Source organism: Stenotrophomonas sp. BR163, assembly GCF_047520985.2.
Classification (GTDB): domain Bacteria; phylum Pseudomonadota; class Gammaproteobacteria; order Xanthomonadales; family Xanthomonadaceae; genus Stenotrophomonas; species Stenotrophomonas sepilia.
In genome coordinates, this window is record NZ_JAXBRE020000006.1 from 169,087 (window position 1) to 212,459 (window position 43,373).

Sequence of the window (43,373 nt, forward strand, 5' to 3'; positions counted from 1 at the left end):
CGCTGTGGGTGCAGGCCGACACGCCAACCGCGAAAGGCGGTGACGAGCCGGTGCTGATCGCCTGGAAGACCGGCGTGCCGGTGCGCGTGGACAGTGATCGGGTTGCTGCGGGCAAGGCGCTGATCGAGGCCGGCTGCGATGTGATCGTCTGCGACGACGGTTTGCAGCACTACCGGCTGGCGCGCGACATCGAGATCGAAGTGGTCGATGCCCAGCGTCGCTATGGCAATGGCCGGATGATTCCGGCCGGGCCGTTGCGCGAGCCGGTCAGCCGCGCCAGCGAGTGCGATTTCCGCGTGGTCAACCTCGGCCAGGCCGATGAGGAGACTGCGGCGCAGGCCTGTGGCTTCGGCCAGTGGCCAATGGCCCTGCACATCGACAGTGCGCAGCCGCTGGCCGGTGGCCGCGCGCGCCCGCTGGCGTACTTCAAGGGCCAGCGCGTGCACGCGGTGGCCGGCATCGCCCATCCACAGCGCTTCTTCGACATGCTGCGCGCGCGCGGGATCGGCGTGGTGCCGCATGCATTCGCCGACCACCAGGCCTACCAGCCGCAGGACTTGTCCTTCGGCAGCCAGCTGCCGGTACTGATGACCGAAAAGGATGCGGTGAAATGCCGGGCGTTCGGCAACGACTGGCACTACGCGGTTCCGCTGCGCGCCGAGTTGCCCGCCGCGTTCTGGGTGGCGCTGACCGATCGCCTGGACAAGCTGCGACCGAACTGAGCGGCGCCGCGGCGCTTGCATTCACGCGCCGCTGGCCGCATTCCCGTTGTAACGAGCCTGCCGAGAACCGCCCGCATGACCGAATTCGTCGTCGCCATTCCGGCCCGCTTTGCCGCCTCGCGGCTGCCGGGCAAGCCGTTGCGCCCGCTGGGCGGTGAGCCGCTGGTGCTGCATGTGGCGCGCCGCGCGCTGCAGGCCGGTGCCCGCGAGGTCTGGGTGGCGACCGACGACCAACGCATTTCCGGTGCGCTGTCCGGGTTGGCCGAGGTGAAGGTGGCGATGACCGCGACCACGCATGCCTCGGGCACCGATCGCCTGGCCGAGTGCGCACGCATTGCCGGCTGGGCCGATGACACGGTGGTGGTCAACCTGCAGGGCGACGAACCGTTCGCGCCGGCGACCGGCATTCGCGCGGTGGCAGATGCGCTGGTCGCTGGCACTGCGCCGATGTCGACGCTCGCCACGACCGTCGAGGACGCGCACACCCTGTTCGACCCGAACGTCGTGAAGCTGGTGCGCAACGTGCGCAACGAGGCGATGTACTTCAGCCGCGCGCCGATCGCCTGGCACCGCGACGGCTTCGCACGCAGCCGCGACACGCTGCCGGACGGCCACCACTGGCTGCGCCACATCGGCATCTACGGCTACCGTGCCGGTTTCCTGCAGCAGTTCGCCGCGATGCCGCCGGGCCAGCTGGAGCAGGTCGAATCGCTGGAGCAGCTGCGCGTGCTGGAAGCGGGCTACCCGATCAGCGTGGCGATCTCGCCCGAGCCGTTCCCGCCGGGCATCGATACGCCCGAGGACCTGGAGCGCGCCGAGGGGCTGCTGCAGGCGATGGCCGCGCGATGAGGCTGCTGGTCGTCTGCCTCGGCAACATCTGCCGTTCGCCGATGGCCGAAGGGGCGCTGCGCGCACGCCTGGATGCCTCGCCGCTGGCCGGGCGGGTGCAGGTCGATTCGGCCGGCACGGGCGACTGGCACGTGGGCGAGCCGCCGGACCGCCGCGCGATCGCCTGCGCGGCCGGGCACGGCGTGGACATCGGCGGCCTGCGCGCACGCCAGCTGCAGGCCGTGGATTTCGAACGTTTCGACTGGATCCTGTGTGCCGACGAGGCCAACCTGCGTGATGCCGGGCGCCTGGCGACGGCGGCCCAGCGTGAACGGCTGGCGTTGTATCTGCCCTGGTCCGGCGGGCAGGGGCGGGTAGCCATCCCTGATCCCTACACCGGCGGCAGCGATCATTTCGAACAGGTCTGGTCGCTGGTCGACGATGCTGCAAAACGTGCGGTGGCACGACTGTTGCATGACGCCGACTCCGGCATAATCAGGTCATGAACGTCCAGCCCGTCCCGGACCTGCCCGAATTCGCCACTTGGCTCAATGCCACCCCCTGCACCCTGACCGAACTGCGCGGCCGGCCGGTCGCGCTGCTGTTCGTCAATGCGGCCTCCGCCTGGAGTGCGCAACGCCTGGCCGAGTTCGGCCAATGGCTGTCGCGCCACCCGGGCAAGCTGCAGCCGCTGGTGCTGCAGGTGCCGCGTTTTGATTTCGAACGCGATGCCACGGCGGCACTGAAGCTGCTGCGCCGTCAGGGCCTGACCATGCCCGTGCTGCTCGATGCCGACTGGGATGGCTGGCGCCGCTTCGGCGTCACCGCCTGGCCGACCATGGTGCTGCTGGACGCGCAGGGCCGTGAACAGCAACGGCTGGTCGGGCAGGGCGCGCCCGGTGAACTGGAGCGCGCCTTGAACGCGCTGTGCCAGGGCGCACCTTCGGCGCCGCCGCGTGGCGGCAGCGAACTGCATCCGGAACCGCGCCAGGCCCTGCGCTTCCCGCAGGGGCTGGCGGTCAGCACCGAACGTCTGTACATCGCCGACAGCGGTCATCACCGCATTCTCGAATGCAGCCATGGCGGCCGCATCCTGCGTCAGTTCGGCCTCGGCACCGCCGATTTCATGGATGGCAATCTCGCCGAAGCGGCGTTCCACCGCCCGCAGGCGCTGGTGCTGGAGCGCGATTCGCTGTACGTCGCCGATACCGGCAACCATGCCGTGCGCCGCATCAATCTGCTGACCGGCATCGTCGACACGCTGTGCGGCAACGGGCGACCCGGCGCGCCGGTGGAGGGCCCGGTGGCGCAGGCGCGGCAGGTCTCGCTGGACCATCCGGTTGGCCTGGCCATCGCCGACAACCAGCTGCACATCGCAATGGCCGGCGACAACCGCATCTGGAGCTACCACCTGGGCCAGCGCAGCCTGCAATGGCGCGCCGGCAGTGGTTCCATCGACGAGCGTGATGGCAGTGGCCATCTGGCTGCCTTCGCGCAACCGACCGCGCTGGCCGTGGTGCAGCAGGTGCTGTACGTCGCCGATGCGTTGGGATCCTCGATCCGTGCACTGCAACTGCGTGGTGACCTGGTGCAGACACTGGTCGGGCAGGGGCCGTGGCGCTTCGGCAGTGAAGACGGCCCGCGCGCGCAGGCCAGCCTGCAGTTCCCGCAGGCGATCGCACTGGGCGCGGACGCCCCGCTGCTGTGGATCGCCGACACCGGCAACGGTCGCCTGCGCACGCTGCGCCTGGGCGGCGGTGAACTGACCACCCAGCCGCTGCCGCGCCGCCTGCACGGCCCGGCTGGCCTGGCCGTGGGCGCAGGTGCGGTGTGGATCGCCGAGACCGACGCCCATGCCGTGCTGCGATTCGACCCCGACAGCGGCGTGCTCAGCGAAGTCCCGATCAGCGAATGACCGACGTTCCCGCCCCGGCCTTCGACGGCAAGGCCTTCGCGGCCCAGCTCAGCACTGCCCCCGGCGTGTACCGCATGTACGCGGCCGACGACACCCTGCTGTACGTGGGCAAGGCGCGCGCGCTGCGCAACCGCGTCGGCAGCTATTTCAACGGCAGCCCGAAGAACGCGCGGATCATGTCGATGATCTCGCAGATCACGCGCATGGACGTGACCGTGACGCGCTCGGAAGCCGAGGCGTTGCTGCTGGAGAATCAGCTGATCAAGTCGCTGTCGCCGCGCTACAACGTCTCGCTGCGCGACGACAAGACCTACCCGCATGTGCTGCTGACCCGCGAGGACTGGCCGCGCATCGCCCTGCATCGTGGCCCGCGCGCCATTCCCGGCCGCTATTTCGGGCCGTATCCGGGCGTGACCGCAGTGCGCGAAACGCTGAACCTGATGCACAAGCTGTTCAAGCTGCGCAGTTGCGAGGACAGCGTGTTCCGCAACCGCTCGCGGCCGTGCCTGCAATACCAGATCGGCCGCTGCAGCGCGCCCTGCGTGGAGCTGGTGCCGGCGCCGGACTACGCCGAGTCGGTGCGCCGCGCTGCGCTGTTCCTGGAAGGCAAGAGCGACGAACTGACCCGCGAGCTGGGCGAGCAGATGCAGGCCGCCAGCGAGGCGCTGGAGTTCGAGCAGGCTGCGCGCCTGCGCGACCTGATCTCCTCGCTGCGCAGCATGCAGACCCGCCAGTACGTGGACGGCCGCGCCGCCGACCTGGACGTGCTGGCGGTGGCCATGCAGGGTTCGCAGGCCTGCGTGCTGCTGCTGGCCTTCCGCGATGGCCGCAACCTCGGCACCCGCCCATTCTTCCCGCGCACCAACGGCGAGGAGAGTCCGGAGGAAGTGCTGGCCGCGTTCGTCTCGCAGTACTACATCGAATTCGAGCCACCGCGCGAGATCCTGCTGGATCGCGAGATTCCCGACGCCGATCTGCTGGTCGCCGCGCTGTCCGCCTCGGCCGAGCGCAAGGTGCAGTTGAAGTGGAACGTGCGCGGCGAGCGTGCCGGCTACGTGGAGCTGGCCAGTCGCAACGCGCAGCTGACCCTGGCCACCGAGCTCAACAGCCGCAACGCGCAGCACGCGCGCAGCGACGCACTGCGCGAGATGCTGGGCCTGGCCGAGCCGGTCAAGCGGGTCGAGTGCTTCGATATCAGCCATACGCTGGGCGAGGCCACCGTGGCCTCGTGCGTGGTGTTCGACGCCGCCGGTCCGGTGCGCGCGCAGTACCGCCGTTTCAACATCAGCGGCATTGAGCCGGGCGACGACTATGCCGCCATGCGCCAGGCCATCGACCGCCGTTTCCGCCGCGCGGTGGAAGAGCAGGGCGTGCTGCCGGATGTGCTGCTGATCGACGGTGGCGCCGGCCAGTTGGCGCAGGCGCAGGCCGCGCTGGCCGACCTGGGCGTGGAAGGCGTGCTGCTGGTGGGCGTGGCCAAGGGCGTGGAGCGCCGCGCCGGCCACGAAGCGCTGGTGATGCCCGATGGCCGCGAGCTGCGCCCGGGCGCGGCCAACCCGGCGCTGCAGTTCATCCAGCAGGTGCGCGACGAGGCGCATCGCTTCGCCATCACCGGCCACCGTGGGCGCCGCCAGAAGGCACGGATGACCAGCAAGCTGGAGGATATCCCCGGCATCGGGCCGCGCCGCCGCGCCAGCCTGCTCAAGCATTTCGGCGGCCTGGTGGGCCTGAAAGCCGCTGGTGAAGCGGAAATCGCCAAGGTGGAAGGCATCAATGACGCCCTCGCGGCACGTATCTACGCTAACCTGCACGGGTTGGCCACGCCCGATGCGGCCGAGTAGAGAGAGAAGCACGCAAGCATGAAGTTGACCCTGCCCACCTGGCTGACGTTGTTGCGGATCGTGATGATCCCGGTGCTGGTGCTGGTGTTCTACCTGCCCTACACCTGGACCAACTTCGCTTCGGCGGCGATCTTCGGCCTGGCCGCGATCACCGACTGGCTCGACGGCTGGATCGCACGCCGTTACCAGCTGGAGTCGGCCTTCGGCGCCTTCCTCGACCCGGTCGCGGACAAGCTGATGGTGGCAGTGGCGCTGTTCCTGATCGTGCAGGGCCATCCGACGCCGTGGATGGCGTTCTGGGCGGCGGTCATCGTCGGCCGCGAGATTGCAGTATCGGCGCTGCGCGAGTGGATGGCCGAGCTGGGCCAGCGCGCCAAGGTGCGCGTGGCGATGATCGGCAAGATCAAGACCACCGCGCAGATGGTCGCGCTGCTGTGCCTGCTGTATTCGGTGGCCCCCAACGTGCCGGTGGAAGACATCTGGATGGGCTGGCCGGTGTTCCACATCGGCGACTGGACCCTAGCGATTGCCGCAGTGCTGACCCTGTGGTCGGGCCTGCAGTACCTGCACGCCGCCTGGCCGAGCCTGCGCGATGACGAGCGTGCCGCGCGCGAGCGTGCACGGCAGAAGAAGCTGGGCAACTGAGCCCCGGGGTCTGAGCCCCGGGGTCGGACCCCTTTCCGAAGGAAAGGGCTCTGACCCCATCGATGCGCCTATCCACGCATGGCGTGGATCTACTGGAAATGCCGCATCCACGGAGGGGGCGGATCCATCAGTTTGCCGAGACGCCGTAGTAGATCCACGCCATGCGTGGATACGCGGTGCCAGGTGCCTCGGTAGCCCCTCAAAAAGCGCTTGACGCCATTTCCAGAACAGGTAGAATTTCGCCTCCCAAGCGGGAATAGCTCAGTTGGTAGAGCGCAACCTTGCCAAGGTTGAGGTCGCGAGTTCGAGTCTCGTTTCCCGCTCCAGATTTAAGAAAAACGCTCCCGCAAAGGGGCGTTTTTCGTTATGCGCGGCGGTACCCGCGCAGATCAATCATTGTCCTGCGCCGTCGCGCGCCAACGCATGCCGGTGATGCGCGCTTCCTCGCGTGCCACCTGGCGGTCCGCGAACCACTCCTGCACATCACCGGCGAAACTCGCCGGGCGTCCCTTGCCCTGCACGCCCTCGGCAATCGAGGGCAGCTTGGAACGTGCCAGTTCTTCGCGCATGGCCTTCTGCGCATTGATCATCACCGCGTGGATGACGCACACACCGCGGTTGGCCCAGCGGGTGGGGCACCATCAAACAGCGCGCAGCGCCCACAGGGAGTTGGGTGTGTCCTGGCGTCTTGGCTCGGGCGTCGCTCGCGTGGATGCGGAGGGCGTGACGTTGGAAAACGGAGAACGCATCGACGCCGCCACCGTTGTCTGGACGGCCGGTGCACGTGCCAGTGCGTTGACTGCTCAGATTCCTGGCTAGCACGATGCGGTGGGTCGCCTGCATGTGGATCGCACTCTCAAGGCGAAGAGTGTCGACGCGGTGTTCGCCACCGGGGACTGCGCGCATGCCGCCACCGATGACGAGGGCAACGTGGCGATGATGTCCTGCCAGCACGCGATGAACCTGGGGCGCTCCGCCGGACACAGCGCCGCGGCTGACCTGACCGGGGAAGCGATGATTCCGTATGCGCAGCCCAAGTACGTGACCTGCCTGGACCTGGGGCCGTGGGGTGCTGTCTACACCGAGGGCTGGGACGCTAGGTAACGCTGTCCGGCGCTGAAGCCAAGGCGCTCAGGACCCGGATCAACACCGAATGGATCTATCCGCCCACGGGTGAGCGTGCGGAGATCCTGGCGTCTGCAGATTCGCTGCGGATTGTGGTGGCCTGACGGCGCAAAGAAGTCCTGCAAGCAACGTTCTCGGACGGGGGCGTTGCTTCTGCCCGATAGTGGATGCTGTGATCTTTCTCCACCTGGGATCTCGACATGGTCATCGTTGGTGTCAGCTTTGCGGACGGCACCTACCTGTTGGTCGTCGGACAAAACGGTTGTGCCTGGATGCAAGGTGGACGTCGGTGGCGAGTGAACAACGCAGGCAACTTTGAATGAATTGATCGTAGTGCTCGACAGCTGCGCAGAATGTCGCAAATGGTCAGCTGACATGGCAGAGACCTCGGCGTTGTGCGATATCCAGAGCATCGGTAGCGCTTTCGCAAGCGACCTCTCTCTCACAGTGAGTTCAGCCGGGCTTGCCCCTTGGTACAGTTGCCATTGCTGACGTGATGGGCCAGGAAGAACCAAGAAAGTACGAGTTGATGGAGAAGCTGTGTTGGTGGGCCCCTTGCGCTCAGCTGCTTTTCCATCTGCATATTGACTGCACGGCGCAATGCTCATCGCTCAATGGACGGGCGTTGGCATGCCAGCTTCTTTGATATGAATGGACGCCGAAACCTTCTATTCATCTACATCCGGAGTTCCATGATGATTCGACCGCTGGTTGCCGTCGGGATGCTTGTTTTTTCCGTCAATGCGCATGCGACTCCTCTGGGATATGACAAGCAAGCCGAAGTTTCCCTTATTGATGGGCGGCCTGCGATCTGCCTTCCGAAAAAGGCCCGATCACCTTTCCCCATAGGCTGGGCAACGTTGTCTGAAGCCAGTGATCAGAACGATGGGGTCTGGAGCATTGAACTGAAGGATGGTGCTGCACCATTGATGCTGAAACCCGGTGACTGCTTCTCATATGGGCGTGTGCCCAGCTCATACGCTGTCGAACCCTTGAGAGGAAAGGAGAGAGTGTTGGAATTGCGGCCAGGCTTGGCGTACGTGTTCAGGCTGAATTCTTCTGTGCACTCAGCAGAGGCCTATTCGGTGTTGTTCTGCACTGGCCGGAAGCAGACGGAAGGTCGCGAAATTGAATCCATCAAGAAGGTAGACGACAGGACGAGGCAGTCCTCATGCTGATTCATAAGGTCGGAGTCTGATGCGGCGGTCCTTTCGTAGCGCGCGGTGCTTCGTTGGCTGCGATGCATGGTGCGTGGATCAGTAGCGCTCCCTGACAATCCTTGTCATTTTTCTGATAGAGAGGAGCTTCGATCGGGTCCAGCGTAACGTGTAGGCGAACGCTCACTTCTTTAAGATTCTTACGATCGAGATTGACCTCTTTTCTCCCGTCGCAGATCAGTAACTTCCTCAACTCTTCCTTGGAAGAGCTGCTTCGATGAACGAGTTGCTTGCAGTGCTGGGTGAGTCGAAGCTCCTTGATCCCCGCATTCAGAGAAGTAGCGTCTTCGGTTGCATCTCGGACATGTAGATGGAAGCGGTACTCCCCTGAATTGATTGCGCTCTTTCTAGGTTCGTTCTGGAGTGTTAGTCCGACCGTTTCCAGTGGCAGTTTGCAAGCTCCGATGGAGTAATGCACGGGGATGTCTACACGTGATGGCTTGGATTCATCCGGGCTGGATAGATGAAATGCCTTTGTGACAGATCTCGGGCCGGGGATGTTGCTCACAAAGGAAGTTACTCCGCTGCAGTTCAGATCTTTCGCATCTCGTGGTGCATAGTGTGCGACAAGAGTCATGTGCAGCTGTGCCGGCAGTTGGGCTGTCAAGTTGAATGTTCTCGAAGATGCGCGCGTGGTCGTGGAAAGTGCAATTTCCTTGCTGATGACAGCCGCCGTCCGGCATCCCGATGTGATTAATGCCATCGAAACCAATAGCAGTGAAAGGGTGGTGCGGCTGGTTGCCAAGATGAGAGGTCCTGTCGAGGCCCAATGGGTTGTGCGAAGTGACATTCGATAGTGCTGCCAGAGCGATGGAATCGCGACATTTCGTTATAGATGCTCGAAGTAGGATCAAACATGCAACTAGTTGCAGAATATGCTGAATAGGTAATAATGAATGCATCAGGAGAGTAAGTTGCGTTTCCTGATGAGGTGATGCGCAAAGAGTCGAAGCAGAAAAGCGATCCCGAAACTGAAGACGTTTTCCCGTTGGCAAATTGCATGCTTCATCCCCACTTCACCCACACTCTATCGCCCCTCCATCCGCGCTAGCGAAGCTGCATCTCCGACTCTCCACGGCGATGCCGCAATGCCTCACACTTCCCCCGCCTACGATCACGATGTGGTCATCGTTGGCGCCAGTTTCGCCGGTGCCGCCTGCGCACTGGCTGCTGCCCAGTACGGCCTGCGCGTCTGCGTGCTGGAACGCAAGGCCGACCCCGGCGGGCGGCTGCACACCACCGGCATCGTGGTGAAGGAAGCGATGGAGCAGACCTGGCTGGGGCGCATGCCCGAACATCTGGTGCAACGGGTCGCCAACGTGCGCCTCTATGCGCCGAACCTGCGCAGCGTATTGCTGGCCGCACCGGGTTACTACTTCCTCACCACCGATACGCCGAACCTGATGCGCTGGCTGGCCAGCGAACTGCATGCGAACGGTGTCGACCTGCGCCTGCAGCAGTCCTTCACCGACGCCCATCGCCGCGGTGACGGCTGGCAGGTGGAAGGGGCAGGGAGCTGCGCCTATCTGGTTGGCGCCGATGGCGCGCGCTCACGCGTGGCCCGGCGCACCGGCCTCGGCCAGGTACGTGACAACCTCTACGGCGTAGAACGTGAGTTCGCCGGTCAGCAGGTGGCGCAGGGCGATGCGCTGCATTGCTTCGTCAGCAAGCGCTACGCGCCGGGTTACATCGGCTGGGTCGCGCAGAATCCGACCGGCCTGCAGGTCGGGTTGGCGTTGCGTCATGACCCGCGACAGGCGCGGCTGCCGGATATTGATGGTTTCCTTGAGCATGTGCGCGATGTGGTCGGCATCCCGCCATCTGCGCGTCCCTCGGCCACCCGCGCTGGCCTGGTGCCCTGCGGCCGACCGGATGGGCCGATCACCGGCCGGCGCGTGATCCTGACCGGCGACGCGGCGGGCATCGTCTCGCCGCTGTCCGCCGGGGGCATTCACTCCTCGTGGCGGCACGGCTGGGCGGTCGGCGAGGCGATGGCCCGCCATCTGCGTGGGCAAGGGCCGGAAGCGGAACGGGTGGCGCGGCAGGTGGCTCCGGCATTCCATGGCAAGCGCCTGCTGCGCTGGGCAATGGATCATCTGCAGGCCGACTGGCCGCTCAACGCGCTGCTGCACACGGCGGCCGCGCGGCGCATTGCCGAGCAGGTCTACTTCCACCGCCGCGGCCTGCGCACGTGACGTGCGCTTTGCCAATGTAATTCCAGAATTCTGTATTTATATGACTGAATTTCCAAATAAGACGCAGAATTCGGGAATTAAATCAATTGAATGGAATTGGGATTAATTCTATAATTTTGGGTGTTAAACGGCATAGAGAGGGGATGATGCACGCTATGTTGGATTTAAGCTTCAGCAAGCCCAGCGAGGTCGTCAAGCGACTCTGCGGGCGCTTGCGCACAGAGCGCATGGCGTTGGGCATGACACAGTCGGATCTGGCCGGGCGTGCCGGCATTGGTACCAACACCGTGTCCAACCTGGAGGCGGGGCGCAATGTTGGCTTCGAGGCGGTGGTCCGCGTGGCGATGGTCCTTGGTCGGATCAACGAGCTCGAAGGCCTGTTCCAGCCAAAGTTGGACAGCATCGAAGACATTCGGCGCTACGAAGAGGCTGCGAACCGCCTCCGGACGAAGAGGAAGCCCCGTAATGCCTGAACAGGTGAAGGTCTTCTACGAAGGGTGGGGAGAGCGATGGCACTGGGGAACGCTGATCTCCAGCATCGCCCTCACCGGTCGCCCGCTGGTCGCGTTCGAGTACAGCAACGAGGCCCGGCGAAGGGGACTGGAACTGTCTTCGTACAAGCTGCCGCTGGCCGGCCCTCCGTTGCGGCGGGATTTCCCGGACCATCAGCTGCAACTGCCCGGGCCTGTGTATGACGCGTTGCCAGACGGCTGGGGCATGCTGCTGATGGACCGCATGTTCAGGCGCCGCGGAATCAACGCAGCACGCATTGGCCCGCTCCAGCGGCTGGCCTATATCGGTGGCAACGCGATGGGGGCCATGACGTTTGAGCCCGTGGCGCCCGAAGGTGAGGCGCCGAAGGTCCATATACCGCTCGAGCAGCTTTCCGCGGAAGTGCAGCAGGTGCTCCACGGAGAAGGTGGTGAGTTCCTGCAGACCTTGCTGCTGGTGGGTGGTTCGCCCCAAGGTGCAAGGCCCAAGGCCCTGGTCTATCGCGATCCGCGATCGGGCGCGTTCACCACGGCCGTCACGCCCGGCTTCGAAGCCTGGTTGATCAAGTTCCCGGCCAGAGAAGAGCATGCCGAGGTGTGCGCCATCGAAATGGTCTACGCCGAGTGCCTGCGCAGGTGTGGCATCGAGACCCCGGACACGCAGTACTTCAGCCTGCCCAACGGGCTGGCCGCGTTTGCCAGCAAGCGCTTTGATCGCCACGATGGGTTGCGTGTGCCGATGCAGAGTCTTGCTGCATTCACGGGCGCCAGCTACCAGACGGCGGGGTCGTTGGACTATGTCAACTTCCTGCGCGCGACCCGGTTGTGCACCAATGACGTGCGGCAAATGGCCGTGGCCTTTGAACGTGCGGTCTTCAACGTTGCGTTCAACAACCGGGACGATCATCCGAAAAACTTTGCCTACATCATGTCGCCGGATGGGCAATGGCGTTTGGCTCCGGCCTACGACGTGACCTTCTGCGAAGGACCCAACGGATATCACCAGATGGACGTCATGGGGGAGGCACTGGAGATTTCCCGTGCTGACCTGCTTCGCCTTGCCGAAGAGGCAGAAGTGCAGCACGCGGACGCCAGTCTGGCGATTGGCAGCATTTGCGACGTGGCCAGCCAATTCACGGAAATCGCCAACAGCATGTACTCAAACGTTATTGCTCAAGACACCTTGATCATGATCCAGGGACGCATCAACGAGAACGTAGCTCTGTTGCGGGAAGTCCGGCGTGGCCTGCGGACCTGAGGGCCGGGTCCAAGGGCCTGAACGCCGCCCCACAATGCGGCCGAAAATTCCTGTTGACGCCGTGCAGCAATATCGACACAATAGCGCTCCTTCGACGCAGGTCGAACGAAATCTGCGGGAATAGCTCAGTTGGTAGAGCGCAACCTTGCCAAGGTTGAGGTCGCGAGTTCGAGTCTCGTTTCCCGCTCCAGATTCAAGAAGAACGCTCCCGAAAGGGAGCGTTTTTCGTTTGTCACACCGGTTGCACCACCACCGCGTCAGCGTGCCTTGCCGGGCAGGGCGCTGCACCAGGTCCGGGCATTCTGCCGGTCGAAACCGGGGCAGCGGTTGTCCTGCGGGATGTAGACGTAGGGAACGTCATCCTCGTAGGTGAAGTGGTAGTAGTAGGTGCGCTCCTTCCCATACAACCAGTAGTTCGACGAGCCGTCGTTGATCGCATACGGCTCGAAGGTGAGGATCGAGGATTCGGCGGGAATGAAGTTGCTGCGCTCCATCAGTAGCAGCAGGGCGTTCGAGACCAGTGGGGTGGTCAGGACGAGCACGATCACACTGACAGTCGCTGTCGTGATCGAGCCAATCAGCAGCCAACGGCGAGGGTGTTTCACGGTCGTGCAGCATCGAAGCAAGGAATTGCCGCAATGTGCAATACGCCGTGAAGTCGTCCAGTGTTCCGTGCCGGGAACGCATTGAAAGCGTAGTGAAAGGCTGGGTCGGCGTTGCCTGAACCGCACGCGTGCTGTGACCTTTTTCGGACGATTTCTCCATGTTCGCTCCACAATCGCACGGTAGCCTTCATGCTCCTTCTACACGTTGGCGGGCTGGTGGTCAGGCGTATCACTTCAGTGGCAGTGCCCAGGACAGGGCGAGGACTCTCCCTCCAGGCAGTGCTGCGCCCCGGCGCGTTGTTGGCAACCCTGGCCTTGGCGGGTTGCATGTCGGTGTCCGTCCCGGACCTGCCTGATCGCACCCCCAGCACCTGGACCCAGGTGCCGCAGGGCCAGGGCGTGGCGGTGGATGCCAGGCAGTGGTGGAAGGTGCTGGCCGACCCGGCGCTGGACGGCCTGGTCGACCGGGCCATCGCCGGCAACCTTGATCTGCAGCAGGCCACGTTGCGCCTGCAGTCAGTGCGGATCGTCGCCGGCACCTCGGATTCGCGCTTCCTGCCGGAGATCTCGGCCAGCGCCAAGCAGGTACAGGACGCCGCCGCGGTCGACACCTATTTCCATGCAGGCATCGAAGCGATCTGGGACCTGGGCCTGTTCGGCGCCGCCGAGAGTGCCCATCTCAGCGCGCAGGCCTCGGCCGGCAATGCCGAGGCGTTGCGCAATGCCGCACAAGTGGCGGTGATCGCCGACGTGGTGCGCAGCTATCTGGACCTGACCGTAGCGCAGGCCCAGCAGGATCTACTGGTCAGACAGCAGGCCGTGGATGATCGCGGCGAACAACTGGCACTGGTTCGCCTGCGCCTGCGCCTGGATGAGCCGGGCGAGCTGGAACGCCTGCGTGCACGCCAGGCCGCCACCCGTGCCGCCATCGCACAGGCTCGGGAAAACGCCGACAACGCGGCCCGCGCGCTGGCATTGCTGCTGGGCCGTGACGGCCCGGATCCGGCCTGGCGCGCGTATCGCACGCCGCCGACGCTGGGCACGTTCTCGCTGCAGCAGGTTCCCGCGGATCTGCTGCGCCACCGCCCGCAGATCCTGCTGGCTGAATCAGAGGTGATGCAGGCAGCGGCCAGCAAGGGTTCGGCGCGCGCAGCGATGTATCCACGGGTCAGCCTTGGCGGCTCCATCCTGTACGCGTACAACCTCACCCAGAACGCCCGTTCCAATTCCGACTCCAGCCCGTCGATCGGCCCGTACATCGATATTCCGCTGTGGGACTGGGGCCAGCGCCGCGCGCGGTTCCATGCCGACGAGAAGCAACTGGACGCCGCCTTGCTCGGCTACCGCAAGGCCGTGCTGGAAGGCGTTAGCGAAGTGGAAGGTGCACTGGGTAGCCTGGCGCGCCAGGACAGCAGCATCCAATCGCTGCGTGCGGCCAATGATGCCGCCAACCAGCAGGTCAAGCGGCAGGCGCGGCAGGTGCAGCTGGGCCTGTCCAGCGAGTTCGACGGGCTGGATACGCAGCGTGCCGCATTGGCCTCGCAGGCTGACCTGATCGGTGCGCAGGGCGCGCGCGTGCTGGCCTTTGCATCGCTGTACCGCGCCCTCGGCGGTGCCCCGCTGCCTGCCGAGGGTGAGGGCGAACCACAATGATCGCACTCGCGCGCAAGACCCTGGCCTATGAGTGGCGCCGGTTCCTGCCGGTGGTGCTGGCGATGTGTTTCGCCGGTGTGCTGTTGATCGTGCAGGCCGCACTGGTGCTGGGCATCTTCGGTACCGCCGCGATCTACGTGAAGGCGTCCTCGGCCGATATCTGGGCTGGTTTCCCCGGCACCCAGAGCGTCAATTACGGCCATGCAATCAGCGCGGATGTGGAAAGCCATCTGCGCATGGACCCGGATGTCACCCGCGTCGAGCCCTACGAGTGGGTCGATGGCGAATGGCGGTCCGGCGCGCAGGGCACCGGCAATGTGTCGGTGTACCTGTCCGGCATCTCCACCCGGGACGACGCGATGATGTTCGCGCGCATCCTCCCTGCGAACCTGCGCGCGCAGCTTCGCGAGCCGGGTGCGGTGATCGTCGACAGCGCCGATCTGGATACGCTGGGCGTGGACCTGCAGAACAACCGTGCCTGGATCAATGGCAAGGCGGTGCGCGTGGTCGCTGCACAACCGGGCCTGCGGGGCCTTGGCGGTGTCAATGTACTGGCCTCGCTTGACACCGCGCGCGCCATCGCCGGCACCGACCCACACGAGGGAAGCACCTATTTCGTGGCGGGCCTGCGCTCGCCGCAACTGGCCGACCGCGTGCGTGACCGCCTGGCCGCGTCGATGGGCCAGGCCACACCGGTCGAGTTCTGGACCGCGCCGGCGTTCGCCAGCCGTTCGCAGCAGTATTGGCTGTTCGATACCGGCGCAGGTATCGCCGTGTTGTTCATGGCCGTCATCGTCTGCTTCGTCGGTGCGGTGATCACCAATCAGTCGTTCGCCTCGGTGGTGGCCGGCTCGGTACGCGAGTACGCCACGCTCAATGCACTCGGTGCAGGCCGCTATGCGCTGGCACGGGTGGTGTTCGAGCAGGCATTACTGATTGGTGGCGTGGGCATGCTGCTGGCGGCGGCGTTCAGCACCGTGGTGCTGCTGATCGCGCAGACCCAGCGCGTACCGGTGCAGCTGACGCCGATGGTGATCCTCGGCTGCGTGGCGCTGGTGGCGGTGATGGCCATGCTCTCCAGCATCATGGCGGTGCGCAGTGTCGTCCGCTCCGATCCATCGTTGCTGCTGCGTTGAGGACCGGCCGATGACTTCCGCACGCACCGTCGCCCCGACCCTGCAGGCCGACGCATTGGAAAAAGGCTTCATGTCCGGTGATGTGCAGGTGCCGGTGCTGCGTGGCCTGTCGCTGGACATCTATCCCGGCGAGCTGACCCTGGTATCCGGCCCGTCCGGCTGCGGCAAGAGCACGCTGCTGTCGCTGCTGTCCGGCCTGTCCGCGCCCGATGGCGGTCGCGTGCACGCGCTGGGCCAGGACGTGGGCCACATGACCCGCAGGGAAGTGGAGCGTTTCCGCCTGCACCATGTCGGCTTCGTGTTCCAGGGCTTCAACCTGTTCCCGGCACTGACCGCGCTGGAGCAGGTGCAGCTGCCACTGGGCTACCGCGGCATGCGCAATCGCGAAAGCGAGCCGCTGGCCCGCCAGGCGCTGGAAGAAGTCGGCCTCAGCCATCGCAGCCACATGCGCCCGGCGCAGCTGTCCGGTGGCGAGAAACAGCGCGTGGCGGTTGCCCGCGCGTTTGCCAAGTCGCCAACCCTGATCTTCGCAGACGAACCCACCAGCGCGCTGGATGCCGAGAACGGCCAGCGCGTGATCGACATCCTGCATCGCTACGCACGTGCGCATGGCGCCACCGTGCTGTGCGTGAGCCACGATCCGCGCCTGATCCGGCATGCCGATCGGGTGATCGCCATGGAAGACGGCATGGTCCGTGATGACCGCCGCCAGAACGAAACCGTAGAGTCCGCCCCATGACCAAGACGTCGCACCTGCTTCCCCTCAGCCTGGCCCTGTCCGCGGCACTGCTGCTCGGCGCCTGTTCCAGGGAAGCGCCCACCGCCGCGTCGGCCCCCTCAGGCAAGGCGGGTACTGCCGCCGACGGCAAGGTTGCCGTGGCGCGGGGCATCATTGACGTCGAAGGTGGCCTGATCGCACTGGCACCGCCGGTGGATGGCTCGATCACTGCAGCGCCGGTGAAGGAAGGCGCCACGGTGAAGAAGGGGCAGCTGCTGCTGTCGCTGGATGGTGCCCTGCTGCAGCAGGAGGTGGCGATGGCCAGCGCCGATCTGGCCTTGGCCAATGACCGCCTGAAGGGCAGCCAGGCGCAGCTGCGCGAACTGGAGCGCAACGCCACTCGCCTGTCCACGGGCGCCAGCGAAGGCGTGTCCTCGAACCAGCAGGCCGATGCAGCCAAACAGCAACTGGCCGGCGTGCGCGCCGATGTCGACGTGGCCGGTGCGCAGGTCGACATGGCGCAGCACAAGCTGGAGCACGCGAAGCTGAAACTGCAGCAGATGTCGTTGAGCGCGCCGGAAGCCGGCACCGTGGTCGGCCAGGTGCCGGGCGTCGGTGCCTTCGTGCAGGCGGGCAAGCCGGCGATCTCGTTGTTGCCGGCGCGCCCGCTGCAGGTGCGCGCCGAACTCAGCGCCGCCTACGCCGATGCCGTGCAGGTGGGCATGAAGGCTACTGTCGTGCCGGATAGTGATGGTGCGGAGAACACGGGCACGCTGCCGCCTGCACGCGTGGTGCGCATCAGTCCGGTGTTCGCGCAGGCACGCCTGCCTGAAGATGCAGGGCGTGGCGTGGCCAAAGTGGTGGAGTGCGTGCTGGAGTTCGATGGGCAAGCCAAGGCGCGCTTCGGCCAGAACGTGCGGGTGGAGTTCCGGAAGTAGGCCTCTAGCGCTGCGGCGGGGGAGTCTGTGGTGAACCGCGCCGCCAGAGCGCCCGCCACGCGCTCACCGCCGACACCCCGCACAGCGCCAGCAGCAGGCCCACGTCCAACAGCAGCAGCCACAGCAGGTGCATGCCTTGTACCGGCGGCTGGTGCATCGCCGACAGCATCCACGGCACCGACCACAGCACCAGCAGGGCGAAGGCGATCAGCAGGCGCAGCCACAGGCGTTTCAGTCTCCATGGCCGCACGATCAAGGCGGCCACCACCAGTTCGACCGTGCCCAGCAACGCGAACACGATGACAGTGCTGGTCGGGTAGGGCGACTCGGCGCCTTCCAGGTGGTGCAGCAGCCAGTAGTCCGGGGTGAAACCGGCATTGACCAGCGCGGCGATCAGCGCCAGCCAGGTCAGCGCGACCAGCAACCAGAACAGGCGGACGTAGCGTCTCGGCATCGGTGGTGTCCGTGCTTGGGCGGGGCAGCGTACCCCAGCGCGGACGCCCGTGACCGCATGATGTGAAGACTGTTGACGGCGTGAAGGAATTTGGACACAATGGCGCTCCTTCGACGCAGGTCGAACGGAATCTGCGGGAATAGCTCAGTTGGTAGAGCGCAACCTTGCCAAGGTTGAGGTCGCGAGTTCGAGTCTCGTTTCCCGCTCCAGATTCTACAGGGCCCCGGTAGGGGCCTTGTTTTTCTCCCGCCACGGCAAGGCGGGGCACGTTGGGCCACAAGGCTTTACGCGCAGTCAGAAAGGTGAAATCGCTGGTGTGTTTTCCGGATTTCCGGTAGCATGTCGGCTTACGCGGGAATAGCTCAGTTGGTAGAGCGCAACCTTGCCAAGGTTGAGGTCGCGAGTTCGAGTCTCGTTTCCCGCTCCATGTTCCGACAGGCCCCATCTTGGGGTTTTGTCTTGTCAGGGCTACGTTCCTGGCGCGCAGTACGTTGGCCTCATGGCAGAGTGGCTATGCACCGGATTGCAAATCCGTTTACAGCGGTTCGATTCCGCTTGAGGCCTCCAATTGAAAAGCCCTGACTCCGGTCAGGGTTTTTTTGTTTGGCTGCGATCAATTCCCCGCTCGCGCGATCACCGCCCGGCAGTCAGTCATGGCAGATGCGGTGGCGCTACACTCGTGTGATGAACCAGATTGATCACTTCCGCGGCGCCTTGCTCGGCCTCGCGTGCGGCGATGCCGTCGGTACCACGCTGGAGTTCAAGCCTCGTGGCAGCTTCACCCCGATTACCGACATGGTGGGGGGGGGGCCGTTCCAGCTGCAGCCGGGGCAATGGACCGACGATACCTCCATGGCGATGTGCCTGGCCGAGAGCCTGGTGCGTTGTGACACCTTCGATGTGCACGATCAGATGAACCGCTACGCCAACTGGTACCAGCATGGGTACTGGAGTGCGACCGGCGAGTGCTTCGATATCGGTATGGCAACGCGGGCTGCCATCGACCGGTTCCTGCAGGACGGCCAACCGCTGGCGGGTAGTGACGACCCACGCAGCGCTGGCAATGGCTCGATCATGCGTTTGGCGCCGGTGGCATTGCGCTACGCCGGGACTCCCGACCTGCAGGCAATGGCCGAGCTGAGTTCGCGAACGACGCACGCTGCGCAGGAGTGCCTGGAGGCGTGCCGCTTGCTGGCGGTCGCGCTGGAGCGGGCGTTGGCAGGTGGCACCCGTGACGCGGTACTGGATCTCAGCAATGTCCCTGTCGAGAGCGCGCGGCTGCGGCAGATCGCGGCGGGCGGCTACCGCGGTGCCGCGCGTGAGCAGATCCGTGGCAATGGCTATGTTGTCGACAGTCTGGAAGCTGCATTCTGGTGCTTTGATCGCCACGACACCTTTGAAGCCGTCGTACTCGAGGCGGCCAATCTTGGCGAGGACGCCGACACCACGGCCGCCATTGCGGGGCAGCTGGCGGGCGCATTCCATGGTGCGCGCGGAATCCCCGGGCGGTGGTTGCAGCGGCTGGCCCTGCGTGCCGAAATCCAGGCGCTGGCCGATGCGCTGCACGCCTTGAACCAGGGCAGCGACCGCGCTGCGTGAGTCGGGTTCCCTGCCTGTGAACTGCGCCGGCAGGGCGCTCCCTGCGGCCGCCATTTCCGACGCCGCGCTGCTTCACCTGCAGCCGTTCGCCGCGCCCCGGTCGCCAGTCTCAGCCGGCCACGACATGGAAAGGCGCTATGGTCGAGTTCCACGTCTCAGGGAGCCGCAATGGCGAGCAAGGACATCACGCGTCGTTCCAGCCACGGAGCGAAACGGAAATGAGCAAAGTCACGGCAGATGTGCGCTGGTTGACCTTCCGCTTGAAGAACGGGCAATCCATTGGCCCGGATCGGCTGAAGGACGGATGGGTCATCGCCTCGGAAACCGCCCGCTGCGGGGTGCGCCGCGAGCATATCGAAGGGTCGGGCCTGGTGTATGCCCTGTACGCGCCGGCCAACCTGGCCTCACCACGGCGCGCGGAAATGCGCATGCGCGAATTCCTGATGAGCTCGGGCTATACCTTCACGATGGGCACGCTGGGCGGCTGACCTGCGCGCGGGCCGCGATTGCTCAACGCTGCGCGGCCTTCAGCGCCTCGATGATCTGCGCGCCGGAGAAGCCACAATGGCCTTCGCCAACGCGCGGCAGCACCTGTGGCAGCGGGCGGGCGCCGGCCCGTGCGGCCGTCTGCGGATACACCGTCTGCATGCGCGGCACGATCGTCGGGTCGTTGTTGTTGAACTGGATCACCAGTGGTCGCCTCAACGCACCGCTCAATGCCAGCTCCCTGCGGACAGCGGCCTGCGCGGCAGGCACGGCATCGACACGTTGCACGCCGGCATTGAACGCCATGTCGTCACCGAAGCCGCTGTAAGCCACACCTGTGTTGCCCACCGGCATGCCGCCACTGCGCGTGGCCAGTTCGTGCAGGACCAGTGCATGCAGGCTGATCGTGCCGGCCAGTGCATCAGCGGACACCTGCAGCCGCTGTGCCAGCAACGCGGCATGCGAGGGGCTGCGTTGCAGCGCATTGGAGATGCCCTGGTACAGTTCGCCCTGTGGCAGCGCAGCCGCGTCGCGTGAGACCAGTCCCGCAGCCGGCAGGCCTTCGGCCTTGGCAAAGAAATAATCGAAAGCGACCAGCGTGGTCAGCAGATCACTCGCGATCTGTTCGCCACTGAGATTGGCGCCGCATAGCGACACCCCACCGGCGTAGTGTTGCGGGAACCGTTCGAGGCTGGCGAGGGTCACGGCGCCGCCCATCGAAAATCCCAGCATCCAGATATGGCGCACATGCTTGAGCTCAGCCACTGCATGCAGGCGCAGGCGTTCCATGTCGGTGATCGCATCGGCCACCGCCCAGCCCTGGCTGGCATAGGCGCTCTGCGCGACGGCGTAGCCTGCCGCCAGCAGTGGCGCGGTGCCGTCATTGGCAGCCATCGGCGTAGCACGTGGCATGCCTACCGGCTCGTAGCCGTGCGCCAGCATCACCAGGTCACCGTTCCAGTCGGCCGGCACGTCCAGGCGCCACGGCGCGCCCTGCAGCTCGCCGCTCAGCGTGCGTGCCGCCGTTGGCGCTGACGCCAGCAAGGTCGTCGAAGGCAGCAGCAGGCCGAGGGCGAGGGCGCATCGAAGCAGGGCGGGCATCGGGGTCATTCCATGCGGGAATGACCCCGAGCATAGATGCCAGCGAAATGTTGCGCGCGCTGCACTGCCGCAGGAAGGGCGGGCTGGGGGGGCGCCCGCTCCCCGAGTTGATCACGTCCGCTACGGGAGGATTCCGATACGATGTGTCGCCTTGATCTCTTTCTACTTTACCCAGGGTCCCGTCATGGTCGACCGGCTCGCCATTCTGCTTGAACGCTTTGCGGTTACCGCCTCGGTGTTCCATGCCGGCGCGCTGTGCGGCATCAACTCGCTGGCGGGCGAGGATGACGCCGGGCAGCTGCATCTGGTGCGACGTGGCCCGTTGCAGGTCAGCCATGGCCAGCAGACCGTCCAGGTCGAGGTGCCGAGCCTGCTGCTGTACCCACGGCCGATGCCGCATCGATTCAGTACCGATCCGCAGCATGGCGCCGACATGGCCTGCGCCAATCTGCATTTCGAGGGCGGGCGGCTCAACCCGATCAGCGCGGCGTTGCCCGATTTCATCTGCCTGCCGCTGGCCGATCTGTACGGCGGCAACGCAGCGCTGGAGCTGCTGTTCGAAGAAGCCTTCGAGCAGCGCTGCGGGCGTGCGGCGATGGTCAACCGGCTGTTCGAGGTGGTGATGATCCAGGTGCTGCGGCAGCTGATGGAAGGGGGCGAGATGCGTGGTGGCCTGTTTGCCGGGCTGGGGCATCCGCGGCTGCGGCTGGCGCTGGTGGCGATGCATGAGGCGCCCGCACAGTCCTGGACCCTGGAAGACCTGGCCGAGGTGGCCGGCATGTCACGCAGCGTCTTTGCTGCCAGTTTCCGTGAGGCGATGGGCACTACCCCGGGCCAGTACCTGCAGGGTTGGCGGGTGGGCCTGGCACAGCAGGCGCTGCGCCAGGGGCGCCCATTGAAGCGGATCGCTGACGACGTCGGCTATGGCAGCGAAGCCGCACTGTCGCGCGCATTCAAGGCACATACCGGACAGTCGCCGCGGGAGTGGCGCGGACAGGCCCGCGCCGGCGCGGGCTGAGCCTCAGCCCAGCACCAGCCGGGCCAGTTTCATGCCACCGAACAGGCCGACCAGGCCCAGTGCCACCGAACCGCCGGCATACAGCGCCGCCAGGCCATGCTGGCCGCGCTGCAGCAGCAGTCCGATTTCCAGCGCGTAGGTGGAAAATGTGGTGTAGCCGCCGAGGACGCCGGTGGCCAGCAGAAGGCGCAACTGCGGCGAGGCGCCATTGCGCAGGGCGAAGGCTTCGACCAGCACGCCCATCAGCAGTGCACCGCTGATGTTGATCAGGAAGGTCGACCATGGCCACGGGCTGCCGACTGATACCCGCGAACCGATCAGGTTGCAGGCATAGCGAAGGCAGGCGCCGAGCCCGCCGCCGATGAAGACCAGCAGATAATTGTTCAATGCGTGCATCACGTGCCTCGGTTGCGGGTTCGCTGATTCGATGGCGAACGCCGACGGCAGGCACGGCCCGCCATCGACGAAGACCGGTTCGTCCTGGCAGGAGCCATCAGCCCTTTCGGGCGGTTATCGGGGGAGCCCCATCCCCATCCGCGACCATGCTACCAGTGGTAGTGCATTCACGTCATCGAGGTCGTCAGCACCCGGATGACCTTGCTGCGGCTGAAGCCGTCCATCAGCAGTTCGAAGGCCAGCAGGTCCAGGGCCGCGTGGCGGCGATGGTCGATCTGCAATCCCTTCTCCTCCACCAGATGGCTGACCAGTTCGTAGGCGTCCTGCCAGACATCCAGGTGGGCCTGGCTGGGGATATAGGTATTGCCCCGCTCACCGACGCCAAGCCCGCTCACGCCGTACAGCAGTTCACGCGCGTCCAGTTTGGCCGCATCGGCGATGCGGAACAGCTGTTCGGCCTTCACATGGGCGGGGCTGACATGGTCGTTGAGCCAGTTGCTGATGGTTGCCGTCGTCGAATCGGCGGCGCGGGCCAGATCGGCCGGGCGAGGGTGCCCGGCTTTCTTCATGGCAATGGCGAGTCGTTGGCCGAGAGTATTCATCTATGCAAGCCAGCTTAACGCGTGGATCGCAAAGTTCCCTTGTTCCAAGAATAAGTCTGGTTAACAGAAGGACCGACCGTGACCGAATTCTGGAGCAAGGGGCAGGTGCGCGCCCGGCTGGGTTTCCGGACCGATGCCGAACTGGCGCGCTTTTTTGGCATAAGCCGATCTGCCGTGTCGCAATGGCCCAAGAACTTCCCGATTCCTGCGCTACGCCAATACATCCTGCATCAGCGCTATCCCAACCTGTTCCCCGCGACTGAGGATACGCAGGGCGAGTAAGCCTCAACTGCGCCGCCTTTTGTCGCATATAGCACCCTAAGCGGCATTTGCTAAGTATGCTTAGCAATATTGGAAACTTCGATGAAACGGGGCTGGCCCATCGATGGCGCCTACCAGGGCGGGACCGGGGAAATCGGGGCAGTGTGTCGGGTCCGACCCATCCGGGCACCCCGTCTCCCCGTATGTGGTTTCGTGAACGATTAATAATTTCGATCACGAAAGTCGCGGTATGTAATTGACCTGTCGTGAAATCTATGACTAATTGGGATCAACCGGACGTGAAGCCCGGGAGTCTTTCAGTAGCTCGCAAGTGAGTCGGTAGACCGTCAACGATGCAGGACAAGTCCAACGGAGGTCGTATGGAATACGGCATGCATGGCTTGGCTGAACGGGTACGCCGCGAACTGGAAGCCAGTTATCACAAACACGGATGCGGTCCGGCGTTCTGGGATACCTACCAGCAGGTGCTGGACCGCCTGGTCCCGCAGGGGACCGAGCGTACCGAAGTCACCAATGAAATGGCGCTGATCATCGAGCAGCTGGGCATCGTCCGACGTGCGCAGCTGGTGCCGCCGCACGCCAACGGGCCGCGTTGATCCGTTGATTCAAAGCAGGCGCCAGGCGCCGCAGGCCAACAGCGCCAGCAGCATCGACAGCAGTGCCAGGGTCCGCGGTCGCCACCATTGCCGCGGTTGCCCGGCCATGGCCTGCGGACTGCAGTAGCGCACCAGCCCCGGGCCGAAACCGGCCTGGTGCTGCTGCTGCGAGCAGGCCTCCAGGCAGGCGCCGCAGGCCAGGCAATCGGCCTGAGGTCCCTGGCGGATATCCAGTTGCATCGGGCAGGCGCTGACACAGGCAGCGCAATCGGTGCAGTCGCCCAGGCGGTCGGCGCTGAAGGTGGGCATCGGTCCGGCCAGCAGCGGGTGTGCAGCGCGGAACACGTAGTCCTGCGCGGTGGTCGGGTCGAGCAGGCCACGGCCGCGTCCGAGCACGCCCCCCAGCCCCGACGGACGCATGCCGCGCGGTTCGCCGCGGCGCGCGTCGTACAACATGCGCGGTGTATGCGGATCGGTCAGCAGCGGCTGCAGGCGCGCGAACGGGCACAGCGAACGGCACACCTGCTCGCGCAGGAAGCCGGCATTGCCCCAGGTGGCGGCGGCATAGAACAGCACCCAGAACGTTTCCCAGCCGCTCCAGCCGGCATGCGGCGCGGCGGCCACCAGTTCTTCGATCGGGCTGAACAGACCGACGAACGTGATGCCGGTCCACAGCGACAGCAGCCCCCATGCCAGCTGGGTGGCAGGGCCCACGACGGGCGCTGGCAAGGCCCGGGCCATGGCGCGCGCAATCCAGTCGAAGGCGCGGCGCCATAGCGTCTGCGGGCAGGCGTGGCCGCACCAGATGCGGCCGGCGAGGTGGGTGAGCAGCGCGAGGCCCACCGCCAGCACCGCCAGCAACCCGATCAGCACGCCGACATCGCTGGGCCACAATGTCCAGCCAAACAGGTCAAAGCGCCGTGCGTTGATGTCCAGCAGCAGGGCCTGCCGCCCATCCCAGCGCAGCCATGGCAGGGCATAGAACAAGGCCAGCAAGAGCATGCTGAGCGCGGCGCGCCAATGCCAGCGGCGTGGGATTCCGGTGCAGGGCGTACTCATCCCAGCGGCAGCTCGTCGTCGTCGTCGCTTGGCATCGGTCGCTGCAGGTACCAGGTGACCGCGCTGGACAGTGCAGTCACCGACCAGAACATGAAGAATCCTGCCGTATAGCCCAGTTCGCGGCTGATCGCCGTACCCGGAAAGCTGATCGCCTGCAGACGCAGCGGGTCGACAAAGGCGAAGAACACCACGCTGGCCAGGCCTGCAGCGATGAAGCTGGGCCAAAGGATGGCGCCCCAGTGCTGGATCAGCTGCTGGCGGCGGCTGGGAGAGGGTCTGTTCATGCTGTCCCGGATCGGAATGAGGGCGGCGCGTATACTCCGCCGAGGCTGGCGCAGCATCCGCAGGGCATGCTTCCTGCAGGCGTGCCAGCCTAGGTGCAGCGGACTGCGCCGACATTGATCTGGATCAACGGCGGTGCCGGCCAGCTACGGCACACTGCCGGCAAGCTTTGGGTACCCGATGAACGCAATATCGCCACCTGTGCTGCCCGTCGCCTCGCCCGGGCTGTGCACCGAGCAGGAAGTGACCCGCCTGGTCCACGACTTCTATGCGCGCGTGCGCGAGGAAGAGCGGTTGGGGCCTGTGTTCGAGTCGCACGTCCACGACTGGCCGGAACACCTGGCGCAGCTGGTCGATTTCTGGTCGGCAATGCTGCGCGGCACGCGCCGCTTCAAGGGCTCGCCGATGTCCAAGCACATGGCCATCGAGCTGGACAAGGACCTGTTCGACCGCTGGCTGGTGCTGTTCCGGATCACCACCGCCGAGTGCGGCAACCCGCCCATGCAGGTGCTGGCCAACGACGTCGCCACGCGCATCGGTGACACCTTCTGGAAGCGCTACCAGATGCTGCGCTGGCCGCAGGTCGGCCTGCCGGTGCTGGGAATCCCCGCCCGCGATTGATCTGGGTCAAGGCGGTCGGGTACGCCCGGCGCGATGCTGGCGGCATGGACACGTTCTCTCCCGCCGCCGGCGGTCTTGCCTGGACCTTCGACCCCGACCTGCTGCGCCGGCATGACCGGCCGGGGCCGCGCTACACCTCGTATCCGACCGCGCCTCATTTCCACGATGGCTTCGATGCGCCGGCACTGCGCCAGGCAATCGCCGACAGCAACCAACTGGCCCGCGCGCTGTCGCTGTACGTGCATGTGCCGTTCTGCTCCAGCCCCTGCTTCTACTGCGGCTGCAACCGGGTGATCACCCGCGACCGCGGCCGTGGCCACAGCTACGTCGCGCGCGTGCTGGCCGAGGCCGACCTGCTGGCGCCGCAGTTCGAGGACGGCCGTGAGGTCATCCAGCTGCACCTGGGCGGGGGCACGCCGAACTTCCTCGAGGCCGAGGCGATGACCACGCTGGTGGAAGGACTGCGCCGACGCTTCGATTTCAGCGATTCGCCGCAGCGCGATTTCTCGATCGAACTCGATCCGCGCTTCATCGATACCCGCGATGTCGCCATGCTTGCACGGCTGGGCTTCAACCGCGCCAGCCTGGGCGTGCAGGATTTCGATCCACAGGTACAGGAAGCGATCAACCGCGTGCAGGGCGTGCAGCAGACGCTGGACATCCTGCAGGCCTGCCGCGACAGCGGCATGCGTTCGGTCAACGTCGACCTGATCTATGGGCTGCCGGGACAGAGCCTGGAAGGGTTTGGCCGCACCCTGGAACGGGTGCTGGCACTGCGCCCGGATCGCCTGGCGGTGTACGGCTACGCACACCTGCCGCATCTGTTCCGCGCACAGAAGCAGATCGACGAACGCCGCTTGCCTTCGCCGGAAGACAAGCTGGCGTTGCTGGGCCTGGCGGTGGAGAAACTCTCTGCGGCCGGCTACCAGTACATCGGCATGGATCACTTCGCATTGCCGGAAGAAGATCTGTCACGTGCGCAGCGCGCCGGGCAGCTGCATCGCAATTTCATGGGCTATACCACCCACGCCGATACCGATCTGCTCGGCCTGGGCGTGAGTGCGATCAGCCACATCGGTGCCACCTACAGCCAGAATCCGCGCGACCTGCCGTCGTGGGAGGATGCCGTGGACCAGGGGCAGTTGCCGGTGTGGCGCGGCGTGGCGCTCAGCGCCGACGACCAGCTGCGCGCAGAACTGATCCAGCAGCTGATGTGCCAGGGCGAAGTGGACGGTGCGGTGCTGGGCCAGCGCCATGGCGTGGATTTCGAGCAGTACTTCGCCGAAGACCTGCGTTCGGTGCAGCGGCTGCAGGAAGACGGCCTCGCCGAGTACCGTGACGGTGTAGTGCGCGCCAGCGAGCCTGGACGGCCGTTGCTGCGGCTGCTGGCGATGTGCTTCGACCCGTACCTGCGTGCCGCCTGCGAGCAGCCGCGCTACTCGCGTGCAATCTGACGTTCGTCGTGAAAAGTGCGATGGTGCCCGGAGCCGGAATCGAACCGGCATGGGGTTGCCCCCGGCGGATTTTAAGTCCGATGCGTCTACCAGTTTCGCCATCCGGGCCTGCAGCGCGGCGCCGATTGTAGCCCAGCTGCAGCATCCCGGCCGGATTGCAGTGGAGCGGCGGTGTGCTTAACTGTCGCTCCCATTCATGTCATAGTCCAAAGCCTCGTTCCCAGGGGGGGGAGCCACCCGATGTCGCTGCACGCGATTGCCTATGCCAGCGAGGCCCGCGCCGACCTGCAGACAACCGATCTTGACCGCCTGCTGGCCGATGCCACGGCATTCAACCGAGTAGCCGGTGTCACGGGTGTGCTGATGTTCGATGGCAGCCGTTTCCTGCAGTACCTGGAAGGCCCGGAGGATGGCATCGATTCGGTGTACCAGCGCATCGCCAATGCGCGCAGCCATGGACAACTGAAGGTGCTGTGCCGCGCGCCGGTGGCGCAGCGGGCATTCCCGCGCTGGTCGATGGGGACCCGGCGCATTGATACAGAACTGCTGGTACAGATCGTCGACGCCTCATGGCCGGGCTTCGTGCTTGGCGGCGGTGGCTTCGAGCGCCTGCTGCAGGCCTGGACCGGCGCCGATGGCGAACTGGAGCCGGCCGCGGTCGCACTGGGCTCCTGACCCCACCTTGGCGGCCGGGCACCCGGGCCGTTAGGCTGTAGCCTTTCTGGCATGGATCTTCCCGGAGTGGCAAAGCGAATGAGTAGGTCGGCCATGCCCATGGCAGTACGCATGCGATTTCAGCCGTTGCATGGGATGCGGCGTTGAGCGCGCCGCTTGCGGCAGCAGCGTCGCCGCGCTTCGCGGTGATCGGGCTGGGCTACGTGGGCCTGCCATTGGCGGTGGCCTTCGGCCGGCACTGGCCGACGCTCGGCTTCGACATCGATGCTGATCGCATCGCCGAGCTCCGCGACGGCCAGGACCATACGCTGGAACTGGAGGCCGATGAGCTGGCCAGTGCGCAGCAGTTGCAGTACGGCAGCGATCCGGCTTTGCTCGATGCCTGCAATGTCTACATCGTTACCGTGCCGACCCCGATCGATGCCTATGAGCAGCCCGATCTGGAGCCGCTGCGTTCGGCGACGCGGCTGATCGCCAGCCACCTGCGTGCGGGTGACCTGGTGATCTACGAATCCACGGTGTACCCCGGCACCACCGAAGAGGTCTGCGTGCCGCTGCTGGAGCAGCTTTCCGGGCTGCGCTTCAACGAAGACTTCTACTGTGGTTACAGCCCGGAGCGGGTCAGCCCCGGCGACCGCCAGCGGCGCCTGGCCGATATCCGCAAGATCACCTCGGGGTCGACACCGGAAGTGGCTGCGGTGATTGATGGCCTGTACCAGCGCATCATCGCCGCCGGTACCTTCCCGGCGCCGTCGATGCGTGTGGCCGAAGCGGCCAAGGTTGTGGAGAACATCCAGCGTGACGTCAACATCGCGCTGGTCAATGAGCTGGCGCTGATCTTCGACCGGCTCGGCATCGACACCCAGGATGTGCTCGACGCCGCCGGCAGCAAGTGGAACTTCCTGCCGTTCCGGCCGGGCCTGGTCGGCGGCCACTGCATCGGCGTGGACCCGTACTACCTGCTGCACAAGTCCGAGAGCGTGGGTTACCACCCGGACCTGATCCACACCGCGCGGCAGGTCAACAACCGCGTCGGTGAGCACGTGGCGTCGCGTGTGCTGGCAATGCTGGCCGAACGCGGCCGCGCACCTGCGCAGTCGCGTATCCTGGTGCTGGGCGTGACCTTCAAGGAGGATTGCCCGGACCTGCGCAACAGCCGCGCGCTGGAACTGGCGCAGCGCCTGCGTGATGCCGGCGCACAGGTGGAGGTCAGCGACCCGTGGGTCGGCCCGGCGGCATTGGCTGACGCGGGCGTGCACTGGCTGGCCGAGCCGGTGGCGGGGAGTTACGACGCCGTAGTTCTGGCAGTGGCCCATGCCCGATTCAAAGCCATGGATGACGCCGCAATCCAGGCGCTGCTGGCGCCCGGCGGCATCGTCTACGACGTGAAATCGGTCTGGCCGCGCAACGTGGTTGACGGTCGCCTGTAAACGCCGGTGATGGCCGGCGCGGTAGACTCGCAGTCAGTTGCAACCAAGGAACGCCATGCACCGGTATATCGTCTACCTGCTCGCCATCCTGATGTTTCCCATCTGCCTGTGGTTGGCCACGATCTGGCCGGCCTGGTACTGGGGCGTCGGCCTGACTGCCGCGATGGTGGCGCTGGGGACCTGGGATCTGCTGCAGAAGCGCAGCACGCTGCGCCGCAACTATCCGGTGATGGCGCATTTCCGCTATGGCCTGGAATCAATCGGCCCGGAAATCCGCCAGTACTTCGTGCAGAGCGACCTGGAGAACGTGCCGTTCTCGCGCCAGCAGCGTGCGCTGATCTACCAGCGCGCAAAGAACGAAATGGACACGGTGCCGTTCGGTACCCTGCGCAGTACCTATGCGGTGGATTACGAGTGGATCAACCATTCGCTGGCTCCCACCTCCATTGCCAAGCATGATTTCCGCGTGCTGATTGGGCCGAACTGCGCCAAGCCTTATTCGGCCAGCGTGTTCAACATCTCGGCGATGAGCTTCGGTTCGCTCTCGGCCAACGCGATCCGCGCACTGAACGAAGGTGCGCGGCGCGGTGGCTTCTACCACGACACCGGCGAAGGTTCGATTTCGCCCTACCACCGCGAGATGGGCGGCGATCTGGTCTGGGAAATCGGCTCGGGCTACTTCGGCTGCCGTGACGAGAAGGGTGGTTTCAGCGAAGAGCGCTTCGTCGCCAACGCTACCCACGACCAGGTCAAGATGATCGAGATCAAGCTGTCGCAGGGTGCCAAGCCGGGCCACGGCGGCGTGCTGCCGGCACCAAAGGTGACCGCCGAAATATCGGTGACCCGTGGTGTTCCGATGGGCGTGGACTGCGTATCGCCGTCGCGTCACTCGGCATTCTCGACGCCGGTCGAACTGTTGCAGTTCGTGGCCCGGCTGCGCGAGCTGTCCGGTGGCAAGCCGGTCGGTTTCAAGCTGGCCATCGGCCACCCCTGGGAATGGTTCGGCATCGCCAAGGCGATGCAGGAAAGCGGGCTGCTGCCGGACTTCATCGTGGTCGATGGTGCCGAGGGAGGCACCGGCGCGGCGCCGGCTGAATTCGTCGACCATGTCGGCGTACCGATGCATGAAGCACTGCTGCTGGTGCACAACACCCTGGTCGGCCTGGACCTGCGCGAGCGCATCCGCATCGGCGCCGCTGGCAAGATCACCAGTGCGTTCGACATCGCGCGCACCATCGCGCTGGGTGCCGACTGGTGCAATGCCGGCCGAGGCTTCATGTTCGCGCTGGGCTGCATCCAGTCGTTGAGCTGCCACACCGACAAATGCCCGACCGGCATCGCGACCCAGGACCCTGCGCGCTGGAAGCATCTGGATGCACCGGACAAGGCCACCCGTGTGTACAGCTATCACGAGCACACACTGCATGCCTTGAAGGAACTGTTGTGCGCGGCGGGCCTGAACGATCCGGCCGAGCTGGGGCCGGAGCACATCCTGCGTCGCGTGTCGCCGGTGGAAATCCGTTCGCTGGCGTCGCTTTACCGCTACCTGGAACCGGGCGAGCTGCTGCACAAGGTGCCCGACCATGCGGTATTCCATGCCTTCTGGGCTGATGCGCGCAGCGACTCGTTCCAGCCGCCGCCGAAGATCCAGGCTCTGCGCGCCAGCAAGTCGCGGTAGCGTGATGTTGTAGAGCCGAGCCCATGCTCGGCTGCTGTTCTCATCGCGAGGTCGGAACGAAGAACAGCCGAGCATGGGCTCGGCTCTACGAGGAGATGTCATGCAGTTCAGGACCGGCACCATGGATGACGTGGCCATGTTGTGGGCGTTGCGCACGCGTTGCGTGCGCGAGACCTGCAGCAGCCATTACCCACCCGCGGTCATTGCGCCCTGGTCGGCGTCGCCGCCGCCCGCGCAGTACGCGCGGCTGCTGGGGCAGGGCGGTTGCGTGGTGGCCGAGGACGGGCAGGGTGGTCTGCTCGGCTTCGGCGTCTTTGATGTCGATGCCAATGAAGTCGATGCGTTGTTCGTCGATCCGGATCATGACGGCCTGGGCATTGGCCAGGCGCTGATGCAGCGCCTGCTGGCGATGGCTGATCGTGAGCGTGAGGTGGTGCTGTCGGCCTCGCTCAATGCGGTGCCGTTCTATCAACGGCAGGGCTTTGTCAGCGTGCGTGAGGAAGCCTATGCACATCCCAGCGGTGTGGCGTTGGCCTCGGTGAGCATGCGCAGGCCGTGGTAAGTGGCCTTTCCCTGCGTTAGATTCAAGCCGAGCATGGGCTCGGCTCTACAGGTAACGCCGTCGAGCATGGGCTCGACGCTACACGGCAGGCGTCACCGCCCGGCCAACCAACCGATCACGCCCTCGGCGGCACGCCGGCCACTGGCGTAGCACGCGGTCAGCAGGTAGCCGCCGGTGGGGGCCTCCCAGTCCAGCATTTCACCGGCGCAGAACACGCCAGGAACGGCCCGCAGCATCAGGCCGTCATCCAGCGCATCCAGGCGCACGCCACCGGCGGTGCTGATCACCTCGGCCATCGGCCTTGGGCGCAGTAGGCGCAGCGGCAGGCGCTTGAGCGTGGCGGCCACAGCCGGCAGGTCGTTGCCGGCCTCCTTGCCAAGAATCTCGAACACGAGTGCGGCCTTCACCGCATCCAGACCCGCCTGGCGGCGCAGGTGCTCGCCGAAGCTTCGGCCGTTGCGGGGACGTGACAGGTCGGCCAGCAGGCGCGCCTCGTCGCGACCGGGCACCAGGTCCAGCCACAGCATTGCGTGGCCATCGCGGTTGATGGTCTCGCGCAGGTCGGCGGCCAACGCGTAGACCAGGCTGCCTTCAATGCCATATTCGCTGGCCACGCACTCGCCTTGCAGCGACCGCGGTTGTCCAGCCAGGTCGATCCAGTGCGCGACCACCGGCTTCAATGGTGCGCCGGCATTGCGCTGGGCAAAGAACGGCGTCCAGTCCACGTCGAAGCCACAATTGGCTGACTGCAGCGGCGCGATGTCCACGCCACGCGCCTGCAGTGGCACGACCCAGGCGCCATCACTGCCGAGCTGCGGCCAGCTGCCGCCGCCCATCGCCAGCACGGTGGCATTGGCGCGGACATCGACTTCGCCCGCATCGGTGGCAAAGCGCAGGGCGCCGTCGTCGCTCCAGCCGATCCAACGGTGGTTGGCATGCAGGCGCACGCCCTGTTCCTTCAACCGGCGCACCCAGCCGCGCAGCAGCGGCGCCGCCTTGCGGTCGACCGGGAACACGCGGCCGGAGCTGCCCACATAGGTTTCCACGCCCAGGCCGGCGGCCCAGTCACGCAGTGCCTGTGCGTCGAAGCCGTCCAGCCAGTTGCCGACCACAGCGGCCTGCTCGCGGTAGCGGCTGTCGAACAACGGCCGCGGATCGGAATGGGAGAGGTTGAGGCCGCCCTTGCCGGCGATCAGGAACTTTCGGCCAGGCGACCCCTTGGCCTCGTACAGGTCGACCTCCAGCCCAGCGGCACGCAGGCGTTCGGCGGCGAACAGGCCGGCCGGGCCGCCGCCAATGACGGCGACCCGATGGGGCATGGCGGCATTACGGTTTGACATCGAGCAGCTCGACGTCGAACACCAGCGACGAGCCCGCCGGAATCGGGCCGACCTTGCGGTCCCCGTAACCGTAGTCCGGCGGAATCATCAGCGTGCGCTTGCCGCCGACCTTCATGCCGGCCACGCCCTCGTCCCAGCCGCGGATGACCTGGCCGGCGCCGAGCGCGAAGGTGAACGGCTCGCCGTGCTTGAAGGAGCTGTCAAAGGTCTTGCCGTGCTTGGTCTCGGTACGGTTGTCGTAGATCCAGCCGGTGTAGTGCACCGTGACCTTGCTGCCGGCGATGGCTTCGGCGCCGGTGCCGGGCACGGTATCGATCCGCTCGAAGGTGGTCAGCGTGCCGCCGGGCGGCGGGCCGGATGGTTCGGTCGAGCAGCCAGCGGCGGCGAGGGACAGCAGCAGGGGAAGCAGCAGGCGGCGCATCGGGCGTCTCCAGAAGGGCGCGGGGCGAGGGCGGCAAGGGTAGCGCATCGGCGCCGGGTATCATGGGGCCATGGCAAAACTCCTGCTCAATCTGCGTAATGTCGGCGACGACGAATATGCCGATGTCTGCACGCTGCTCGACCAGCACGGCATTGCCTGGTATCGCACTGAACCCAGTCCGTGGGGCATTTCCAATGGTGGCCTGTGGCTGCGCGACGACGATGATCATCCGCGTGCGAAGGCGTTGATGGCCGAGTACCAGGCCGAGCGCGGCCCTCGCATCCGCGCTGAGCGTGAGCAGGCATTGCGTGATGGCACGGCCGAGACCTTCGGCAGCCTGTTCCGGAGGCGGCCGGCCTATGTGGTGCTGGTGCTGCTGGCGATGGCCGGCGCGGCGGCGCTGGTGCTGCTGCCGTTCCTGCTGTTGCGGGGGTAACGGGTTTCGACCGGGTTGCACCCGGCACCCGCAGAGGCAACGGCAACGTCAAAAGCGGGTTTCCGTGGGATGGCGCGGCGGTGTGGGCAGGCAGGACATGCCGTAAACCCATCTTTGGGGGCCAGATCAAACGGTCTCGCCTGCCCACACAGCCCCGCCTCTGACAGTTCCCGTGATCTGAAGTTGATCCACACCATGCGTGGATGAATGGGGATATCTGACCCTGGGGCGGTCTGGCGCTAAAATGGCGGGATGATCGCCAATACCGCTGCCTATCATTTCGCCGTCATCGACGCTCCCCAGGCCCTGTGCGACCAGCTGCTGGCCCGTGCCGAGACGGCGCAGCTGCGCGGCACGATCCTGGTGGCCGGCGAGGGGCTGAACCTGTTCCTGGCGGGGGCGCCGGAGGCGGTCGAGGGCTTCTATGCAGCGCTGCGTGCCGATGCGCGTTTCGCCGACATGCGGGTCAAGACCAGCCTGAGCGAGCACCAGCCGTTCGCGCGGCTGAAGGCCAAGGTCAAGGACGAGATCATCAGCTTCCGCCGCGATGACGGCCAGCCGCTGGACTATCCGCGCGCACCAGCGGTTGATCCGGCCACCGTGCAGCGTTGGTTGCGGCAGGGGCATGATGACGCCGGCAAGCCGGTGGTGATGCTCGATACCCGAAATCTGCAGGAAGTGGAGTACGGCACCTTCAAGGATGCGCTGGTGTTGCCCATCCGCAAGTTCACCGACCTGCCCGAGGCGCTGGCGCCACATCGCGATGCGCTGCGGGACAGCACCGTGGTCAGTTTCTGCACCGGCGGCATCCGCTGCGAGAAGGCCGCGCTGTGGATGGTCAATGACGGCATGGACAATGTGCTGCAGCTCGATGGCGGCATCCTCGGCTACTTCGAGGAGGTGGGCGGCGAAGGCTACGAAGGCCGCTGCTTCGTGTTCGATGAGCGTGTGGCGCTGGATGCCGAGCTGAAGCCGATGGTCGACCAGCCGCTGCCGGAGCCGCGCCCCAGCGCGTTCTGACCGCGCTTCTGTAGAGCCGAGCCCATGCTCGGCTGCTGTTGGTCGACGAAAGGCAGCCGAGCATGGGCTCGGCTCCACACGATCCGGTGGGCGCTGAACCTGCCCTACGGGAATCAGCATCCCGCCACCGTCACTGGCCGCTGCGCCCGGCCGCCCCCATGCAAAGGTGATCCTGTGACGGAAAAACGCCTGATGATCCCGTTGTCGATCCTTGACCTGGCCCCGGTCTGCGAGGGCAGTGACACCACCGCCGCCTTCGCCAACATGCTGGAACTGGCGCAGCACGCCGATGCGCTGGGCTACCGCCGCTACTGGCTGGCCGAACACCACAACATGCCCGGTATCGCCAGTGCCGCCACCGCCGTGCTGATCGGCCATGTTGCCGGTGGCACCCGGCGCATCCGTGTCGGCGCGGGCGGCATCATGCTGCCCAATCATGCCCCGCTGCAGGTGGCCGAGCAGTTCGGAACGCTGGCCTCGCTGTATCCGGACCGCATCGACCTTGGCCTGGGCCGTGCGCCGGGCACCGATCAGCCGACCGCGCGAGCACTGCGCCGCTATTTCGATAGCGCCGACCAGTTCCCGCAGGACGTGCGCGAGCTGCTGCACTACTTCGAGCCGGTCCAGCCTGGACAGGCGGTGCAGGCCGTTCCGGGTGGTGGCCTGCGGGTGCCGACCTGGATCCTCGGTTCAAGCCTGTTTGGCGCACGCATGGCCGCCTCGATGGGCCTGCCGTATGCATTCGCCTCGCATTTCGCGCCGGACGTGATGGACGAAGCGCTGGCGGTGTACCGCCGCGAATTCCGCCCCTCGGCCACGTTGAAGCAGCCGCACGCGATGCTGGCCCTGAATGTTGTTGCCAGCGACAGCGAGGCCGAGTCGCGTCGCCTGTTCACCAGCCAACAGCAGAGTTTCGTCAACCTGCGCCGCGGCCGGCCGGGCAAGATCCCGGCGCCGATCGACGACATTGAAGCCTTCTGGGAGCCGCACGAAAAGCTCGGCGTGGAACGGGCCCTGGCCTGCACCGTGCTGGGCGATCCGCAGCAGGTGGCCGAGGGTATCGCCGCTTTCGTTGAGCGGCACAAGCCTGACGAGCTGATGCTCACTGCCAACCTGTATGACCACCGTGCGCGCCTGCGTTCCTTCGAGCTGGCGATGAACGCCTGGCATGGCCGCCACGCGGGCTGAACAGTCGCGTCACGGCCCGTTGCGGCTGATCCGCGTCTGATGGGAGCTCCCCTTTCTGGAGTTCCCACCATGGCCGAGACCCGTGCCGAACACATTGCCCAGCTGGCTGAACTGATCAAGGACGTGGAGGTGGCGATGTTCACCACCACCGGCGTCGATGGGCGGCTCTACAGCCGGCCGTTGGCCACCCAGCAGGTCGCCTTCGACGGTGACCTGTGGTTCGTGATCACCGCCGACAGCCCGAAGGTGGCCGAGATCGCGCTCGACCCGCGCGTCAATGTGGCCTATGCCTCGCCATCGAAGAACACCTATGTGTCTGTGGCGGGGCGGGCGCGGGTTGTCGATGATCGCGCGAAGATCGAAGAGCTGTGGTCGCCGGCGATGAAGCTGTTCTTCCCCGCCGGCAAGGAAGACCCCAACCTTCGCCTGATCCACGTGCGCGCCGATAGCGCCGAATACTGGGATGGCCCGGGCACCTTGCTGGGCAAGGCATTGAGCTTCGTGCTGTCGGCGGTGCAGGACGATCCGGCACCGCTGGCGGACAACGGATTCGTCGACCTTCGGTGATTGCCGCATCCACGCGTTGCGTGGATCTAGCGGATGCCGGTAGTGCCGGCCGTTGGCCGGCAACCCTGGAAACGTGGCAGCCGGCCATCGGCCGGCTCTACCGGATGCCGCTTCAGAACCAGCGCTGGAAAAGTTCCACTGTATAGCCCACCAGCTGCCCCGAACTGAAGCCGAAGAACGCGATCGCCACCAGCGCTGCGATCCAGTTGAACAACATCAATGCACCATCGCGCTCCAGCAGCGCCAGCGAGAACAGCAGCAGCTGGAAACCGAACAGGAAGTTGGTGAACGGAATCGGCAATGACAGCAGGATGCCCAGCAGTACCAGCAGCAGGCCGCTGAAGGCGTGCGCGGGCAGCGGTGTCAGCAACTGCGGCAGGCGAGGCTTCAGCATCCTGTCCAGTCGCCGCAACGGGCGATCGATACGGTCCAGGAAGCGGTGCATGGTGCCGCGCTTCGGCCCGCGTCGGGCAATGAAACCGGGCAGCCAGGGCCGGCGCAGGCAACACAGCATCTGCAGTCCGATCAGGACCACCAGTGGGCCGCTGACCGCCCCCCCCATGCCCGGGATCGGGATGAACGAGGGCAGGATCGCCACGAACAGGAACACGCCGAACGCGCTCTGCTGCAGGTTGCTGAGGATCTGGCCGAGCGGCATGTGCTCGGCGGGATCGCCGGAGGCGAACATCTCCAGCAGGGTGCGGATGCCCTCGTTGCGGTAGGCCGCGCGCTGAGCGCCCTGGCCCTGGCCGGCCTCAGGCGGTGAGCTCATCGGCCTGCTCGTCGGACAACGTGCGCAGCAGCAGCTTGTCCACCCGCGCACCGTCCAGGTCGACCACCTCGAAGCGCCAGCCGGCCCAGTCGAAGTACTCGCCTGCGTGCGGGATGCGGCCGAAGTAGTGGATGCACATGCCGGCCAGCGTGTAGTAGTCGCCATCCTCGGCATCGGGCAGATCGTTGCTTCCGATCAGCTCGCGCAGGTCCTCGATCGGCAGCGAGCCGTCGACCAGCAGCGAGCCGTCCTCGCGGGTCACCACCAGCGCATCCTCGTCGGCATTTTCTACGGCCTGCAGGCGGCCGACCACGGCGCCCATCAGGTCGCTGATGGTCACCAGGCCCTGGATCTCGCCGTACTCGTCCACCACCAGCGCCATCGACTGCTGCTCCTCGCGGAAGATCTCCAGCAGCTTCATCGCGTGGGTCGATTCGGAGACGTACAGCGGTTCGCGCAGGGTCTGGAACAGCGCGTTGTCGCCGCGCGCCATGCGCGTGGCCAGCGATTTCAGCTCCAGCACGCCGACCACGTCCATGTCGTTGTCGCGGTACACCGGGTACCGCGAGAACTCGTGCTCGGCCATGATGTCCAGATTGCGCTCCAGCCCGGCCTGGGTGTCGAGCCAGGCAATGCGGTTGCGCGGGGTCATCAGGCTGTCGGCGGTGCGGTCGCCCAGGCGCATGACGCGGTTCATCATGTCGCGCTCATGAGCGTCGATCACGCCAGCTTCGTGGCTCTCGGCCACCAGCATCCGGATCTCTTCTTCAGTCACCTGCGCGGCCTCGTCCTTGCCCAGGCCCAGCACCTTCAGTACCAGCTGGGTGGTCTTGGACAGGAGCCAAACGAAGGGCAGGGCCAGCCTGGCCAGCCAGCTCATCGGCATCGCGACCAGGCCGGCAATGGCCTCGGAGCGGGTCAGGGCCAGACGCTTGGGCACCAGTTCGCCGAAGATCAGCGTGATAAAGGTGATCAGCGAGACCGCCAGGGCGGTACCTACTTCGCGCGCGTACGCAAAGCCGGGCATCAGGCCCTGCAGCCAGCCGGCGATCGCGTCGCCGATCGCATCACCACCGAGGTAGCCGGTGAGTACGCCGATCACGGTGATGCCGATCTGCACCGTGGACAGGAAGCTCTCCGGCTTCTCCGAAAGCTCCAGCGCCTTGGCGGCGCGCTTGGAGGTGGCGGCCATCTGCTTCAGGCGGCTCTTGCGCGAGGTCATGACCGACATCTCGGACATGGCGAAGAAGCCGTTCAGCAGAACCAGCGCGAAGACAATCAGGATCATTTCAAACACGGGCGTCGTCCCCGGTTGGTGGCAGGGAGGGCGGGTGCTTGCGATGGCGGCAGGCGCTCAGGAACAGGGTCCGGCGCGGCGCAGGGGGATAAGGGTCGTCGTCCATAAGGTGCGCCCGGAGGCGCGCTGGCATCTTAGCAAAGGGGCGTGGCAGGGTGGCAACCGCCTGTTCAGGTTGGGGGTCCCAGAGCCCGGAAAGGGCGCGGGGATACCCGTGATGGTCATCTAGCCGTCATAATTCGCTCTGGTGCCGTCCTTCCCGCGACGGCTGACAGGTTTCTCAATGTTCTCTCTGCAGACCATTTTCGGTTCCGGCAAACAGTTCTACACCCTGCTCGATGAGGCTGCCGTCGCGGCCTCCGATGCCGCCAAGGCGCTGCATTCCATGCTGCGCGAGGCCGACCGCCAGCCCGCGCTGGACGCCTTCAAGCTGGCCCGCCTGCGCGAACGCGCGGCCTCGGACAAGATCAGCCAGGCGCTGGTGGACAGCTTCATGACCCCGATCGAGCGCGAAGACATCGAAGCGCTGGGTTCGGCCCTGTACAAGATTCCGAAGCAGATCGAGAAGTTCGCCGATCGCTATTCGCTGGCCACGACCCACCTGGAGCACATCGACTTCGCGCCGCGCGCGGCGATGCTGGAACAGGCCGCCGGCGTGGTGGTGGAGATGGTGGCCGACCTGCGCCACATGAACCTGGACCGGATGACCGCGCTGAACGAGAAGCTGCGCTCGCTGGAGAACGAGGCCGACCGCCTGATGCTCGAGTTGTACCGCGACATCTACTCCGGTCGCCTGGACAACCTGCAGATGTTCCTGCTGAAGGAATTCTTCGAGATCCTGGAAAAGGCCATCGACCGTTGCCGCGAGGCCGGCGTGGTGGCGTACCAGATCGTGTTGAAGAACAGCTGACGGACGCCGCCGCATGTTGACCCTTGTCCTGGTGGTGATCCTGGCCGCGCTCGTCTTCGAGTTCATCAACGGCTTCCACGACACTGCCAACTCCATTGCCACCGTAGTGGCGACCAAGGTGCTCTCGCCCGGCTGGGCGGTGATGCTGGCCGCCTTCATGAACCTCATCGGTGCGCTGACCGGTACGGCGGTGGCGCTGACCATCGCCTCGGGCCTGCTCAACACCAACGTGGTCGAGGTCACTCCGCAGGTGATCCTGTGCGCCCTGCTGGGCGGCATCATCTGGAACCTGATCACGTGGTGGAAGGGCCTGCCGTCCTCGTCTTCGCACGCCCTGATCGGTGGTCTCTGCGGTGCCGGTCTGGCCGCGGCCCACAACAACTGGGACGCGCTGATCTGGTCGGAGCGCCTGGGCAGCTGGGCGCAGAACAAGGGCCTGCTGTGGAAGGTGTTCGTGCCGATGATCACCTCGCCGATCGCCGGCTTCCTGCTCGGCATCGTGGTGATGGTGCTGCTGTGGGCGCTGATCGCCGGCCTGGCCAAGATCGGTGGCGCCATCGGCCGCCTGGCCCGTCCGCGCATCGTCAATGCCTTCTTCGGCAAGGCGCAGATCGCCTCGGCGGCCTACATGGGCTTCGCCCACGGCCACAACGACGCGCAGAAGACCATGGGCATCATCGCGATGACCCTGATTGGTGCCGAAGCCACCGGCGCACTGAACGATCTTCCGTCCTGGCTGGCCTTCATGCACCCGGACGCGCACGCCGGTGACGGCATCGCCATGTGGATCGTACTCACCTGTGCGGTGGTGATGGCTGCCGGTACCGCCTCGGGTGGCTGGAAGATCATCAAGACCCTGGGCCACAAGATGGTCAAGCTGCACCCGATCCACGGCTTCGCCGCAGAGACCAGCTCGGCCACCATCCTGACCCTGGCGGCCCACTTCGGCATGCCGGTCTCGACCACGCACAGCATCTCCACCGCGATCATGGGCGTCGGCTTCGCCAAGAACCCGCGTTCGCTGAAGTTCGGCGTGATCGAACGCATCGTCTGGGCCTGGATCCTGACCATCCCGGCGGCCGGCGGCTGTGCGTACCTGATCCTGAAGCTGTTCGAGCTGTTCGGCTGGACCTGATCGCCACGCCAGGGTGCACACGAAAAAGCCCGCCGACTACCGGCGGGCTTTTTCAGGGGCAAAGAATTTTTCCGCACACAACGTGTCGACCAAGGTCGACACCTACCAGAGCAGAAACAGGGATCCGATCCCGTGCCGACCAACGGTTGGCACCCACCAGCAGCAGCGGGAAACTGTCGAAGGCGGGGTGGGTCCGGTTGCGGGGGTGTGAGCGGCATGGATGCCGCGACCAAGCCCCCATGGACGGGTTTACGGCGTCCCCCGCAACCGGACCCGCTCCGCCAACCCAAGGAATGCCCGCTTTTGCAGTTGCAGTTGTCGTTGCAGTCAGCGGGTGCCGGGCCGCAGGCCCGGCCGACCGTCCTCAATTGCGTTGGAACAGCGCCTGCACATCCCTGCGGAACGCCGCCTGGCTGTCCGCCCGGCTGTAGAACATGTGCCCGCCCGGATAACTGCGCACCTGCACCCGGTCCGGATTGCTGCCCATCGTCGGCATCTGGTCCACGGTCAGGATCGAACCCATGAACGGGCACGACAGGTCGTTCCAGCCATGCACGATCAGCACCTGCAGGTGCGGGTCGATCGCCACGGCCTGGCGCAGCTGGGTCACCGCGCCATCGCGCAGCTCGCCATTGCGGTCCCACAGCCGGTTCACGTCGTAGTTCAGCGCCTGGTACCGCGCATCCACCTTCCAGCCGACCACGCGCGTCACGAAGTCGACCATCGCCGTGGTGGTCGGCGCAATGATGCTGTCCAGCAGCGGATCGTTGGCGCGCTGCTCCGGATCGTTCGGGAATGGATCGAACGCGGTCACGTTGGAATCGTAGCGGCTGCCCAGCGTGCCCTTGTCGCGGAACACTTCACGCAGGTAGGCCTGGGTTTCCAGCCGGCCACCGGCACGGCGCACGAACTGCGGGTCCAGCCCGGTCAGTTCGGTCACCTGGCGCAGCATCGCCTCGGTCGCCTGCGGATCGCTGCGGCCCTTCATCAACGCGGTGGCGTAGTCGCCACGGGTGTACTCCACCACGTCGCGCATCGCTGCATCGGTCAGCTTGCCCTGGCGCTCCAGGTGCGCGGCGGCGATCGACGGCAGGGTCTGCATCCACGCCATCGGCGAGACATCGGCGTTGTCTTCCAGGGTCGGGCTCAGGTACGGCGAGACCAGTACCAGGCCGTTCATCGCAACTCCCAGCCGGGTCTGCAGGTAGTGGGTGATGCGTGGGCCGCGGTAGCCGCCGTAGCTCTCGCCGGTCAGGTACTTGCGCGACGCCATACGCTGGTTGCGCAGCAGCCAGTCGTAGATCGAGCGTGACAGGTATTCGATGTCGGCGCTGGGGTTGTACAGCGCCTTCTTCGCTTCATCGTCGCCGATGCGCGCGCGGCTGAAGCCGGTGCCGACCGGATCGATGAACACCAGATCGGTGAAGTCCAGCCAGGTGCCGGGGTTGTCGTGCAGCGTGGCCGGCGCCGACGCGCTGTCACCCTCGGAGCCGAAGGTCACCACCTTGGGCCCGATCGCGCCCATGTTGAGGTAGACCGACGATGCCCCGGGGCCGCCATTGAGCGCGAAGGTCACCGGCCGGTCCTTGCCCGGCATCGTGTAGGCGGTGAACACCACGTCGGCGATCACCTTGCCCTTGGCATCGCGTACCGGCAGGGTGCCGACGGTGGCGGTGTAGTCCAGGGTGCGGCCGGCCAGGCGCATGCTCTGGCGGGCCGAGGCGTCTGCGGGCAACGCAGGTGCCTCGGTCTTGTCGTCTTTCGGATCGGGCTTGGCGTCGGCATCAGGCGCGGCCAGCACGCTGGCTGGGGCGATGAGCAGGCCGACGCAGAGCGCGGCAGTGTGCAACAGGGACTTCATGGCACCGGGTGGGCAGCGGAAGGGGATTCCGATGCTAGGCCGGTGGCGGCCCATGCCGTATGTGTCCAAAGGCATGGCCCCGGCGTTGCGGCCGCGATTGGCCAGCTTGGGTCAAGCGGGCAGGGCGGCTGCCGCTTCGTCGTTGGCCAGCAAGCCATAGACGGCCGAGTCCGAAAGCTCGCCCTGGATGCGCCAGCGCTGGCGCAGCACCCCCTCGCGGCGGAAGCCCAGGCGTTCGAGCACGTGCGCGGAGGGTGCGTTGCGCGGGTCGATCTCGGCTTCCACGCGGTGCAGGTGGAGGGTGCCGAACAGGTAGGCCAGTACCTGCTGCAGGGCCTCGTGCATGTAGCCTTGGCCCTGGCGATCCGGTGCCAGCAGGTAGCCGATCTCGGCGCGGGCTGCAGTGCGGTCCACTGCAAACACCACGCAGATGCCCAGCAGTGGACCTTCCAGCGATTCGCGCACGGCCAGCTTCAGCTGGGTACCGATGGCATGGGCTGCGAGATCATCGTCGATCTGCTCGCGCGCCTCGGCCTGTCGCGTCCAGGCCGGATGATTCCACCAGCGCATCACATCGGGATTGGACTGCAGCGTAAACAGCGCGGCCGCGTCGTCACGGCGGATCGGGCTCAGCACCAACCGCGCGCTGTGCAGCGGCAGGTCGGGGAACAGCAGCGAGTGGCTGGCCAATACGGTGGTCCGCACGGATGGACGCGCATTATGGCGCCGCCGGGTTTGCCGATGGCGGCGTAATGCCAAGGGCGCATGAACCGGTAGTGCCGGCCGCTGGCCGGCGGATCTGCCCTGATCACGCGGATGCCGAGGGTGCCGGCCAGCGGCCGGC

At 65.7% G+C, this 43,373-nt stretch carries 48 protein-coding genes, 6 tRNA genes and 1 riboswitch (1 of these 55 running past the window's edge); of the genes, 38 read left to right on the forward strand and 16 right to left on the reverse strand.

Going from position 1 to position 43,373, the window contains the following annotated elements; translation table 11 throughout:
- From lpxK to ACM0PY_RS07565, 7 genes are all read left to right on the forward strand, one after another.
- Positions 1-722 carry the 3' portion of a tetraacyldisaccharide 4'-kinase gene (gene lpxK / locus ACM0PY_RS07535; protein WP_134972638.1) on the forward strand. It extends 298 nt beyond the left edge of the window, so the window shows 722 of its 1,020 coding nt (coding positions 299-1,020); the start codon falls outside the window, past its left edge; the stop codon is at positions 720-722.
- 75 nt (positions 723-797) lie between these two features.
- A complete protein-coding gene (gene kdsB, locus ACM0PY_RS07540; protein ID WP_111127117.1) occupies positions 798-1,571 on the forward strand; it encodes a 3-deoxy-manno-octulosonate cytidylyltransferase in 774 nt (257 codons plus the stop codon).
- Entirely contained in the window at positions 1,568-2,056 is a 489-nt protein-coding gene (locus ACM0PY_RS07545) for a low molecular weight protein-tyrosine-phosphatase (RefSeq protein WP_065177369.1), read from the forward strand. Before kdsB ends, ACM0PY_RS07545 begins: the two co-directional genes overlap by 4 nt.
- Entirely contained in the window at positions 2,053-3,465 is a 1,413-nt protein-coding gene (locus ACM0PY_RS07550) for an NHL repeat containing protein (RefSeq protein ID WP_005415983.1), read from the forward strand. Before ACM0PY_RS07545 ends, ACM0PY_RS07550 begins: the two co-directional genes overlap by 4 nt.
- On the forward strand, positions 3,462-5,306 hold the full coding sequence (gene uvrC / locus ACM0PY_RS07555) for an excinuclease ABC subunit UvrC (RefSeq protein WP_088497723.1): 1,845 nt from the start codon (positions 3,462-3,464) through the stop codon (positions 5,304-5,306). The genes ACM0PY_RS07550 and uvrC overlap by 4 nt, the downstream gene beginning before the upstream one ends.
- Positions 5,307-5,324: 18 nt before the next feature.
- Positions 5,325-5,951, forward strand: coding sequence for a CDP-diacylglycerol--glycerol-3-phosphate 3-phosphatidyltransferase (pgsA, locus tag ACM0PY_RS07560; RefSeq protein WP_005412825.1), 627 nt, complete (start codon positions 5,325-5,327; stop codon positions 5,949-5,951).
- Positions 5,952-6,201: 250 nt separating this feature from the next.
- Positions 6,202-6,277, forward strand: a tRNA-Gly gene (locus tag ACM0PY_RS07565).
- Between the two features lie 63 nt (positions 6,278-6,340).
- On the opposite strand, the gene ACM0PY_RS07570 is transcribed toward ACM0PY_RS07565, so the two are convergent.
- Complete coding sequence (locus tag ACM0PY_RS07570; RefSeq protein ID WP_180895427.1) at positions 6,341-6,520, reverse strand: hypothetical protein; 180 nt, start codon at positions 6,518-6,520, stop codon at positions 6,341-6,343.
- A gap of 31 nt (positions 6,521-6,551) precedes the next feature.
- Between ACM0PY_RS07570 and ACM0PY_RS07575 the strand changes: the two genes are divergently transcribed.
- The 3 genes from ACM0PY_RS07575 (at position 6,552) to ACM0PY_RS07585 (ending at position 8,254) form a co-directional block, all read left to right on the forward strand.
- On the forward strand, positions 6,552-6,770 hold the full coding sequence (locus tag ACM0PY_RS07575) for an FAD-dependent oxidoreductase (protein WP_258013470.1): 219 nt from the start codon (positions 6,552-6,554) through the stop codon (positions 6,768-6,770).
- 9 nt (positions 6,771-6,779) lie between these two features.
- Positions 6,780-7,055 (forward strand): NAD(P)/FAD-dependent oxidoreductase, encoded by a 276-nt coding sequence (locus ACM0PY_RS07580; protein WP_456115892.1) that lies wholly within the window; start codon positions 6,780-6,782, stop codon positions 7,053-7,055.
- Positions 7,056-7,771: 716 nt separating this feature from the next.
- A complete protein-coding gene (locus tag ACM0PY_RS07585) occupies positions 7,772-8,254 on the forward strand; it encodes a hypothetical protein (protein WP_146205507.1) in 483 nt (160 codons plus the stop codon).
- 1 nt (position 8,255) lies between these two features.
- Here ACM0PY_RS07585 and ACM0PY_RS07590 read toward each other — a convergent pair whose 3' ends face one another.
- Entirely contained in the window at positions 8,256-9,038 is a 783-nt protein-coding gene (locus ACM0PY_RS07590) for a hypothetical protein (RefSeq protein WP_134970127.1), read from the reverse strand.
- 343 nt (positions 9,039-9,381) lie between these two features.
- On the opposite strand from ACM0PY_RS07590, the gene ACM0PY_RS07595 reads away from it, so the two are divergent.
- The 4 genes from ACM0PY_RS07595 (at position 9,382) to ACM0PY_RS07610 (ending at position 12,427) form a co-directional block, all read left to right on the forward strand.
- Positions 9,382-10,488, forward strand: a complete 1,107-nt coding sequence (locus ACM0PY_RS07595) for an NAD(P)/FAD-dependent oxidoreductase (RefSeq protein WP_180886224.1) — start codon at positions 9,382-9,384, stop codon at positions 10,486-10,488.
- Between the two features lie 146 nt (positions 10,489-10,634).
- Positions 10,635-10,961 carry a helix-turn-helix domain-containing protein gene (locus ACM0PY_RS07600; RefSeq protein ID WP_229766071.1) on the forward strand — a complete coding sequence of 109 codons (327 nt, stop codon included), beginning with the start codon at positions 10,635-10,637 and terminating at the stop codon, positions 10,959-10,961.
- Entirely contained in the window at positions 10,954-12,237 is a 1,284-nt protein-coding gene (locus ACM0PY_RS07605; protein ID WP_180886226.1) for a type II toxin-antitoxin system HipA family toxin, read from the forward strand. The genes ACM0PY_RS07600 and ACM0PY_RS07605 overlap by 8 nt, the downstream gene beginning before the upstream one ends.
- Before the next feature lie 114 nt (positions 12,238-12,351).
- Positions 12,352-12,427: transfer RNA gene (locus tag ACM0PY_RS07610), tRNA-Gly, on the forward strand.
- A 67-nt stretch (positions 12,428-12,494) separates the two neighbouring features.
- Here the strand turns inward: ACM0PY_RS07610 and ACM0PY_RS07615 are convergent.
- Positions 12,495-12,785, reverse strand: a complete 291-nt coding sequence (locus ACM0PY_RS07615; RefSeq protein ID WP_235646612.1) for a hypothetical protein — start codon at positions 12,783-12,785, stop codon at positions 12,495-12,497.
- Between the two features lie 246 nt (positions 12,786-13,031).
- Here ACM0PY_RS07615 and ACM0PY_RS07620 point away from each other — a divergent pair, with 246 nt between their 5' ends.
- Genes ACM0PY_RS07620 through ACM0PY_RS07635 form a run of 4 tightly spaced genes read left to right on the forward strand, consistent with a single transcriptional unit; the run spans position 13,032 to position 17,287 of the window.
- Entirely contained in the window at positions 13,032-14,495 is a 1,464-nt protein-coding gene (locus ACM0PY_RS07620; RefSeq protein WP_180895428.1) for an efflux transporter outer membrane subunit, read from the forward strand.
- Positions 14,492-15,631, forward strand: a complete 1,140-nt coding sequence (locus ACM0PY_RS07625) for an ABC transporter permease (RefSeq protein ID WP_069137934.1) — start codon at positions 14,492-14,494, stop codon at positions 15,629-15,631. The genes ACM0PY_RS07620 and ACM0PY_RS07625 overlap by 4 nt, the downstream gene beginning before the upstream one ends.
- A gap of 10 nt (positions 15,632-15,641) precedes the next feature.
- Entirely contained in the window at positions 15,642-16,370 is a 729-nt protein-coding gene (locus ACM0PY_RS07630) for an ABC transporter ATP-binding protein (protein ID WP_180884727.1), read from the forward strand.
- Positions 16,367-17,287 (forward strand): HlyD family secretion protein, encoded by a 921-nt coding sequence (locus tag ACM0PY_RS07635; RefSeq protein ID WP_180884729.1) that lies wholly within the window; start codon positions 16,367-16,369, stop codon positions 17,285-17,287. The genes ACM0PY_RS07630 and ACM0PY_RS07635 overlap by 4 nt, the downstream gene beginning before the upstream one ends.
- 4 nt (positions 17,288-17,291) lie before the next feature.
- On the opposite strand, the gene ACM0PY_RS07640 is transcribed toward ACM0PY_RS07635, so the two are convergent.
- A complete protein-coding gene (locus ACM0PY_RS07640) occupies positions 17,292-17,741 on the reverse strand; it encodes a hypothetical protein (protein WP_180884731.1) in 450 nt (149 codons plus the stop codon).
- A gap of 133 nt (positions 17,742-17,874) precedes the next feature.
- Between ACM0PY_RS07640 and ACM0PY_RS07645 the strand changes: the two genes are divergently transcribed.
- The 5 genes from ACM0PY_RS07645 (at position 17,875) to ACM0PY_RS07665 (ending at position 19,828) form a co-directional block, all read left to right on the forward strand.
- A tRNA-Gly gene (locus tag ACM0PY_RS07645) sits at positions 17,875-17,950 on the forward strand.
- 142 nt (positions 17,951-18,092) lie between these two features.
- Positions 18,093-18,168, forward strand: a tRNA-Gly gene (locus tag ACM0PY_RS07650).
- Between the two features lie 66 nt (positions 18,169-18,234).
- Positions 18,235-18,308, forward strand: a tRNA-Cys gene (locus tag ACM0PY_RS07655).
- Between the two features lie 117 nt (positions 18,309-18,425).
- Entirely contained in the window at positions 18,426-19,340 is a 915-nt protein-coding gene (locus ACM0PY_RS07660) for an ADP-ribosylglycohydrolase family protein (protein WP_180886026.1), read from the forward strand.
- 218 nt (positions 19,341-19,558) lie between these two features.
- Positions 19,559-19,828: a hypothetical protein gene (locus ACM0PY_RS07665; RefSeq protein WP_005415995.1), complete on the forward strand. Its 270-nt coding sequence runs from the start codon at positions 19,559-19,561 to the stop codon at positions 19,826-19,828.
- A gap of 22 nt (positions 19,829-19,850) precedes the next feature.
- Here the strand turns inward: ACM0PY_RS07665 and ACM0PY_RS07670 are convergent, their stop codons facing one another.
- Positions 19,851-20,927, reverse strand: coding sequence for an alpha/beta hydrolase family protein (locus ACM0PY_RS07670; protein WP_180886028.1), 1,077 nt, complete (start codon positions 20,925-20,927; stop codon positions 19,851-19,853).
- Positions 20,928-21,111: 184 nt separating this feature from the next.
- Here ACM0PY_RS07670 and ACM0PY_RS07675 point away from each other — a divergent pair, with 184 nt between their 5' ends.
- On the forward strand, positions 21,112-21,945 hold the full coding sequence (locus ACM0PY_RS07675) for an AraC family transcriptional regulator (protein ID WP_005415997.1): 834 nt from the start codon (positions 21,112-21,114) through the stop codon (positions 21,943-21,945).
- 3 nt (positions 21,946-21,948) lie between these two features.
- Here ACM0PY_RS07675 and crcB read toward each other — a convergent pair whose 3' ends face one another.
- Both crcB and ACM0PY_RS07685 read right to left on the reverse strand, forming a co-directional pair.
- Positions 21,949-22,341, reverse strand: coding sequence for a fluoride efflux transporter CrcB (crcB, locus tag ACM0PY_RS07680; RefSeq protein WP_111202146.1), 393 nt, complete (start codon positions 22,339-22,341; stop codon positions 21,949-21,951).
- Between the two features lie 81 nt (positions 22,342-22,422).
- Positions 22,423-22,486, reverse strand: a riboswitch (Fluoride riboswitch).
- A gap of 22 nt (positions 22,487-22,508) precedes the next feature.
- The gene (locus ACM0PY_RS07685; RefSeq protein WP_061478466.1) at positions 22,509-22,910 is read right to left on the reverse strand and encodes a helix-turn-helix domain-containing protein; all 402 of its coding nucleotides are present in this window, start codon (positions 22,908-22,910) and stop codon (positions 22,509-22,511) included.
- A gap of 111 nt (positions 22,911-23,021) precedes the next feature.
- Between ACM0PY_RS07685 and ACM0PY_RS07690 the strand changes: the two genes are divergently transcribed.
- Positions 23,022-23,225: a helix-turn-helix domain-containing protein gene (locus ACM0PY_RS07690; protein WP_005416000.1), complete on the forward strand. Its 204-nt coding sequence runs from the start codon at positions 23,022-23,024 to the stop codon at positions 23,223-23,225.
- A gap of 359 nt (positions 23,226-23,584) precedes the next feature.
- Positions 23,585-23,821 carry a hypothetical protein gene (locus ACM0PY_RS07695; RefSeq protein ID WP_005416001.1) on the forward strand — a complete coding sequence of 79 codons (237 nt, stop codon included), beginning with the start codon at positions 23,585-23,587 and terminating at the stop codon, positions 23,819-23,821.
- Positions 23,822-23,830: 9 nt separating this feature from the next.
- Here the strand turns inward: ACM0PY_RS07695 and ACM0PY_RS07700 are convergent, their stop codons facing one another.
- The gene (locus ACM0PY_RS07700; RefSeq protein WP_180886030.1) at positions 23,831-24,880 is read right to left on the reverse strand and encodes a 4Fe-4S dicluster domain-containing protein; all 1,050 of its coding nucleotides are present in this window, start codon (positions 24,878-24,880) and stop codon (positions 23,831-23,833) included.
- Entirely contained in the window at positions 24,877-25,164 is a 288-nt protein-coding gene (locus ACM0PY_RS07705; protein WP_014036651.1) for a hypothetical protein, read from the reverse strand. The genes ACM0PY_RS07700 and ACM0PY_RS07705 overlap by 4 nt, the downstream gene beginning before the upstream one ends.
- Positions 25,165-25,342: 178 nt before the next feature.
- Between ACM0PY_RS07705 and ACM0PY_RS07710 the strand changes: the two genes are divergently transcribed.
- Positions 25,343-25,783 carry a group III truncated hemoglobin gene (locus ACM0PY_RS07710; RefSeq protein WP_180886032.1) on the forward strand — a complete coding sequence of 147 codons (441 nt, stop codon included), beginning with the start codon at positions 25,343-25,345 and terminating at the stop codon, positions 25,781-25,783.
- A gap of 44 nt (positions 25,784-25,827) precedes the next feature.
- Positions 25,828-27,237: an oxygen-independent coproporphyrinogen III oxidase gene (gene hemN, locus ACM0PY_RS07715; protein WP_100477872.1), complete on the forward strand. Its 1,410-nt coding sequence runs from the start codon at positions 25,828-25,830 to the stop codon at positions 27,235-27,237.
- Positions 27,238-27,258: 21 nt separating this feature from the next.
- On the opposite strand, the gene ACM0PY_RS07720 is transcribed toward hemN, so the two are convergent.
- A tRNA-Leu gene (locus tag ACM0PY_RS07720) sits at positions 27,259-27,345 on the reverse strand.
- 132 nt (positions 27,346-27,477) lie between these two features.
- Between ACM0PY_RS07720 and ACM0PY_RS07725 the strand changes: the two genes are divergently transcribed.
- From ACM0PY_RS07725 to ACM0PY_RS07740, 4 genes are all read left to right on the forward strand, one after another.
- Positions 27,478-27,912 carry a BLUF domain-containing protein gene (locus tag ACM0PY_RS07725; RefSeq protein WP_088497736.1) on the forward strand — a complete coding sequence of 145 codons (435 nt, stop codon included), beginning with the start codon at positions 27,478-27,480 and terminating at the stop codon, positions 27,910-27,912.
- Positions 27,913-28,055: 143 nt separating this feature from the next.
- On the forward strand, positions 28,056-29,342 hold the full coding sequence (locus ACM0PY_RS07730; protein WP_180886034.1) for a nucleotide sugar dehydrogenase: 1,287 nt from the start codon (positions 28,056-28,058) through the stop codon (positions 29,340-29,342).
- Between the two features lie 55 nt (positions 29,343-29,397).
- Entirely contained in the window at positions 29,398-31,020 is a 1,623-nt protein-coding gene (locus ACM0PY_RS07735; RefSeq protein WP_180886036.1) for an FMN-binding glutamate synthase family protein, read from the forward strand.
- A gap of 100 nt (positions 31,021-31,120) precedes the next feature.
- A complete protein-coding gene (locus tag ACM0PY_RS07740; protein ID WP_180886038.1) occupies positions 31,121-31,582 on the forward strand; it encodes a GNAT family N-acetyltransferase in 462 nt (153 codons plus the stop codon).
- Positions 31,583-31,674: 92 nt separating this feature from the next.
- Here the strand turns inward: ACM0PY_RS07740 and ACM0PY_RS07745 are convergent, their stop codons facing one another.
- Together ACM0PY_RS07745 and ACM0PY_RS07750 are read right to left on the reverse strand one after the other, a co-directional pair.
- Positions 31,675-32,922, reverse strand: coding sequence for a TIGR03862 family flavoprotein (locus tag ACM0PY_RS07745; RefSeq protein ID WP_180886040.1), 1,248 nt, complete (start codon positions 32,920-32,922; stop codon positions 31,675-31,677).
- Positions 32,909-33,343 carry an FKBP-type peptidyl-prolyl cis-trans isomerase gene (locus tag ACM0PY_RS07750; RefSeq protein WP_005416011.1) on the reverse strand — a complete coding sequence of 145 codons (435 nt, stop codon included), beginning with the start codon at positions 33,341-33,343 and terminating at the stop codon, positions 32,909-32,911. Before ACM0PY_RS07750 ends, ACM0PY_RS07745 begins: the two co-directional genes overlap by 14 nt.
- Before the next feature lie 70 nt (positions 33,344-33,413).
- Between ACM0PY_RS07750 and ACM0PY_RS07755 the strand changes: the two genes are divergently transcribed.
- The 4 genes from ACM0PY_RS07755 (at position 33,414) to ACM0PY_RS07770 (ending at position 36,554) form a co-directional block, all read left to right on the forward strand.
- On the forward strand, positions 33,414-33,779 hold the full coding sequence (locus ACM0PY_RS07755; RefSeq protein WP_111202140.1) for a DUF6164 family protein: 366 nt from the start codon (positions 33,414-33,416) through the stop codon (positions 33,777-33,779).
- 252 nt (positions 33,780-34,031) lie between these two features.
- Entirely contained in the window at positions 34,032-34,799 is a 768-nt protein-coding gene (locus ACM0PY_RS07760) for a sulfurtransferase (RefSeq protein WP_088497739.1), read from the forward strand.
- A 192-nt stretch (positions 34,800-34,991) separates the two neighbouring features.
- A complete protein-coding gene (locus tag ACM0PY_RS07765; RefSeq protein WP_072166700.1) occupies positions 34,992-35,987 on the forward strand; it encodes an LLM class flavin-dependent oxidoreductase in 996 nt (331 codons plus the stop codon).
- 69 nt (positions 35,988-36,056) lie between these two features.
- Positions 36,057-36,554: a pyridoxamine 5'-phosphate oxidase family protein gene (locus ACM0PY_RS07770; RefSeq protein ID WP_005416015.1), complete on the forward strand. Its 498-nt coding sequence runs from the start codon at positions 36,057-36,059 to the stop codon at positions 36,552-36,554.
- Positions 36,555-36,666: 112 nt separating this feature from the next.
- On the opposite strand, the gene ACM0PY_RS07775 is transcribed toward ACM0PY_RS07770, so the two are convergent.
- Together ACM0PY_RS07775 and ACM0PY_RS07780 are read right to left on the reverse strand one after the other, a co-directional pair.
- Positions 36,667-37,326 carry an exopolysaccharide biosynthesis protein gene (locus tag ACM0PY_RS07775; RefSeq protein WP_005416016.1) on the reverse strand — a complete coding sequence of 220 codons (660 nt, stop codon included), beginning with the start codon at positions 37,324-37,326 and terminating at the stop codon, positions 36,667-36,669.
- Positions 37,310-38,614 (reverse strand): hemolysin family protein, encoded by a 1,305-nt coding sequence (locus ACM0PY_RS07780; RefSeq protein WP_005416017.1) that lies wholly within the window; start codon positions 38,612-38,614, stop codon positions 37,310-37,312. The genes ACM0PY_RS07775 and ACM0PY_RS07780 overlap by 17 nt, the downstream gene beginning before the upstream one ends.
- Before the next feature lie 292 nt (positions 38,615-38,906).
- Between ACM0PY_RS07780 and ACM0PY_RS07785 the strand changes: the two genes are divergently transcribed.
- Together ACM0PY_RS07785 and ACM0PY_RS07790 are read left to right on the forward strand one after the other, a co-directional pair.
- Positions 38,907-39,533 (forward strand): DUF47 domain-containing protein, encoded by a 627-nt coding sequence (locus ACM0PY_RS07785; protein WP_004152833.1) that lies wholly within the window; start codon positions 38,907-38,909, stop codon positions 39,531-39,533.
- Between the two features lie 13 nt (positions 39,534-39,546).
- Positions 39,547-40,668 carry an inorganic phosphate transporter gene (locus tag ACM0PY_RS07790; RefSeq protein WP_014646691.1) on the forward strand — a complete coding sequence of 374 codons (1,122 nt, stop codon included), beginning with the start codon at positions 39,547-39,549 and terminating at the stop codon, positions 40,666-40,668.
- 364 nt (positions 40,669-41,032) lie between these two features.
- Here ACM0PY_RS07790 and ACM0PY_RS07795 read toward each other — a convergent pair whose 3' ends face one another.
- Together ACM0PY_RS07795 and ACM0PY_RS07800 are read right to left on the reverse strand one after the other, a co-directional pair.
- Positions 41,033-42,529: a S10 family peptidase gene (locus ACM0PY_RS07795; protein ID WP_180886042.1), complete on the reverse strand. Its 1,497-nt coding sequence runs from the start codon at positions 42,527-42,529 to the stop codon at positions 41,033-41,035.
- 111 nt (positions 42,530-42,640) lie between these two features.
- Entirely contained in the window at positions 42,641-43,219 is a 579-nt protein-coding gene (locus ACM0PY_RS07800; protein ID WP_180886044.1) for a GNAT family N-acetyltransferase, read from the reverse strand.
- Positions 43,220-43,373: the final 154 nt, after the last annotated feature.

What these genes read in the sequence shown, in the direction of transcription:
- kdsB (WP_111127117.1), top strand. Translation starts at nt 798, where the DNA reads ATGACCGAATTCGTCGTCGCCATTCCGGCCCGCTTTGCCGCCTCGCGG.
- ACM0PY_RS07545 (WP_065177369.1), top strand. Translation starts at nt 1,568, where the DNA reads ATGAGGCTGCTGGTCGTCTGCCTCGGCAACATCTGCCGTTCGCCGATG.
- ACM0PY_RS07550 (WP_005415983.1), top strand. Translation starts at nt 2,053, where the DNA reads ATGAACGTCCAGCCCGTCCCGGACCTGCCCGAATTCGCCACTTGGCTC.
- uvrC (WP_088497723.1), top strand. Translation starts at nt 3,462, where the DNA reads ATGACCGACGTTCCCGCCCCGGCCTTCGACGGCAAGGCCTTCGCGGCC.
- pgsA (WP_005412825.1), top strand. Translation starts at nt 5,325, where the DNA reads ATGAAGTTGACCCTGCCCACCTGGCTGACGTTGTTGCGGATCGTGATG.
- ACM0PY_RS07570 (WP_180895427.1), bottom strand. Translation starts at nt 6,520, where the DNA reads ATGCGCGAAGAACTGGCACGTTCCAAGCTGCCCTCGATTGCCGAGGGC.
- ACM0PY_RS07575 (WP_258013470.1), top strand. Translation starts at nt 6,552, where the DNA reads ATGACGCACACACCGCGGTTGGCCCAGCGGGTGGGGCACCATCAAACA.
- ACM0PY_RS07585 (WP_146205507.1), top strand. Translation starts at nt 7,772, where the DNA reads ATGATTCGACCGCTGGTTGCCGTCGGGATGCTTGTTTTTTCCGTCAAT.
- ACM0PY_RS07595 (WP_180886224.1), top strand. Translation starts at nt 9,382, where the DNA reads ATGCCTCACACTTCCCCCGCCTACGATCACGATGTGGTCATCGTTGGC.
- ACM0PY_RS07600 (WP_229766071.1), top strand. Translation starts at nt 10,635, where the DNA reads ATGCACGCTATGTTGGATTTAAGCTTCAGCAAGCCCAGCGAGGTCGTC.
- ACM0PY_RS07605 (WP_180886226.1), top strand. Translation starts at nt 10,954, where the DNA reads ATGCCTGAACAGGTGAAGGTCTTCTACGAAGGGTGGGGAGAGCGATGG.
- ACM0PY_RS07620 (WP_180895428.1), top strand. Translation starts at nt 13,032, where the DNA reads ATGCTCCTTCTACACGTTGGCGGGCTGGTGGTCAGGCGTATCACTTCA.
- ACM0PY_RS07625 (WP_069137934.1), top strand. Translation starts at nt 14,492, where the DNA reads ATGATCGCACTCGCGCGCAAGACCCTGGCCTATGAGTGGCGCCGGTTC.
- ACM0PY_RS07630 (WP_180884727.1), top strand. Translation starts at nt 15,642, where the DNA reads ATGACTTCCGCACGCACCGTCGCCCCGACCCTGCAGGCCGACGCATTG.
- ACM0PY_RS07635 (WP_180884729.1), top strand. Translation starts at nt 16,367, where the DNA reads ATGACCAAGACGTCGCACCTGCTTCCCCTCAGCCTGGCCCTGTCCGCG.
- ACM0PY_RS07640 (WP_180884731.1), bottom strand. Translation starts at nt 17,741, where the DNA reads ATGCCGAGACGCTACGTCCGCCTGTTCTGGTTGCTGGTCGCGCTGACC.
- ACM0PY_RS07660 (WP_180886026.1), top strand. Translation starts at nt 18,426, where the DNA reads ATGAACCAGATTGATCACTTCCGCGGCGCCTTGCTCGGCCTCGCGTGC.
- ACM0PY_RS07665 (WP_005415995.1), top strand. Translation starts at nt 19,559, where the DNA reads ATGAGCAAAGTCACGGCAGATGTGCGCTGGTTGACCTTCCGCTTGAAG.
- ACM0PY_RS07670 (WP_180886028.1), bottom strand. Translation starts at nt 20,927, where the DNA reads ATGCCCGCCCTGCTTCGATGCGCCCTCGCCCTCGGCCTGCTGCTGCCT.
- ACM0PY_RS07675 (WP_005415997.1), top strand. Translation starts at nt 21,112, where the DNA reads ATGGTCGACCGGCTCGCCATTCTGCTTGAACGCTTTGCGGTTACCGCC.
- crcB (WP_111202146.1), bottom strand. Translation starts at nt 22,341, where the DNA reads ATGCACGCATTGAACAATTATCTGCTGGTCTTCATCGGCGGCGGGCTC.
- ACM0PY_RS07685 (WP_061478466.1), bottom strand. Translation starts at nt 22,910, where the DNA reads ATGAAGAAAGCCGGGCACCCTCGCCCGGCCGATCTGGCCCGCGCCGCC.
- ACM0PY_RS07695 (WP_005416001.1), top strand. Translation starts at nt 23,585, where the DNA reads ATGGAATACGGCATGCATGGCTTGGCTGAACGGGTACGCCGCGAACTG.
- ACM0PY_RS07700 (WP_180886030.1), bottom strand. Translation starts at nt 24,880, where the DNA reads ATGAGTACGCCCTGCACCGGAATCCCACGCCGCTGGCATTGGCGCGCC.
- ACM0PY_RS07705 (WP_014036651.1), bottom strand. Translation starts at nt 25,164, where the DNA reads ATGAACAGACCCTCTCCCAGCCGCCGCCAGCAGCTGATCCAGCACTGG.
- ACM0PY_RS07710 (WP_180886032.1), top strand. Translation starts at nt 25,343, where the DNA reads ATGAACGCAATATCGCCACCTGTGCTGCCCGTCGCCTCGCCCGGGCTG.
- hemN (WP_100477872.1), top strand. Translation starts at nt 25,828, where the DNA reads ATGGACACGTTCTCTCCCGCCGCCGGCGGTCTTGCCTGGACCTTCGAC.
- ACM0PY_RS07725 (WP_088497736.1), top strand. Translation starts at nt 27,478, where the DNA reads ATGTCGCTGCACGCGATTGCCTATGCCAGCGAGGCCCGCGCCGACCTG.
- ACM0PY_RS07735 (WP_180886036.1), top strand. Translation starts at nt 29,398, where the DNA reads ATGCACCGGTATATCGTCTACCTGCTCGCCATCCTGATGTTTCCCATC.
- ACM0PY_RS07740 (WP_180886038.1), top strand. Translation starts at nt 31,121, where the DNA reads ATGCAGTTCAGGACCGGCACCATGGATGACGTGGCCATGTTGTGGGCG.
- ACM0PY_RS07745 (WP_180886040.1), bottom strand. Translation starts at nt 32,922, where the DNA reads ATGTCAAACCGTAATGCCGCCATGCCCCATCGGGTCGCCGTCATTGGC.
- ACM0PY_RS07750 (WP_005416011.1), bottom strand. Translation starts at nt 33,343, where the DNA reads ATGCGCCGCCTGCTGCTTCCCCTGCTGCTGTCCCTCGCCGCCGCTGGC.
- ACM0PY_RS07755 (WP_111202140.1), top strand. Translation starts at nt 33,414, where the DNA reads ATGGCAAAACTCCTGCTCAATCTGCGTAATGTCGGCGACGACGAATAT.
- ACM0PY_RS07760 (WP_088497739.1), top strand. Translation starts at nt 34,032, where the DNA reads ATGATCGCCAATACCGCTGCCTATCATTTCGCCGTCATCGACGCTCCC.
- ACM0PY_RS07765 (WP_072166700.1), top strand. Translation starts at nt 34,992, where the DNA reads ATGATCCCGTTGTCGATCCTTGACCTGGCCCCGGTCTGCGAGGGCAGT.
- ACM0PY_RS07770 (WP_005416015.1), top strand. Translation starts at nt 36,057, where the DNA reads ATGGCCGAGACCCGTGCCGAACACATTGCCCAGCTGGCTGAACTGATC.
- ACM0PY_RS07775 (WP_005416016.1), bottom strand. Translation starts at nt 37,326, where the DNA reads ATGAGCTCACCGCCTGAGGCCGGCCAGGGCCAGGGCGCTCAGCGCGCG.
- ACM0PY_RS07780 (WP_005416017.1), bottom strand. Translation starts at nt 38,614, where the DNA reads ATGATCCTGATTGTCTTCGCGCTGGTTCTGCTGAACGGCTTCTTCGCC.
- ACM0PY_RS07785 (WP_004152833.1), top strand. Translation starts at nt 38,907, where the DNA reads ATGTTCTCTCTGCAGACCATTTTCGGTTCCGGCAAACAGTTCTACACC.
- ACM0PY_RS07790 (WP_014646691.1), top strand. Translation starts at nt 39,547, where the DNA reads ATGTTGACCCTTGTCCTGGTGGTGATCCTGGCCGCGCTCGTCTTCGAG.
- ACM0PY_RS07795 (WP_180886042.1), bottom strand. Translation starts at nt 42,529, where the DNA reads ATGAAGTCCCTGTTGCACACTGCCGCGCTCTGCGTCGGCCTGCTCATC.